The sequence below is a fragment of the Azospirillum sp. TSO5 genome (assembly GCF_003116065.1).
Taxonomy (GTDB): Bacteria; Pseudomonadota; Alphaproteobacteria; order Azospirillales; family Azospirillaceae; genus Azospirillum.
In genome coordinates this window covers 56,021-113,691 of the sequence record NZ_LGQY01000128.1, presented here as the reverse complement: position 1 = coordinate 113,691, position 57,671 = coordinate 56,021, and the positions used below count along the sequence as shown (strand labels likewise).

Annotated in this window: 45 protein-coding genes (1 of these 45 cut by a window edge); 22 read left to right on the top strand and 23 right to left on the bottom strand. The window is 67.7% G+C overall.

What is annotated here, in order from left to right:
* On the bottom strand, positions 1-1,057 hold the 5' portion of the coding sequence (locus tag TSO5_RS27640; RefSeq protein ID WP_109154618.1) for a Ppx/GppA family phosphatase. The gene continues 524 nt to the left of window position 1, outside the view; 1,057 of the gene's 1,581 nt are visible here — the first part of the coding sequence; its start codon is at positions 1,055-1,057; its stop codon lies beyond the left edge, outside the window.
* A 23-nt stretch (positions 1,058-1,080) separates the two neighbouring features.
* Entirely contained in the window at positions 1,081-3,228 is a 2,148-nt protein-coding gene (locus tag TSO5_RS27635) for an RNA degradosome polyphosphate kinase (RefSeq protein ID WP_109154617.1), read from the bottom strand.
* Between the two features lie 190 nt (positions 3,229-3,418).
* On the opposite strand from TSO5_RS27635, the gene TSO5_RS27630 reads away from it, so the two are divergent.
* The 5 genes from TSO5_RS27630 to trmFO all read left to right on the top strand — a co-directional run bounded on the left by TSO5_RS27630 (position 3,419) and on the right by trmFO (position 10,462).
* Complete coding sequence (locus TSO5_RS27630) at positions 3,419-3,937, top strand: histidine phosphatase family protein (protein ID WP_109154616.1); 519 nt, start codon at positions 3,419-3,421, stop codon at positions 3,935-3,937.
* An 84-nt stretch (positions 3,938-4,021) separates the two neighbouring features.
* Positions 4,022-5,629: a CYTH and CHAD domain-containing protein gene (locus TSO5_RS27625; RefSeq protein WP_109154615.1), complete on the top strand. Its 1,608-nt coding sequence runs from the start codon at positions 4,022-4,024 to the stop codon at positions 5,627-5,629.
* Positions 5,630-5,788: 159 nt separating this feature from the next.
* A complete protein-coding gene (uvrA, locus tag TSO5_RS27620; RefSeq protein WP_109154614.1) occupies positions 5,789-8,656 on the top strand; it encodes an excinuclease ABC subunit UvrA in 2,868 nt (955 codons plus the stop codon).
* Positions 8,657-8,718: 62 nt separating this feature from the next.
* Entirely contained in the window at positions 8,719-8,916 is a 198-nt protein-coding gene (locus TSO5_RS27615) for a hypothetical protein (protein ID WP_109154613.1), read from the top strand.
* A 202-nt stretch (positions 8,917-9,118) separates the two neighbouring features.
* Positions 9,119-10,462: a methylenetetrahydrofolate--tRNA-(uracil(54)-C(5))-methyltransferase (FADH(2)-oxidizing) TrmFO gene (gene trmFO, locus TSO5_RS27610; protein WP_109154612.1), complete on the top strand. Its 1,344-nt coding sequence runs from the start codon at positions 9,119-9,121 to the stop codon at positions 10,460-10,462.
* A 22-nt stretch (positions 10,463-10,484) separates the two neighbouring features.
* Here the strand turns inward: trmFO and TSO5_RS27605 are convergent, their stop codons facing one another.
* Positions 10,485-11,339 (bottom strand): phytoene/squalene synthase family protein, encoded by an 855-nt coding sequence (locus tag TSO5_RS27605; RefSeq protein WP_109154611.1) that lies wholly within the window; start codon positions 11,337-11,339, stop codon positions 10,485-10,487.
* Positions 11,340-11,462: 123 nt separating this feature from the next.
* Here TSO5_RS27605 and TSO5_RS27600 point away from each other — a divergent pair, with 123 nt between their 5' ends.
* The 4 genes from TSO5_RS27600 (at position 11,463) to TSO5_RS27585 (ending at position 15,310) form a co-directional block, all read left to right on the top strand.
* The gene (locus tag TSO5_RS27600; RefSeq protein WP_109154610.1) at positions 11,463-12,335 is read left to right on the top strand and encodes a squalene/phytoene synthase family protein; all 873 of its coding nucleotides are present in this window, start codon (positions 11,463-11,465) and stop codon (positions 12,333-12,335) included.
* A gap of 70 nt (positions 12,336-12,405) precedes the next feature.
* Positions 12,406-13,335: a presqualene diphosphate synthase HpnD gene (gene hpnD / locus TSO5_RS27595; RefSeq protein WP_109154609.1), complete on the top strand. Its 930-nt coding sequence runs from the start codon at positions 12,406-12,408 to the stop codon at positions 13,333-13,335.
* Positions 13,335-14,711, top strand: a complete 1,377-nt coding sequence (hpnE, locus tag TSO5_RS27590; protein WP_109154608.1) for a hydroxysqualene dehydroxylase HpnE — start codon at positions 13,335-13,337, stop codon at positions 14,709-14,711. The genes hpnD and hpnE overlap by 1 nt, the downstream gene beginning before the upstream one ends.
* 5 nt (positions 14,712-14,716) lie before the next feature.
* The gene (locus tag TSO5_RS27585) at positions 14,717-15,310 is read left to right on the top strand and encodes a superoxide dismutase (RefSeq protein WP_109075681.1); all 594 of its coding nucleotides are present in this window, start codon (positions 14,717-14,719) and stop codon (positions 15,308-15,310) included.
* A 62-nt stretch (positions 15,311-15,372) separates the two neighbouring features.
* On the opposite strand, the gene TSO5_RS27580 is transcribed toward TSO5_RS27585, so the two are convergent.
* The 6 genes from TSO5_RS27580 to yajC all read right to left on the bottom strand — a co-directional run bounded on the left by TSO5_RS27580 (position 15,373) and on the right by yajC (position 19,524).
* The gene (locus tag TSO5_RS27580) at positions 15,373-15,735 is read right to left on the bottom strand and encodes a type II toxin-antitoxin system PemK/MazF family toxin (protein WP_109154607.1); all 363 of its coding nucleotides are present in this window, start codon (positions 15,733-15,735) and stop codon (positions 15,373-15,375) included.
* Positions 15,722-15,937 (bottom strand): type II toxin-antitoxin system PrlF family antitoxin, encoded by a 216-nt coding sequence (locus TSO5_RS27575; protein WP_109154606.1) that lies wholly within the window; start codon positions 15,935-15,937, stop codon positions 15,722-15,724. Before TSO5_RS27575 ends, TSO5_RS27580 begins: the two co-directional genes overlap by 14 nt.
* A gap of 61 nt (positions 15,938-15,998) precedes the next feature.
* On the bottom strand, positions 15,999-16,376 hold the full coding sequence (locus TSO5_RS27570) for an Mth938-like domain-containing protein (RefSeq protein WP_109075682.1): 378 nt from the start codon (positions 16,374-16,376) through the stop codon (positions 15,999-16,001).
* 30 nt (positions 16,377-16,406) lie between these two features.
* Positions 16,407-17,363 (bottom strand): protein translocase subunit SecF, encoded by a 957-nt coding sequence (gene secF, locus TSO5_RS27565; RefSeq protein ID WP_109154605.1) that lies wholly within the window; start codon positions 17,361-17,363, stop codon positions 16,407-16,409.
* A gap of 11 nt (positions 17,364-17,374) precedes the next feature.
* Positions 17,375-18,973: a protein translocase subunit SecD gene (secD, locus tag TSO5_RS27560; protein ID WP_109154604.1), complete on the bottom strand. Its 1,599-nt coding sequence runs from the start codon at positions 18,971-18,973 to the stop codon at positions 17,375-17,377.
* A gap of 125 nt (positions 18,974-19,098) precedes the next feature.
* The gene (gene yajC, locus TSO5_RS27555; protein WP_109154603.1) at positions 19,099-19,524 is read right to left on the bottom strand and encodes a preprotein translocase subunit YajC; all 426 of its coding nucleotides are present in this window, start codon (positions 19,522-19,524) and stop codon (positions 19,099-19,101) included.
* A gap of 252 nt (positions 19,525-19,776) precedes the next feature.
* Here yajC and TSO5_RS27550 point away from each other — a divergent pair, with 252 nt between their 5' ends.
* Positions 19,777-20,643, top strand: a complete 867-nt coding sequence (locus tag TSO5_RS27550; protein ID WP_109154602.1) for an ATP-binding protein — start codon at positions 19,777-19,779, stop codon at positions 20,641-20,643.
* Here the strand turns inward: TSO5_RS27550 and TSO5_RS27545 are convergent.
* From TSO5_RS27545 to serS, 4 genes are read right to left on the bottom strand one after another with little or no spacing between them, the layout of a single operon-like run.
* Positions 20,600-21,898, bottom strand: coding sequence for a peptidoglycan DD-metalloendopeptidase family protein (locus TSO5_RS27545; RefSeq protein ID WP_247870994.1), 1,299 nt, complete (start codon positions 21,896-21,898; stop codon positions 20,600-20,602). The genes TSO5_RS27550 and TSO5_RS27545 overlap by 44 nt on opposite strands.
* 8 nt (positions 21,899-21,906) lie before the next feature.
* Positions 21,907-22,560, bottom strand: a complete 654-nt coding sequence (locus TSO5_RS27540; protein WP_109154600.1) for a protein-L-isoaspartate(D-aspartate) O-methyltransferase — start codon at positions 22,558-22,560, stop codon at positions 21,907-21,909.
* Complete coding sequence (gene surE / locus TSO5_RS27535) at positions 22,557-23,339, bottom strand: 5'/3'-nucleotidase SurE (RefSeq protein ID WP_109154599.1); 783 nt, start codon at positions 23,337-23,339, stop codon at positions 22,557-22,559. The genes TSO5_RS27540 and surE overlap by 4 nt, the downstream gene beginning before the upstream one ends.
* Complete coding sequence (gene serS / locus TSO5_RS27530; protein ID WP_109154598.1) at positions 23,339-24,610, bottom strand: serine--tRNA ligase; 1,272 nt, start codon at positions 24,608-24,610, stop codon at positions 23,339-23,341. The genes surE and serS overlap by 1 nt, the downstream gene beginning before the upstream one ends.
* A 218-nt stretch (positions 24,611-24,828) precedes the next feature.
* Here serS and TSO5_RS27525 point away from each other — a divergent pair, with 218 nt between their 5' ends.
* The 6 genes from TSO5_RS27525 (at position 24,829) to TSO5_RS27500 (ending at position 33,377) form a co-directional block, all read left to right on the top strand.
* On the top strand, positions 24,829-26,049 hold the full coding sequence (locus TSO5_RS27525; RefSeq protein WP_109154597.1) for an MFS transporter: 1,221 nt from the start codon (positions 24,829-24,831) through the stop codon (positions 26,047-26,049).
* 95 nt (positions 26,050-26,144) lie between these two features.
* Entirely contained in the window at positions 26,145-26,708 is a 564-nt protein-coding gene (locus TSO5_RS27520) for a cupin domain-containing protein (protein WP_109154596.1), read from the top strand.
* A 439-nt stretch (positions 26,709-27,147) separates the two neighbouring features.
* Positions 27,148-28,431, top strand: a complete 1,284-nt coding sequence (locus tag TSO5_RS27515) for a type III PLP-dependent enzyme (RefSeq protein ID WP_109154595.1) — start codon at positions 27,148-27,150, stop codon at positions 28,429-28,431.
* Between the two features lie 144 nt (positions 28,432-28,575).
* Entirely contained in the window at positions 28,576-29,997 is a 1,422-nt protein-coding gene (locus tag TSO5_RS27510; RefSeq protein WP_109154594.1) for a saccharopine dehydrogenase C-terminal domain-containing protein, read from the top strand.
* A 344-nt stretch (positions 29,998-30,341) separates the two neighbouring features.
* Entirely contained in the window at positions 30,342-32,540 is a 2,199-nt protein-coding gene (gene lptD, locus TSO5_RS27505) for an LPS assembly protein LptD (RefSeq protein ID WP_247870993.1), read from the top strand.
* Positions 32,541-32,651: 111 nt separating this feature from the next.
* Complete coding sequence (locus TSO5_RS27500; protein WP_109154592.1) at positions 32,652-33,377, top strand: hypothetical protein; 726 nt, start codon at positions 32,652-32,654, stop codon at positions 33,375-33,377.
* Here TSO5_RS27500 and TSO5_RS27495 read toward each other — a convergent pair.
* Genes TSO5_RS27495 through TSO5_RS27480 form a run of 4 tightly spaced genes read right to left on the bottom strand, consistent with a single transcriptional unit; the run spans position 33,368 to position 37,699 of the window.
* The gene (locus TSO5_RS27495) at positions 33,368-35,392 is read right to left on the bottom strand and encodes a glycosyltransferase family 41 protein (RefSeq protein ID WP_109154647.1); all 2,025 of its coding nucleotides are present in this window, start codon (positions 35,390-35,392) and stop codon (positions 33,368-33,370) included. The two genes, TSO5_RS27500 and TSO5_RS27495, sit on opposite strands and share 10 nt — an antisense overlap.
* A gap of 11 nt (positions 35,393-35,403) precedes the next feature.
* Positions 35,404-35,772, bottom strand: a complete 369-nt coding sequence (locus TSO5_RS27490) for a YdbL family protein (RefSeq protein WP_109154591.1) — start codon at positions 35,770-35,772, stop codon at positions 35,404-35,406.
* A complete protein-coding gene (locus TSO5_RS27485; RefSeq protein ID WP_109154590.1) occupies positions 35,772-36,020 on the bottom strand; it encodes a YnbE family lipoprotein in 249 nt (82 codons plus the stop codon). The genes TSO5_RS27490 and TSO5_RS27485 overlap by 1 nt, the downstream gene beginning before the upstream one ends.
* A gap of 8 nt (positions 36,021-36,028) precedes the next feature.
* Positions 36,029-37,699, bottom strand: coding sequence for a YdbH domain-containing protein (locus tag TSO5_RS27480; protein ID WP_109154589.1), 1,671 nt, complete (start codon positions 37,697-37,699; stop codon positions 36,029-36,031).
* A 186-nt stretch (positions 37,700-37,885) separates the two neighbouring features.
* Between TSO5_RS27480 and TSO5_RS27475 the strand changes: the two genes are divergently transcribed.
* Positions 37,886-38,455, top strand: a complete 570-nt coding sequence (locus TSO5_RS27475) for a peptidylprolyl isomerase (protein ID WP_085089375.1) — start codon at positions 37,886-37,888, stop codon at positions 38,453-38,455.
* Positions 38,456-38,532: 77 nt separating this feature from the next.
* Here the strand turns inward: TSO5_RS27475 and TSO5_RS27470 are convergent, their stop codons facing one another.
* On the bottom strand, positions 38,533-41,169 hold the full coding sequence (locus TSO5_RS27470; RefSeq protein WP_247870992.1) for a serine/threonine-protein kinase: 2,637 nt from the start codon (positions 41,167-41,169) through the stop codon (positions 38,533-38,535).
* A gap of 284 nt (positions 41,170-41,453) precedes the next feature.
* Here TSO5_RS27470 and TSO5_RS27465 point away from each other — a divergent pair, with 284 nt between their 5' ends.
* On the top strand, positions 41,454-42,350 hold the full coding sequence (locus TSO5_RS27465; RefSeq protein WP_109154588.1) for an aldose 1-epimerase: 897 nt from the start codon (positions 41,454-41,456) through the stop codon (positions 42,348-42,350).
* Here the strand turns inward: TSO5_RS27465 and TSO5_RS27460 are convergent.
* Together TSO5_RS27460 and TSO5_RS27455 are read right to left on the bottom strand one after the other, a co-directional pair.
* The gene (locus tag TSO5_RS27460) at positions 42,347-43,222 is read right to left on the bottom strand and encodes a lysozyme inhibitor LprI family protein (protein WP_109154587.1); all 876 of its coding nucleotides are present in this window, start codon (positions 43,220-43,222) and stop codon (positions 42,347-42,349) included. The genes TSO5_RS27465 and TSO5_RS27460 overlap by 4 nt on opposite strands.
* A gap of 31 nt (positions 43,223-43,253) precedes the next feature.
* Positions 43,254-44,195 carry a hypothetical protein gene (locus TSO5_RS27455; RefSeq protein ID WP_109154586.1) on the bottom strand — a complete coding sequence of 314 codons (942 nt, stop codon included), beginning with the start codon at positions 44,193-44,195 and terminating at the stop codon, positions 43,254-43,256.
* 237 nt (positions 44,196-44,432) lie between these two features.
* On the opposite strand from TSO5_RS27455, the gene TSO5_RS27450 reads away from it, so the two are divergent.
* From TSO5_RS27450 to TSO5_RS27435, 4 genes are all read left to right on the top strand, one after another.
* Positions 44,433-47,786, top strand: a complete 3,354-nt coding sequence (locus TSO5_RS27450) for a transglutaminase family protein (protein ID WP_109154585.1) — start codon at positions 44,433-44,435, stop codon at positions 47,784-47,786.
* Positions 47,787-47,967: 181 nt separating this feature from the next.
* Positions 47,968-50,004, top strand: a complete 2,037-nt coding sequence (locus TSO5_RS27445; protein ID WP_109154584.1) for a di-heme-cytochrome C peroxidase — start codon at positions 47,968-47,970, stop codon at positions 50,002-50,004.
* A 278-nt stretch (positions 50,005-50,282) separates the two neighbouring features.
* Complete coding sequence (locus TSO5_RS27440) at positions 50,283-52,844, top strand: circularly permuted type 2 ATP-grasp protein (protein WP_109154583.1); 2,562 nt, start codon at positions 50,283-50,285, stop codon at positions 52,842-52,844.
* 4 nt (positions 52,845-52,848) lie between these two features.
* Complete coding sequence (locus tag TSO5_RS27435; RefSeq protein WP_109154582.1) at positions 52,849-53,787, top strand: transglutaminase family protein; 939 nt, start codon at positions 52,849-52,851, stop codon at positions 53,785-53,787.
* A 10-nt stretch (positions 53,788-53,797) separates the two neighbouring features.
* On the opposite strand, the gene TSO5_RS27430 is transcribed toward TSO5_RS27435, so the two are convergent.
* The 3 genes from TSO5_RS27430 to TSO5_RS27420 form a co-directional block, all read right to left on the bottom strand.
* Positions 53,798-54,178: a response regulator gene (locus TSO5_RS27430; RefSeq protein WP_109154581.1), complete on the bottom strand. Its 381-nt coding sequence runs from the start codon at positions 54,176-54,178 to the stop codon at positions 53,798-53,800.
* A complete protein-coding gene (locus TSO5_RS27425; protein WP_109154580.1) occupies positions 54,171-55,742 on the bottom strand; it encodes an ATP-binding protein in 1,572 nt (523 codons plus the stop codon). The genes TSO5_RS27430 and TSO5_RS27425 overlap by 8 nt, the downstream gene beginning before the upstream one ends.
* Positions 55,743-55,935: 193 nt before the next feature.
* The gene (locus TSO5_RS27420; protein WP_085089362.1) at positions 55,936-57,543 is read right to left on the bottom strand and encodes a peptide chain release factor 3; all 1,608 of its coding nucleotides are present in this window, start codon (positions 57,541-57,543) and stop codon (positions 55,936-55,938) included.
* Positions 57,544-57,671: the final 128 nt, after the last annotated feature.

Below are 57,671 nucleotides of genomic sequence, written 5' to 3'. Positions count from 1 at the left end.
CGCCCATCCGCACGAAGCGCTGCGCCCAATCGGCTGCCGACGCCATCAGCGGATCCTCGCGCTGCCCCTCCGGCGAGAGCAGCGAATAGAGATGCCCCTCGCGCAGGCCATAGGCGGAGAAGACCAGCTTCGATGGCTGGGCGATGCGCAGCAGCCGTTCCAGCACCAGCCCGGCCAGGGGCAGCGTGTCGAGTCGCCGGCGCGACCCGGCCATCTTTTCCAGCGACGAGCGGCTCTGCCGGCCGATCAGCCCGGTGAACTCGCGCGCGTCGGCGGCGGGGATGGTGTAGTGGTGGATGATGTGCAGCGGATGACCGGACTGCTCCATATGCAGCTTGGCGATGGCTCGCCAGCTTCCACCGACCGGGTAGAAGGGCCGCCCCTTCATCGCCGACAGCCAGGGCAGCGATTCCAGATGCTGGTCGATCAGCTTGGCCGGACCACCCTTGGACGAGCCGACCTCCATCAGCCGCAGCGGGCCGAGCGGCAAAGTCACCTGCCTGCCGATCACGCCACGGTCGAGCGGGACAAGTTCCAGGCTGCCGCCGCCGAGGTCGCCGACGAGCCCGTCGGCGCCGGGGGTGCCGGACAGCACGCCCATGGCCGACAGCCGCGCCTCCTCCTCGCCGCTGATGACGCGGACGGTCAGGCCGGCGCGGCGGCGGATGGCATCGACGAAGGCGGCGCCGTCGCGGGCGTCGCGCACGGCGGCGGTGGCGATCACGTCCAGCCGGCCGACGCGCATGCCCTGGGCCAGCGTGGCGAAGCGTTCCAGCGCCACCAGCCCCTGGGCGACGCCATCGGGGTTCAGCACGCCGGACTTCTCGACACCACGGCCGAGGCCGCACAGGACCTTCTCGTTGAACAGGGCGAGCGGAGACCGGGTCAGCCCGTCATAGACGACCAGACGGATCGAGTTGGAGCCGATGTCGATCACGCCGACGCGCTCGCCGGCGTTGTCGGGGGCGTGATCGGGGGCGGCAGCCATGCCGAATCCGCCGACGCCCGCCTGCCCGACGTCGCCCGGGATGGCGGCCGCGCGTTTGTCCTTGCTCATGCTCTCGCTCCCGTCACCCGCCCTCAGGACACCGCATGCAGCATAAGCCGCGGCGGCGTGCGCTTGCTGCTGAGCGCGCTGCCCCGGCCGGACAGGCTGGGGTTGGTCATGAAGTAATTATGGGCGCTGAACGCGTCCGGGCCAGCTTTGATCCGATGGTACACGCCATCGGGCCCCAGCTTCCAGGTGCTTGCGTCGTCCTTCATGTTGGCGACCATGATCTGGTCGAGCACCTGTTCATGCACCGTCGGGTTTTCGATGGGAACCAGCGTTTCGATGCGGCGGTCCAGGTTGCGGGTCATCCAGTCAGCCGAGGAGATGAACACCTTGGCCTGATTGCTGGGCATCGGATGGCCGTTGCCGAAGCAGATGACGCGGCCATGTTCCAGGAAGCGGCCAACGATGCTGCGCACCCGGATATTCTCCGACAGTCCCTTCACCCCGGGCCGCAGGCAGCAGATGCCGCGGATGATCATGTCGATCTGCACCCCGGCCTGCGACGCCTTGTACAGCTTGTCGATGATGACCGGATCGACCAGCGAGTTCAGCTTCACCCAGATCGATGCCGGACGGCCGGCGGCGGCATGGGCGATCTCCGCCTCGATCAGGTCGAAGAGGCGCTGACGCAGAGTGATCGGCGCAATGGCGATCTTCTCCAGCACCTTCGGCGTCGCGTAGCCGGTCATGAAGTTGAACATGACGGCGGCGTCGTGGCACAGCGCCGGATCGCAGGTGAAGAAGGACAGGTCGGTGTAGACCTTCGCGGTGATCGGGTGATAGTTGCCGGTACCGAAATGGACGTAGCTGCGCAGCGCCTTCTTCTCGCGCCGCACCACCAGCGACACCTTGGCGTGGGTCTTCAGGTCGACGAAGCCGTAGACCACCTGGGCGCCGGCGCGTTCCAGGTCGCGCGCCCAGCGGATGTTCGCCTCCTCGTCGAATCGGGCCTTCAACTCGACCAGCGCGGTCACCGACTTGCCGGCCTCCGCCGCCTCGATCAGCGCGGCGACGATGGGGCTGTCCTTGCTGGTGCGGTAGAGGGTCTGCTTGATCGCAACCACCTGCGGGTCGCGCGCCGCCTGCCGGATGAACTGGACGACCACGTCGAAGGATTCGTAGGGGTGGTGGACGACGATGTCCTTGTGGCGGATCGCCGCGAAGCAATCGCCGCCGAAATCGCGGATTCGTTCCGGGAAGCGGGCGTTGAAGGGGCGGAAGACCAGATCCGGCCGTTCGTCGACGATCAGCTGCTTGGTGTCGCTCAGGCCGATCAGCCCATCCAGGATGAAGACGTCGTCCGAGGCGACGTTGAGCTCATGGCGCAGGAAATCGCGCAGGTCGGCCGCCATGCCGCTGTCGGTGGCGAGCCGGATGACGCTGCCGCGGCGGCGGCGCTTCAACGCGCTTTCGAAGGTGCGGACCAGATCCTCCGCCTCTTCCTCGATTTCGATCTCGCTGTCGCGCAGGACGCGGAAGACGCCGTGCGCCTTGACCTGGAACGGAGGGAACAGGCGGTCGATGAACTGCATCACCACCTTTTCCAGCTGGAGGAAGCGGATGTCCGAGCCGGGCAGGCGCAGGAACCGCTCCAACTGCGAGGGCAGCGGCACCAGGGCGTCGATATGACGGCCCTTGACCGGATCATGCAACTGCAGCGCCAGCGAGAATCCGAGATTGGGCAGGAACGGGAAGGGGTGGGCGGGATCGACGGCGATGGGGGTCAGAATCGGGAAGATGTCGTCCAGGAACTTGGCTTCCAGCCAGTCCAGCTCGCCCTCGCTGAGGTCCTTGGGATCGACCACGGAGATTCCAGCTTCCCGCAGCTCGCCCTTCAGCGTGCGCCACATCGTCTGCTGGCTGTCCATCAGCAGGGCGATGCGCTGCTTCACCGCGGCCAACTGCTGGGCGGGAGTCAGATTCTCCGGGCTCGGCGCCTTCACGCCGGCGGCCACCTGCCCTTTCAGGCCGGCGACGCGGACCATGTAGAATTCGTCGAGGTTGCTGGCGGAGATCGACAGGAAGCGCAACCGCTCCAGAAGCGGGTGATTCGGATTGGCGGCCTCGTCCAGGACGCGCTGGTTGAAGGCCAGCCACGACAGCTCCCGATTGATGAAGCGTTCCGGAGCGTTTGGCTCGATACCGACCGAATCGAGTTCCTGGAGTTGCGTCACGTCGACCTCTGAAATCTTGAAACCCTGAGCGCCGGCGCCTGCCTTCCAGCGGTGCCGACGACGGTTATATGGTGGGCAGACAGAGTATCCCATATGCGTTACGGTTTCAGGACTCCCATTTGGCTATAGGCTGCGACCCCGCCCAGTCCGCTCGTCCCCTCTCCCTCCCCTGCCGCGACCGATTTCCGCCATGAAGACGCTGTTCCTGCTGCGCCACGCCAAATCCTCCTGGGACGATCCGTCGCTGGGCGATCACGACCGGCCGCTGAACGCCCGTGGCGAGAAGGCGGCCACCTTGGTCGGCGGCTATCTGGCCAAGCATCACGCCCACGTCGACCTCGTCCTGTGTTCCACGGCGGTGCGGGCGGTGGAGACGCGCAAGCGCGTGATGGCGGCCATCGGCGCGCCATACCCACCGGTGGAGCATGAGCGGGGACTTTACCTGTGCGGCGCCCGCACGCTGCTGGAACGGCTGCGCGACGCGCCGGATTCGGCGACCGGCCTGATGCTGGTGGCGCACAATCCGGACCTGCACGAGCTGGCGAACGCCCTGACCGGCAGCGGCGATCACGGGCTGCGTCACGCGCTGGCCGACAAGTTCCCGACCGGCGCCTGTGCCGTCCTGGTCTTCGAAACGCTGCATTGGGCCGACCTGGAATTGGGGGCCGGGCGGCTGGCGGATTTTGTGCAGCCGCGTAAACTCTCTTAACCTGCGGCGGCGGTTGGGGTATCCACGGAGCCACTTGGTTCATTCGAGGCCGCGCTCCGGCCGGATTCGGGAGGATGCCAACCCTTGCCACCCGCCATTCCGCCCGTCAGCCCGCCCGCACTTCCCGATGCGCAGCCCTCAACCCCCGTCGCTTTCCGCGAGGTGGAACTGAAACTCCATGCCGCATCGCCGGATCTGGCTCGGGTTGCCTCCCTTCCGGGACTGCTGGCGCTGGCCGACGGGCCGGCGACGACGCAGCGGCTGCGCACCGCCTATTTCGACACGCCCGACCTGAAGCTGGCGGCGAACGGCGTGGCGTTGCGCGTGCGGCAGGAGGGCGACCGCTTCATCCAGACCCTGAAGACCGTCAACAGCGCCAGCCCCGGCGATTCCGCCGCCGTGGCGGTGCGGCGGGAATGGGAGTGGATCGTTGCGGGCGAGGCGGTGGATATCGGCGTGCTGAGCGATCCCGGCGTCGCCGGGTTGGTTCCGGCGGCGGCACTCGATGCGCTGGATTGCCTGTTCATCACCGATTTCCGCCGCACCACCCTGCTGCTGCGCCCCGATACGCTGACGGCGGTCGAACTGGCGGTGGATGACGGCGCCGTTTATGCCGGCGGCAACTCTCTGCCGGTCGGCGAGGTGGAACTGGAGCTGAAGGCCGGCAAGGTCGCCAGCCTGTTCGATCTGGCGCTGACCCTGCAAGCCGCCATCCCCATGCGCATCGGCACCGAAAGCAAGGCGGAAGCCGGGCTGCGGCTGGTCACCGGCAAGGCGCCGGGGCCGGTGGAGGCCGAACCGCTCGGCCTGTCGCCGCTGACCACGGTGGCGGAGGCCTACCGGCACATCCTGCGGCAGGCGTTGCGCCAGTTCCTCGCCAACGAATCCTGCGCGCTTGCGGGCGGCGATGTGGAGGGGCTGCACCGCATGCGCGTCGCGCTGCGGCGGCTGCGCATCGCCCACCGCTTCTTCGCGCCTCTGGTCGCCTCGCCCGAGGCCGACCGGCTGGTGGAGGAAAGCCGCGCGCTCGCCAAGCGGCTGGGGCCGGCGCGCGGGTGGGACGTGCTGATGTCCGGCGTCATCGATCCGCTTATCGCCAATCCGAAGACGGCGGCGGGCATCGACCCCACGGCTTTGGAGCGGTTGGCCTCGCTCGCCCGGACCGCCGGCGCCGGGCCGGCGCGGGAGGCGGTGGCGGCGATCCTGGCGCCGGGCTGCACGACCATGGTGCTGGCGCTCGCCGCGTGGCTGGAGCATGGCCGCTGGATGTCGGAGGCCGACGGCGACCGCCGGGCCGCACTGTCGGCTCCGGTCACGACGCTCGCCGGCAGCTGGCTGTCGGCGCGGATGGCAAAGCTCGGCAAGACGGCGAAGCCGCCGGAGGATGCCAAGGCGCGCGACAAGCTGCGCCGGCGGCTGCGCACACTGCGCTACACCGCCGACTTCTTTCGCGGGCTCTATCCGGAGGCCGCCACCCTGCCCTTCTTCGCGGCGCTGGAGCCGTTGCAGGCGGCGCTGGACGCCGACCAGGACGCCGTCACCGGCGCCCGCATGCTGGGCTCGTTGAAGGGGCCGGATCAGAAGACGATCGCCGCCGTCGCCGCCTGGATGGACCGCCAGTCCGACAAGCGGCGCAAGGCTCTGCCGGATCTGTGGAAGCGTTTCCGTGCGGTGCCGCCCTTCTGGTCATGACGGACCCGCGCCGGGCGCCGGTGGCAATGGCGCGGCCGGCGCATATATCGTCAGCCGGCCGGCCATAGGGGCTCTGCTTTTCGGCCGGCCGTTTTTCGTCATGCGTCGCGGCGCCTTGCCGCTTTCCATCCGGATGGGCTTCGGGTAAAAGAACACTCCATGAACAAGTACATCAGCGTCCGCGGCGCGCGGGAACACAACCTGAAGAACGTCGATGTGGATCTGCCGCGCGACGAGCTGATCGTCATCACCGGCCTGTCGGGATCGGGCAAGTCGTCGCTCGCCTTCGACACCATCTATGCCGAAGGGCAGCGGCGCTATGTGGAGAGCCTGTCGGCCTACGCGCGCCAGTTCCTGGAGCTGATGCAGAAGCCGGACGTCGATTCGATCGAGGGGCTGTCGCCGGCCATCTCCATCGAGCAGAAGACGACGTCGAAGAATCCGCGCTCCACCGTCGGCACGGTGACGGAGATCTATGACTATATGCGCCTCTTGTGGGCGCGCGTCGGCATCCCCTATTCGCCGGCCACCGGCCTGCCGATCGAAAGCCAGACGGTCAGCCAGATGGTCGACCGGATCATGGCGATGCCGGAGGGCACGCGCCTGCTGCTGCTGGCGCCCTTCGTCCGCGGCCGCAAGGGCGAGTACAAGAAGGAAATCCAGGACCTGCGCAAGCGCGGCTTCCAGCGCGTGCGGGTCGACGGCACCATGTACGAGATCGACGAGGTGCCGGCGCTCAACAAGAAGCTGAAGCACGACATCGAGGTGGTGGTCGACCGCATCGTGGTGCGCGAAGGGCTGGGCAACCGTCTGGCCGATTCGCTGGAGACCGCTCTGGGGCTGGCCGACGGCATCGTCTGGGTCGAGAATGCCGAGACCAACGAGCAGACCGTCTTCTCGCAGAAATTCGCCTGCCCGGTCAGCGGCTTCACCATTCCGGAGATCGAGCCGCGGCTGTTCTCCTTCAACAACCCGTTCGGCGCCTGCCCGGCCTGCGATGGCTTGGGCAGCAAGATCTATTTCGACCCGATGCTGGTGGTGCCGGACGAGCGGTTGACGCTCGCCAAGGGCGCCATCGCGCCGTGGGCCGGATCGACCTCCAAATATTACGACCAGACACTGGACAGCATCTGCGAGCATTTCGGCGCGTCGATGACCACGCCCTGGCAGGATTTGCCGGAAAAAGTCCGCCAGACCATCCTGTTCGGCTCCGGCGGGTCGGCCATCACCATGACCTATGACGACGGGCTGCGGCGCTACCAGACCAACAAGCCGTTCGAAGGCATCGTCAACAATCTGGAACGGCGCTACCGCGAGACCGACAGCGCCTGGACGCGCGACGAGCTGTCGAAATACCAGTCCTCCCAGCCCTGCGAGGTCTGCAAGGGCGCGCGGCTGAAGCCGGAGGCGCTGGCGGTCAAGATCCGTGGCCGCAACATCTCGGAGGCGGCGGAACTGTCCATCGCCGGTGCCGGAGCGTGGTTCAGCGAGTTGAACGAGCATCTGCGCCCGAAGGACCGCGAGATCGCCTACCGCATCCTCAAGGAGATCAACGAGCGGCTGGGATTCCTCAACGCCGTCGGGCTTGAGTATCTGACGCTCAGCCGCGGGTCGGGGACGCTTTCGGGCGGCGAGAGCCAGCGGATCCGGCTGGCGTCGCAGATCGGCTCCGGCCTGACCGGCGTGCTGTATGTGCTGGACGAGCCGTCCATCGGCCTGCACCAGCGCGACAACGACCGGCTGCTGGAGACGCTGAAGCGCCTGCGCGACATCGGCAACACCGTTATCGTCGTCGAGCATGACGAGGACGCGATCCGCAGCGCCGACTATCTGGTCGACATGGGTCCCGGCGCCGGCCAGCATGGCGGGACCGTCATCGCCCAGGGCCGGCCGGAGGAGGTTCAGAAGAACCCCGACAGCATCACCGCCCAATATCTGAACGGCACCCGCTTCGTGCCCGTGCCCGACACGCGGCGGCCCGGCCATCCCGGCCAGTTCCTCGAGGTGCAGGGTGCGCGCGCCAACAACCTGCAGAACGTCTCGACCAAGATTCCGCTCGGCACCTTCACCTGCGTGACCGGCGTGTCGGGCGGCGGCAAGTCGACGCTGATCATCGAGACGCTGTACAAGGCGGTGGCGCGCAAGCTGATGGGCGCCCGCGAGCATCCGGCGGACCATGACGCCGTGCTGGGCCTGGAGCATCTGGACAAGGTCATCGACATCGACCAGTCGCCGATCGGCCGCACCCCGCGTTCCAACCCCGCGACCTACACCGGCGCCTTCACGCCGATCCGCGACTGGTTCGCCGGCCTGCCGGAATCGAAGGCGCGCGGCTACGGCCCAGGCCGCTTCTCCTTCAACGTCAAGGGCGGGCGTTGCGAAGCCTGCCAGGGCGACGGCGTCATCAAGATCGAGATGCACTTCCTGCCCGACGTCTACGTCACCTGCGACGTCTGTCACGGCAAGCGCTACAACCGCGAGACGCTGGAAGTCACCTACCGCGACAAGACCATCGCCGACGTGCTGGACATGACGGTCGAGGAGGGCAAGGAGTTCTTCAAGGCCGTCCCCGGCATCCGCGACAAGATGGATACGCTTGAGCGGGTCGGCCTCGGCTACATCCACATCGGGCAGGCGGCGACGACGCTCTCGGGCGGCGAGGCACAGCGCGTCAAGCTGTCCAAGGAGCTGAGCCGCCGCGCCACCGGCCGCACGCTGTACATCCTCGACGAACCGACCACCGGCCTGCATTTCGCCGACGTCGAAAAGCTGATGGAGGTGCTGCACGCGCTGGTCGACCAGGGCAACACGGTGCTGGTGATCGAACACAATCTGGAGGTCATCAAGACCGCCGACTGGATCATCGATCTGGGGCCGGAGGGCGGCACCGGCGGCGGCGAGATTGTCGCCGAAGGCACGCCGGAGGATGTCGCGAAGGTGGAGCGCAGCTATACCGGACGCTACCTCGCCCCCTACCTGAAGGCGAAGCCGGTGGTGCGGAAATCGGCAACCCGAAAGAGAGCGTGAACAAACACAAGCTGCGCCACGTTCTCCCCTGCAGAGTTCGCACTGCATGGGAGACGAGAGGCATGAGCAAGACGCTTCTAACCGGTTTGGGGGCCGCCCTGGGTGCGGCCCTGCTGCTGGCGGCCTGCGGGTCCGACAAATCCACCACCAGCACGACGACCACGACGACCAGCACCCCCGGCTATGGTTCGACGGCCGTGCCGCCGCCGCCCACCGGCTCCACCACCGTCGAGCGCAGCACGACGACGAAGAGCGAGTGAGCCGTCGCTTCGGTTGACGACCCTGGCTCGAGGTAAGCAGTTCGATGTTCTGACTGACTCCTGATCGACTTGCAGCCGGCCTTCCCAGCGGAGGCCGGCTGACTTGTATTCGGACGCCGCCGTTTGGGGGCTGTCGTTTTGAAGGGGAACCGCCTAGATTGCGGACAAATCACCCACAGTCTTTGTTTGGAACATTGCTTCTATGACCGACACCCTTCGCCCCGTCCATGTCATCGGCGGCGGTCTCGCCGGCTCGGAAGCCGCGTGGCAGCTCGCCTCCCGCGGCGTGCCCGTCGTGCTGCACGAGATGCGGCCGGTCCGCAAGACCGAGGCCCACGACACCGACAAGTTGGCGGAGCTGGTCTGCTCCAACTCCTTCCGGTCGGACGATGCCGAATACAACGCGGTGGGGCTGCTGCATGAGGAGATGCGGCGCTGCGGCTCGCTGATCCTGCGCTGCGCCGATGCGCACAAGGTGCCGGCCGGCGGCGCGCTTGCCATGGACCGCGACGGTTTCGCCGACGCGGTGACGGAAGCCGTCTCGACCCATCCCCTCATCACCATCCAGCGCGAGGAGGTCGCCGGCCTGCCGCCGGAGGAGTGGGACAGCGTTATCGTCGCCACCGGCCCCCTCACCTCCCCGGCCCTGGCCGAGGCGGTGCGCGCCCAGACCGGCGAGGAATCGCTGGCCTTCTTCGACGCGATCGCCCCCATCGTCTATCTGGAGAGCATCGACCTGTCGAAGGCGTGGTTCCAGTCGCGCTACGATAAGCCCGGCCCCGGCGGCACCGGCAAGGACTACATCAACTGCGCCTTCGAGAAGGACGATTACCGCGCCTTCATCGCCGCCCTGATCGAGGGCGAGAAGCTGGACTTCAAGGAGTGGGAGAAGAACACCCCCTACTTCGAAGGCTGCCTGCCGATCGAGGTGATGGCGGAGCGCGGAGTCGACACCCTGCGCTACGGCCCGATGAAGCCGGTCGGGCTGACCAACCCGCACAAGCCGGAGCGCCGCCCCTACGCGGTGGTGCAGCTGCGCCAGGACAATGCGCTGGGCACGCTGTACAACCTCGTCGGCTTCCAGACCAAGCTGCGCCATGCCGAGCAGGCGCGCATCTTCCGCATGATCCCCGGCCTGGAGAATGCCGAGTTCGCGCGGCTAGGCGGCATGCACCGCAACACCTTCCTGAACAGCCCGCGCATCCTCGACGGCGCCCTGCGGCTGAAGTCGCTGCCCCGCCTGCGCTTCGCTGGGCAGGTCACCGGCTGCGAAGGCTATGTCGAGAGTGCGGCGGTCGGCCTGCTCGCCGGCCGCTTCGCTGCCGCGGAGCGTCTGGGCCAGGAGATCAGCACGCCGCCGGTGACCACGGCGCTCGGTGCCATCCTCGGCCACATCACCGGCGGGGCGGAGGCGGAGACCTACCAGCCGATGAACGTCAATTTCGGCCTGTTCCCGCCGGTGGACGACAAGATCCGGGGGCGCGACCGCAAGCTGGCCTACACCCGCCGGGCGCTGGCCGACCTTGACGGCTGGTTGAAGGACTGACCGGCAATCGCAAGCGCGGGCGTCAGTAGCGCCCGCGCATCGCCGCCCAGCCCAGCCGAAGCTGACGGAACGGGTTGGCCAGCATCACGCGCGGGGCGAACACGTCGTGGCCCTCCCGTGCGATCACGCCCAGATGCAGGTCGGCCAGCGTCGCCGGCAGCAGCGCCGGAACCGCGGCCTTGGGCACCTCGTGGCGCAGGGCGCGCGCCTCGGCCAGATGCTTGCGGGCGACCTCGGCGATCTCCTGCACCACCGGCCGCAACTGCGGCGTCGAGCGGATGGCGAACAGGTCTTCGCTGCTGGCGCCATGCCGCTGCATCAGGTCGTCCGGCAGACGCTGCCGGTGCTGGCGGGCGAGGAAGGGAACCGCGCGCAGAATGCCCGAGAGGGCATAGGCGATGCCGACATGGCGCCCGGCCGTCATCGCCGCCGCATCCCGTACGCCAAGAATCTCCAATGCCAGTTGGACCAGCGGCGCCCCGGTCACCTCGGCATAGTTGACGAGACAGGTCAGGTCGGCCGGTGGCGTGTCGTCCAGATCGGCTTCGCGCGCGTCGATCAGCCGGTCGAACTGGGCACGGCTCAGCCCCAGTCCGCGTGCGGCCTGGGCCAGCGGCTCCATCACCTCGTGGCGCGGTACGGGTCCATCCTCATAGACGGCTTCGATGCCGTCGCGCCAGAATTGCAGCCGCATCTGGCCCAGGATCGGTTCGCTGACCACCTCCCGCGTCTTCGCGATCTCCAGGTTGAAGGCGTAGAGCGCAAAAGTCGCCTCACGCCTGTCGGCGGGGGTAAACAGACCTGCCAGAAAGTGGTCGTTGTCATATTTCCGAACCTCCCGTCCGCAATAGGACAGGTCGGTCGCAGCCTTCACCATGTGATGCTCGATTGGAAAAAGAGGGGAGGAGCGATGGAAGGACGGGCCAAAGCCAGTTGCTACGCCTATATGAAGCACACACGGTCGCACCGCCAGCCCCGACGCGCAGCAGGCAGGGATCCCATGACGGATTTCAACATCGCCCCGACGAAGCCCCGCAAGACCGGCCCGGTCGCCCGCAAGGACGAGACGGGTGAGAATTTCCCGGTCGCCTCCCGCCTGATTCCGAAGCACCTGCGTCCCCATGTGATCGCCTTCTACCGCTTCGTGCGTCTGGCCGACGACATCGCCGACGATCCGGATCTCGAACCGGAGACCAAGCTGGCCTATCTGGAGGCGCTGGAACGGGCGCTGACCTCCGGCCAAGCCAAGCACGCTTATCTGAAGCCGGCGACTGAGCTGCGCGAGAGCCTGCAGAAGACCGGCGTCAGCGACCGCCATGCCCGCCAGATTCTGCGTGCCTTCCGCCGCGACTCCGTCGGTGCCCGCTGCCACAGCTGGAGCGACCTGCTTCTCTACTGCCGCTTTTCCGCCAACCCGGTCGGCCGCTACCTGTTGGACCTGCATGGCGAGGGCGTGGCAGCCGGGCCGGCATCGGACGCTCTGTGCTCCGCCCTGCAGGTGCTGAACCATCTGCAGGACGCGCGGGAGGACTGGACCCAGCTCGGCCGCTGCTACATCCCGCTCGGCTGGTTCGACGAGGCTGGGATCAGCGTCGAACGTCTGGTGGAAGTCGAGAGCGACGCCCGCCTGCGCGCCATCTTCGATCAGGCGCTGGAGCATACCGACCGGCTGCTGGAGCGTGCCGCCGCCCTGCCCGGCCTGATCCAGCACCGCGGCCTGCGGATGGAGGCGGCGGTGATCCTCAGCCTCGCCGAATCGCTGTCGCGGCGGCTGAAGGCGCGCGACCCGATGAAGGCGCGGGTGACGCTGGGCGCCCATCACAAGCTGGCCGCCGTGGCGCGGGGGCTGGCGCGTAGCTTCTCCGCCGCATAAACTCCGGGGCCACACGTCGCGACGTGCGCCAAAAGGCACGTCAGGACGGGCAATGCCCAGGATGCTACAGATGACCCCTCCGCCGCTGGAGACGGCCCCGCTGGAACCGGTATCCACGACGTTGCCGGACGACAAGTCACCCGATACGGCGACCAGCGTCACCGCGAAGTCGGGCAGCACCTTCTACTGGCCGATGCGTCTGCTGCCCGCTTCCAAGCGGGCGGCGATGTTCGCGATCTATGCCTTCTGCCGCCGCATCGACGACATCGCCGATGAACCGGGCGAGCCGGCCGCCAAGCGGGCGGCGTTGGACGTCTGGCGGTGCGACATCCGCGATCTCTATGTCGGCGGGGCTCCCGGCGGCCCGCTGACCGCGGCGCTGAAGGGCGCGATCGAGCGCTACGGCCTGCCACGGGCGGAGCTGGAGGCGCTGATCGACGGCATGGCGATGGATGTCGCTGGCGAGGTTCCCGGTTCCGGCGGCATGCGGGCGCCCGACCTCGATACGCTGCGGCTCTATTGCCGGAGGGTCGCCGGTGCCGTGGGTATGCTGGCCATCCGTGTGTTCGACCGCGCCGATCCGGCCACGGAGCGCTTCGCCCTGGCATTGGGCGAGGCCTTGCAACTGACCAACATCCTTCGTGATCTGGCCGAGGATGCCGAACTGGACCGGCTCTACCTGCCGCGGGAACTTCTGCTGGCCGCCGGCATCGACAGCGACCGCCCGGACGAGGTCCTGACCCATCCCGCCCTGCCCCGCGCCTGCGAGGCGCTGGCCGAACTGGCCGAGGCCCGCTTCGCCGAGGCGCGGTCCGCCATCGCCGGCCATGCGCGCGGATCGCTGTGGGCGGCCACCGCCATGATGGTGCTGTATCATCGGCTGCTGAGACGCCTGCGTGCCGCCGGCTGGCGCGACCTGAACGCGCGTGTCCGGGTCGGCCGGCGCGAAAGCGCCTGGGTGGCGGTGCGCTGCATGCTCGGCTTTCCCCCGGCGGCCTGATGAGCGAGGCTGGCATCGTCCATGTGATCGGAGCCGGGCTGGCCGGGCTGGCCGCCGCCGTCCGGCTGGTGGAAGCCGGTCGGCGTGTCGCGCTCTATGAGCAGGCTCCGCAGGCCGGCGGGCGTTGCCGCAGCTTCCATGACGCCACTCTCGGCCGGTCGATCGACAATGGCAGCCATATGGTGCTCAGCGGCAATCGGGAGCTTCTCAACTATGCGAAGCGGACCGGCGGTAGCGATGCACTGGAGGAGTTGCGGCCGGCAGCCTTTCCTTTTCTCGACCTGCGCGATGGCGCCAGTTGGACGCTTCGCCTCGGCGGACTGTGGCTATTCGACCCGGCCCGCCGGGTGCCGGGCAGCCGGCCGCGAGACTATCTGGCCGCGCTACGCTGCCTGACTGCCAGCCTGAATCATTCCGTCGCTGATCGCCTGTCGCCCGAGGGTGCGTTGTTCGAGCCGCTGTGGCGACCGCTGGCGGTCTCCGCGCTCAATGGGCCGGTGGAGCGTGTCTCCGCCCGTCTGTTCGGCGCCGTGCTGCGCGAGACGCTGCTGCGTGGCGAGGCGGCCTGCCGGCCCGTGTTGGCACTGCGGGGCCTGTCCGCCGCCTTCGTCGATCCGGCGCTGGCGCGGCTGCGGGCCGCCGGTGCGGCGCTGCATCTGGGCGCGCGGGTGGAGGGGCTGACTTTCGAGGAGGACCGTGTGACCGGCATTTCCGCCGGCGGCAGTGCCGTGACACTCGGTCCGCTCGACAGCGTGGTTCTCGCCGCGCCGGCCTGGGTGGCGGAGCGGCTGGTGCCGGGGCTGACCGTGCCGCCGCCGGGGCCGGCCATCGTCAACCTGCATGTCCGGCTGGACGGGCCGGTGCGGCTGCCGGGCGGCCTCCCCTTCGTCGGGCTGGTCGGCGGCACCGCGGAATGGCTGTTCGCGCGCGACGACCTGCTGTCGGTCACCGTCAGCGATGCCGACGCGCTGGCCGACCTGCCGGCCGAGGAGATCGCCGCCCGGCTTTGGGCGGAGATCGCCCCGCACCTGCGACTCGGTGACGCGATTCCGCCCTTCCGCGTGGTGAAAGAGCGGCGGGCGACGCCGGACCAGTCCCCCGAATCGGTCGCCCGCCGTCCGGGCGCCCGCACCCGCTGGAGCAACCTGACGCTGGCCGGCGACTGGACGGAAACGGGGCTTCCTGCCACGTTGGAGGCTGCCGTGCGCTCGGGAAACCGGGCTGCCGATGCCACTTTATCGAATGGAAATAACCCTATACGACGGTCGGGACCGTTTCCGGCCTTCACAAGCTTCCGTCATCGGCCTATTTGGACGGACGGAGGTGCCGTGCTCGCAAGGCCCGGCCCGGAAGGACAATCAAAGAAGAGAGGGTAAATCAAATGGCGTTCGAACTTCCGCCGCTTCCGTATGCGTACGACGCTCTGGCTCCGTACATCTCGTCGGAGACCCTGCACCTGCACCATGACAAGCACCACCAGACCTACGTCACCAACCTGAACAACCTGACCAAGGACACCCCGCTGGCCAACGCCAGCCTGGAGGAGGTCATCAAGGCTTCCGCCGGCGATGCGTCCAAGGTCGGCATCTTCAACAACGCCGCCCAGGTGTGGAACCACACCTTCTTCTGGCAGTGCCTGAAGAAGGACGGCGGCAAGATGCCGGCGGCCCTGGAGCAGCGCATCGTTGCCGACTTCGGCAGCGTCGAGAAGTTCAAGGAAGAGCTGACCCAGGCCGCCCTGACCCAGTTCGGCTCGGGCTGGGCCTGGCTGTACCTGGACGGCGGCAAGCTGAAGGTCGGCAAGACCGGCAACGCCGACACCCCGCTGGCGCACGGCCAGAAGCCGCTGTTCACCATCGACGTGTGGGAGCATGCCTATTACGTCGATTTCCAGAACCGCCGCGCCGATTTCGTGAAGGCGGTCATCGACAACCTCGCCAACTGGGACTTCGCCGCCGAGCAGCTGGCCGCGTAACTTTCCCGTCGAGAGTTGAAAACGCAAAGGCGCCCGAAAGGGCGCCTTTGTCGTTTCCAAGGTTAAGCGTCCCCGCCCGCTCTCAGCATCCCCGTAAGATGGTGGCCTACCTGCCGGCTGACGGCCCCGCGATCACCCGCCGCAAGCGAGCCGAGCAGTTCCGCATCGCGGGAGTCGATCACCGCGACCTTGGCGGTGCGCACGACCGAGGGGGCTGGAAGTCCTGCCGCTTCAAGGTCGCCGACAGGCACATCCGACGGCCAGCCCCGGTTTTCGGCACTGGTGATCATCAGAACCCATAGCAGGTTGTGATTTGTCTCCAGCTCACCGCAAGCCACGACCAACGCCGGTCGCCGCTGGCGAACCGGACGGTCGGCGTAAGGGAACGGGACCTTGACGACGTTCCAGGTTTCAAAGGTCGGCATAGGCCTGCCGATCTGCTTCGCTGTCCCATTCCGTGAAGCAGCGGAACGGGTCGTCGGCGGCCGCCGGAGCGGCTCGGGTCAGGATGACGCGGCCGTCTTCGATACGATAGGCGATCTCGTCGCCCTCGTGCAGACCCAACGCAGCCCGTACCGGCTGCGGAATCGTCGTCTGGGCCTTGCTGGTCAGCTTGCTGGTGATCATGAGGCACCGCGGTAAGGAACATCCTTACCTTAGTGCCCGATCGCCACAGCTTCAATGGCTGTTAAACCGGCAGCATCGCCGCCGCGACCCGCCGGCCTTCGGCCAGCAGGACGTTGTAGGTGCGGCAGACCGCCCGGCTGTCCATCAGCTCCACCACCACGCCCTGTTCGCGCAGACCGAGGCGCAGGTCCTTCGGGATCATCCGCATGGTGGGGCCGGTGCCGAGCAGAAGGATTTCCACCTTCGGCTCGGCCTCCAGCACCGGGGTGAAGTGGCCCACCGACAGGGAGGCGGCGTCGGATGCCTCCCATGCCAGGGTGCGGTCGGGCAGGACGATCACCGCGCCGACACGCCACTGGCCGGAAATGCAGAACTGCCCCGGACCATAGCCGTCGATGACCTGACGGTCAGACGGAATCATCGGCATGATGTCGGCCATGCTGCCCTCTCCTTCCCCAAACGTCCGGCGTTACGGCGTGGTTGCCGGGGTGTTGCCCGCCGAGGCGGCATCCGGAGCACCGCGCCGCAGGCGGTTCTCGCCAAGGAACAGCAAGATGGGGGCGGCGATGAACACCGACGAGCTGGTCGCAAGGATAACGCCGAAGATCAGCACGATGCCGAAGTCCTGCAGTGCCTCGCCGCCGAACAGCGCCAGCGGAATGATCGACAGCAGGGTGCAGACGGAGGTGCCGACGGTGCGGTTCAGCGTCTCGTTGATCGACATGTCGATCAGGTCGCGCAGCGGCATCTTCTTGTAGATGCGCAGGTTCTCGCGCATGCGGTCATAGACCACGACCTTGTCGTTCACCGAATAGCCCATGACGGTCAGGATCGCCGCCACGGCCGTCAGGTTGAACTGGATGTCGGTGATCGCATAGAAGCCGACGATCTTGGTGATGTCGAGAATCAGGGTCACCACCGCGCCGAAGCCGAACTGCCATTCGAAGCGGAACCAGATGTAGACCAGCATCGCCAACATGGCGAGGCCCAGCGCCAGCATGCCGTTGGCGAACAACTCGCCGCTGACCGAGGCGCCGACCGCTTCGACGCGGCGGACCTGGGTGCCGGGGATCGCCTGCGCCAGCGTGTTGCGCACCTTGTCGGCGGCCACCTGCTGGGCGGCATCGTCGCCGGGCTGGCGTTCCAGGCGGATCAGCACGTCCTGCGTCGATCCGAACTCCTGCAACGCCACCTGCCCCATGCCGAGGCCGGACAGGGTGTGGCGCAGCGAGGCGAAGTCGGCGGCCTGGGGCGTGCGGGCTTCGATGACGATGCCGCCACGGAAGTCGATGCCGTAATTCAGGCCGGGGTGGAAGAACAGGATGATGGACGCGATGGACAGGATCGCCGACACGACGAGGCCGGCGATGCGGCCGTTCATGAACGGGATCTTGGTGTTGTCGGGGACGAGGCGGAGATGGAACATCGTAAGACCTCTCAGACCGGCAACGCGGCCGGACGCGTCCGGCGCAGCCAGGTCACCATCATCAGGCGCACGAGCACCGTGGCGGTGAACATGGAGATGAGGATGCCGAAGGTGATGGTGACGGCGAAGCCCTTGATGGTGCCGGTGCCGAAGACGAACAGCAGCGCCATCTTGATGGCCGTCGTCAGGTTGGAGTCGACGATCGTGCTGTAGGCGCGGCTGAAGCCGGCCTCCATCGAGGCGAAGACCCCGCGGCCCTTCTTCGTCTCTTCGCGGATACGCTCGTTGATCAGGATGTTGGCGTCGACCGCCAGACCCAGCGTCAGCAGGATGCCGGCGATGCCCGGCAGCGTCAGCGTGGCGTGCAGCAGCGACAGCGCCGCGATGGTCAGCACGATGTTGACCAGCAGGGCGAAGCAGGCGAAGGCGCCGAACAGCCCGTAGCAGGCGATCATGTAGACGCAGACCATCAGGAAGCCGACGACGACGGCGGTCAGGCCGGCGCGGATCGAATCGGCGCCCAGGTCGGGACCGACGGTCCGCTCCTCGATCACCTTCAGCGGGGCCGGCAGGGCGCCGGCGCGCAGCAGGACGGCGAGGTCGTTGGCGTTGGCGGCGGTGAAGTTGCCGCTGATCTGGCCGCGGCCGCCGGTGATCGGCTCGCGGATGACGGGGGCGCTGATGACCTTGTTGTCGAGCACGATGGCGAAGGGCCGGCCGACATTCTGCTTGGTCACTTCGGCGAAGCGGTTGGCGCCCGCCGTGTTGAATTCGAAATTCACCACCCATTCGCCGGTCTGCGGGTTGGTGCCGGCCGACGCGTTCTGCAGCGTGGCGCCGTCGACCTCGACCTTCTTGCGGATGACGTATTTGGACTGGTAGCGGTCGCCTTCGGCCGACGGCAGGATCTCCGACCCCGGAGGGGCGCGGCCGGTGTTGGGATCGGCGTTCACGTCGACCAGCCGGAAGGTCATCTTGGCGGTGGTGCCGAGCAGCCGCTTGATGCGGTCGGGGTCTTCCACGCCGGGCAGCTGGACCAGGATGCGGTCGTTGCCCTGGCGGGCGATCGTCGGCTCGTTCACGCCGGTCTCGTCGATGCGGCGGCGGACGATCTCGATCGACTGTTCGATGGCCTGGGTGGCGCGGTCGCGCAGCGCGACCTCGCTCAGCGCCACGGTCACCGTGCTGCCGTTGACGGTCACGTCGAGGTCCGGCTGCCCACCGCCAAGCGCCGTGCGGCCCACCGGGCTGGAGAGCTGGCGCAGGGCCTTCACCGCCTCGTCGGCCTGGGCCGGGTCGCGCAGCTGGACGGTCACGGCGCGCTCGCCGGCGTTCAGCGCGGTGTAGCCGATATTGGCGGTGCGCAGCTGCTGCCGGGCGCCATCGACCAGACCTTCCACACGGTCGCGGATGACGGTGGCCATATCGACTTCAAGCAACAGATGCGATCCGCCGCGCAGGTCGAGACCCAACGACACCCGGGTGTTGGCATACCAGGACGGCAGCGCCGCCAGCGTGTCGCGGCCCAGGAAGTTGGGCAGCATCAGGATGAAGCCGGCGATGCAGGTCGCCAGGATCAGGTAAATCTTCCAGCGCGAAAAATAGAGCATGCGTCACTCGAATCCGATCAGACACCCGGTCCGGGCGACCGGTCCGCCGCTTGCGGGCGGACGACGGCCGGGCCGGACGGGAAGCGCCTTCGGGCCGACCCGCGGAAGAGGGGCCCGGCTGCGGCTTACTTGCGGCCGAACAGCTTGCCGATCCCGCCGGCGGCGGTGGTGTCGGCCGGCTTGGCCTCGCCCTCGGTGGCCGGGGTGGCGTCGCCGCCGGACTTGCCGGCCGGTTCGGTCTTGGCGAGCACGAGGTTCACGGTGGAGCGCAGGCAGCGCACGCGCACGTTCTCCGCGATCTCGACGGTGATCTCGTCGTCGGTGCCGACCTTGGTCACGATGCCGATGATGCCGCCGCCGGTCACGACGCGGTCGCCGCGGCGGATGGCCGACAGCATGGTCTTATGCTCCTTCATCTTCTTCTGCTGCGGACGGATCAGCAGGAAGTAGAAGACGACGAAGATCAGGATCAGCGGCAGAAACTGGACGAGCATGTCACCGCCGCCGCCAGCCGGGGCCGCCGTCTGTGCATAAGCCGTCGAAACGAACATCTGGAAGCTCCTTACAGGTTTGGTCTCGGCACCCAATCGGCGTTCCGCCGGGACGCCGCGACTATAGCCGCCCATGACTGGGATGCAATGGTGATGCGCCACAATCCGCGGGGCGGCCACAGCTTGTGTGCTTGCCCTGCTGTGTTACCGTGCGAAGGCGTCGGAAAGATGGCTGCGCGGGCGCCCACTTTCCATGGAACATCCTGAAAAAATATCCGGAAAATTATGTCGCAATCCGTCAATAGCTCAGGCATGGGCGCTGGTGCAGATCAGTCGCTTTTCCCCCTGCTGACCCGCATCGCCGAGGCGCTGGAGCGTCTGGCCCCGCCGCCCGACCGGCCGCTGGACTTCGGTGCAGCCGACGCCTTCGTCTGGCATCCCGATCCCGACCGGCTCGAGCCGGTGCCGGTGGTCAACCGCGTCGACATCATGCTTCTGCAGGGCATCGAGCGGCAGCGGGAGATCCTGCTGGACAACACCCGCCGCTTCGCCGCCGGGCTGCCGGCCAACAACGCCCTGCTGTGGGGCGCACGCGGCACCGGCAAAAGCTCGCTGGTCAAGGCGGCCCACGCCGCCATCTGCCTGGAACGGCCGGGCGAGCTGGCGCTGGTGGAGATCCACCGGGAGGACATCCCCACCCTGCCCCGCCTGCTGACCCGTCTTAAGGGCGAGGCGCGCCGGTTCATCCTGTTCTGCGACGACCTGTCCTTCGACCATGACGACGCCCATTACAAGTCGCTGAAGGCGGTGCTGGACGGCGGCATCGAGGGGCGGCCGGACAATGTGGTGTTCTACGCCACCTCGAACCGCCGCCACCTGATGCCGCGCGACATGATCGAGAACGAGCGGTCGACCGCCATCAATCCGGCCGAGGCGGTGGAGGAGAAGGTGTCGCTGTCCGACCGCTTCGGGCTGTGGCTGGGCTTCCACAACTGCGACCAGGATACCTACTTCGCGATGATCGAGGGCTATGTCCGCCATTTCGGACTGGACATCCCGGCGGACCGGCTGCGCGCGGAGGCCGTGGAATGGTCGGTCACGCGCGGAAGCCGGTCGGGCCGGGTGGCCTGGCAGTTCATCCAGGACCTGGCCGGTCGCCTCGGGCAGCCCCTTCGCTGACCTTGCGGTCCATCTGGTCGCTCGGGTCGACGGCCTGGCTGCCCTTGCGCAGTTCGAAATGCAGCTGGGGCGAAGACACGCCGCCGGTCTGGCCGACCCGGGCGATCACCTGCCCCCGCTTCACCGTCGCGCCGCGTTCCACCTCGATCTTGTCGAGATGGGCGTAGGCGGTGATCCAGCCGTCGGAATGCTTCAGCAGCAACAGGTTGCCGAAGCCGCGCAGCTCGTTGCCGGCGTAGGCGACCACGCCGTTGTCGGCGGCGACCACCGCGGTGCCCTTTGGCGCCGCGATGTTCAGGCCGTCATTGTGCAGCCCGTCGGGCTTCGGCCCGAAGCCGGAGATCAGCTTGCCCTTCACCGGCCACAGGAAGCGGGCGCTGCCGCGCGGTGGCGGAGCGCCGACTTCGGCCTTCGGCTCCGGCTTGGGCGGCGGCGCGGCAGTGGCCACCTCCTGCTGGGGAGCGGCAGCCGGTGGCGGCGTGGTTGCGGCCGGGGCCGGGATCGGCGTCGGAGCCGGCTTGCTGCCGGGCGGGCGCAGCATGGTCGGCGCCTGCCCCGGCTGATAGGTCGTGTCACCCTGGGCGGCCGGTGCGGCCGGCGTCTGCTGGGCGGACTGCTCCGGCACGGCACCCGGCTTCGACGGCGGCGACAGCGGCGTGGCCGAGATGCCGCCCGACGGGGAGGATGCACCCGGCGGCGGCAGTTCGGCCGACTGGATCGAGCCATGCCCGGCGGTAGAGCCACCCGGCGCGTTCCCCTGCGGCGTCAGGGAGATGGCACCGCCACTCGCCACGCCGCCGGATGCCACCCCACCGGATGCCACCATGGTGCCGCTGCCGTCGCTGGCGCCCGGCAGGCGCAGGGGCTGGCCGACCTTCACGCCATAGGGCGGCGTCAGGTTGTTCAGCCGCGTCAGCTCGCTGACGTCGACATTGTACATGCGGGAGATGCTGTAAAGGCTGTCGCCCTTCTGCACAATGTACTGGCGCGAGGTCGGCAGGACCAGCCGCTGGCCGACCTCCAGCCGGTAGGGCGCCGCCAGCTTGTTCGCCTCGATCAGGTCGCGCAGCGGCACGTTGTACCGGCGCGACAGGCTGTAGGCGCTGTCGCCCTTCTGCACCGTGATGGCGCCGCCGGCCGAATCCGGCACATCGGAGACGGTGGTGAAGGGGGCGAGCCCGCCCACCCGCTCGCAGGCGCCAAGCGCCAGGACGGCGGTGGACAGGACCATGGCGGACAGCAGGCGCTTGGGCATGGCGGATTTCATGCGGAACGGACCGGTTGCGGCGGGTCGGACAGCAGCGGAACGAAACGGACGGGCCACAGGTCCTCCCGGGTAAGGCCAGCTTCGGAGCGCCGGAAACGCACGACCCTCTGGTCGCGGTGATCGGCCCCCAACGGAATGAGCAAGACACCACCAACGGCGAGTTGATCCGTCAAGTCTTTTGGCGGCTCTGGCCCACCGGCGGCTGTGACCAGTATACGGGCGAAGGGCGCCTGCTCCGGCCAACCCCGCGTCCCGTCGCCGAGCCGCGTGGTGATGTTGCCGATGTCGAGCACCTTGAACCGCGCCTCCGCCTCGCACAGGAGCGGTTTTAGCCGCTCGATGGTGAAGACCCGGCGGCAGAGCCGCGACAGCACGGCCGCCTGATAGCCGGAGCCGGTGCCGACCTCCAGGACAAGATGCCGCGGCTGCAGCTCCAGCGCCTGGGTCATCAGACCGACCACCAGCGGCTGGCTGATGGTCTGGCCAAGATCGATCGGCAGCGCCGTGTCCTCCCACGCCCGGTCCTGGAAGGCTTCCGGAACGAACAGCTCGCGCGGGATCCGCTCGATGGCCGCCAACACCCTGGTGTCGGTGACGCCGGCCCCGCGAAGGGCCATCAGCAAGCGGATCTTGCGCGGGTTGTATGTCACACGAAGGCCTGCCTCAACGTCTGCAGCGTCGGCGTGTGGGTGAGGTCGAGATAGACCGGCGTCACCGAGATGCCGCCGTTGAACACGACATGGATGTCGGTGTCGTCCGCCACGTCGGCTTCGCCGCGCAGGGTGCCGATCCAGATATAGGGCTTGCCGCGCGGGTCCACACGCTCCAGCAGCTCGTCGCCGATCTTGCGCTTGCCGTGCCGCACCACCTGGATGCCCGTCACCTCCGCAGCCGGGCGGGCCGGGAAGTTGACGTTCAGCAGCACGTTCTTCGGCCAGGCCACCGTCACCGCCTTGCGCACCACGTCGGCGCCATGGGCGGCGGCGGCGGACCAGTCGATCGGCTGGCCCGGCTCGTAATGCTGGCTCATGGCGATGGCGGGGACGTTCAGCAGCGTCGCCTCCATCGCCGCGGCGATGGTGCCGGAGTAGGTTACGTCCTCGCCGATGTTGGAGCCCTGGTTGACGCCGGACAGCACCAGCGTCGGACGGGCGTCCTTCATCACATGGTTGACCGCCAGCAACACGCAATCGGTCGGCGTTCCGTCGACGGTGAAGCGGCGTTCGTCCAGCTTGCGCAGGCGCAGCGGCCGGTTGATGGTCAGCGAATGGCTGGCCGCCGACTGCTCCATCTCCGGCGCGACGACCCAGACGTCGTCGGACAGTTCGCGCGCGATGGCTTCCAGGACCTTCAATCCCTGCGCATGGATGCCGTCGTCGTTGGTGACGAGGATGCGTGTCCGGGACAGGTCGAGCGGCAGGTCGAACATCAGATGGAAATCCTCTCCACTCCGCGCATGTAGGGACGGAGCGCTTCGGGAACCAGGATCGAACCGTCGGGCTGCTGGTAGTTCTCCAGCACCGCGATCAGGCAGCGCCCGACCGCCACACCCGATCCATTGAGGGTGTGCACGAATTGAGTTTGCTTCTCGCCCTTCGGCCTGCAACGGGCTTTCATCCGCCGCGCCTGGAAATCTCCGCAATTGGAGATGCTGGAGATCTCGCGGTAGGCGTTCTGACCGGGCAGCCAGACCTCGACGTCATAGGTCTTGCGCGAGGAGAAGCCCATGTCGCCGGTGCACAGGACGATGGTGCGGTAGGGCAGACCCAGCCGTTCCAGGATCGTCTCGGCACAGCGGGTCATGCGCTGGTGCTCGTCCTCCGACTGTTCCGGCGTGGTGATGGCGACCATCTCCACCTTCCAAAACTGGTGCTGGCGGATCATGCCGCGGGTGTCACGCCCGGCCGAGCCGGCTTCGGCGCGGAAGCAGGGGGTCAGCGCGGTGTAGCGCAGCGGCAGCTCCTCAGACGCCACGATCTGGTCGTTGACCAGATTGGTCAGCGGAACCTCGCTGGTCGGGATCAGGTAATGGTCGGTCGAGGTGGTCTTGAACAGATCCTCCTCGAATTTCGGCAGCTGGCCGGTGCCGAACAGGGCGTTGTCGCGGACCATCAGCGGCGGCGCGATCTCGGTGAAGCCATGCTCGGACGTGTGGATGTCCAGCATGAAGTCGGCGAGCGCGCGTTCCAGCCGGGCCAGACCGCCCTTCAGCACGGTGAAGCGGGCGCCGGACATGCGGGCCGCCGCCTCGAAGTCCATCAGGCCCAGCGCTTCGCCCAGCTCGTAATGCTGCTTGGGGTTGGCGATGTCGGGCGGGGTGCCCCAGCGGCGGACCTCGACGTTGGCGGTTTCGTCCGGCCCGTCCGGCACGTCGTCGGCCGGGATGTTGGGCAGGCCGGCCAGGATCGCGTCGAGTTCGGCGCCGAGCGCGCGCTCCTCCTCCTCGACCTGGGGCAGGCGCTCCTTCAGGGTCGCCATCTCGTCCAGGATCGGCTGGGCATCGCGGCCTTCGCGCTTGGCGAGGCCGATTTCCTTCGCCGCCTCGTTCCGGCGGGCCTGCATCTCCTGCATCTGGGTCTGCGCGGCGCGACGGCGGCCGTCGAGGTCGAGCACGGAGGACGACATCGGCGCCAATCCCCGGCGGCCAAGGCCGCGGTCGAAGGCTTCGGGATTCTCACGGATGGCGCGAAGGTCGTGCATGGCTCGAACAATCAACGAATTGGGTGGGGGATTGGTTATACGGCGCGACCCCGCCAAGGTCCAGTGCAAGCCCGTCCATCCACACGGTCCATATGGATCTGCGCAAACGGCATGGCGGCTGCGCCCCGGCTGTTGTTGGAACCGACGGGCACGACAGGGCAATGTCTATTGTGCGCCGCAATGGACGGCGCCAATGCCAGAAAAACGGAGCCGAGCGCGTGCGCGACGAGATCGAGACCGGTGCCCAGGCCGATGCGGAAACCGCCTATCTGCAGGCCGGCACCCCCGCATATCGCCGTGCCAGCCGCATCCTGTTCGTCGCCGGCTTCTCCACCTTCGCCACGCTTTACTGCGTACAGCCGCTGCTGCCGGAGTTCGTGCAAGAGTTCGGGGTGACGCCGGCCGAATCCAGCCTGTCGCTGTCGCTGACCACCGGCGTGCTGGCTGTGGCGCTGCTGGTGGCGGGCGCCATCTCCGACGGGATCGGGCGCAAGCCGGTGATGGTGGCGGCATTGCTCGGCGCCGGCATCCTCGGAATCATCGGCGCGCTGATGCCGGGCTGGCACGGATTCCTCGCGGTGCGCGCACTGGAGGGGTTGGCCTTGAGCGGCCTGCCGGCGGTGGCGATGGCCTATGTCTCCGAAGAGGTCGATCCGAAATCGGCCGGCGTCGCCATGGGGCTCTATATCGGCGGAACCGCCATCGGCGGGATGTCCGGCCGGGTGCTGACCGCCGTCGTCACCGATCTCGGAACCTGGAGGCTGGCGGTGGGGGTGGTGGGGGCGCTGGCGGTGGCGGCCGCCGTCACCGTCTGGCTCGCCCTGCCGCCGTCGCGCCATTTCGTCCGCCGCGCCGCCGGGCTGCCGGCGCTGGTGCGGGCGTGGCGCGGGCTGCTGACCGACCCGGCGCTGCTCGGTCTGTTCTCGCTCGGCTTCCTGCTGATGGGCGGCTTCGTCACCGTCTTCAACTATATCGGCTTTCGCCTGAGTGAACCGCCGTTCGAGCTGCGGCCGGCCATCGTCGGTGCGGTCTTCCTGGTCTACAGCTTCGGCGTGGTCAGCTCGCCGCTGTTCGGCGGCTGGTCGGGGCGATTCGGATCGAACCGCACGCTGGCGGCGGCGGTGGCGCTGATGGTCGCCGGACTGGCAATGATGGAGATCGACAGCCTGTTCGCCATCGCCCCCGGCATCGCACTGTTCACCTTCGCCTTCTTCGGCGCCCATTCCATCGTGTCGGCCTGGATCGGCCGGCGGGCGGCGGTGGCGCGCGGGCAGGCCTCGTCGATCTATCTGTTCTGCTACTATTTGGGGTCCACGGTCGCCGGAACGCTGGGCGGGCTGTTCTGGCACGGCTTCGGCTGGACCGGGGTCGCCGCCTTCGTCGGGCTGTTGATCCTGATCGCGGTGGGTGTGACGGCCGGGCTGCAGCGCAGCCGCTGACGGCGCGGCGAACGGTCGCGCCAGCGATTCGCCTTATTGCGTTGCGCTTTCCCGCGCCTCAGGCTGTAGGGGTTCGATCGGCAGGAGGGCGCGCGTTGAGTAACCTGACCGTCTATCTGGAAAGCGATGCCCGCCGGCCGGAACTCCGCACCTCCGAACTGGCGCTGATGGCCGGCCATCTGGCCCATATCGGCATCCTGTACGAACGCTGGACCGCCGACGCGCCCCTGCCCGCCTCCGCCGATGGCGACGCCGTGCAGCGGGCCTATGCCGCGTCCATCGACCGGCTGAAGGTTGGCCGCCGCTTCTGCACCGTGGACGTGGTTCGCGTCACTCCCAAGACCGACGGTGTCGAGGCCCTGCGCGCAAAGTTCCTGTACGAACACACCCATGACGAGGACGAGGCGCGGTTCTTCGTGGAGGGCACGGGCGCCTTCTACATCCATCTTGACCGCCGCGTCTTCCGCGTGGTGTGCGAGGCGGGTGACCTGCTGAGCATTCCTGCCGGCACGCCGCACTGGTTCGACATGGGGCCGCGGCCGCGCTTTACCACCATCCGCTTCTTCAGCCGGCCCGACGGCTGGGTGGCAACGCCGACCGGCGACACCATCGCCGCGCGTTTCCCGCTTTTCGAACCGGAAGCTGTGGAGGCGGCCTGACTCCGCCCCATTTCCGTCCCAAAAAATTCACTTGAATCACGGGCGGAAAAGCGTAAATCAATCGACACGACGCACCCGCACGTGCCTATGGCCCTCTGTGGTTATGCTACGACGTACCGCGTCCTTTTTGGCAGAACCGGCCATTCCAGTGGGCCGGTCCCGAGAGGGAGGTCAGTATGTACGCTGCCCACGGCGGGGCTGTGAGACGGTAGCCCTTTAGCCGGTAAACGACGCGCTGTTGCCTGGAGCTTCACAGCCCGGGGCCGCTGCTCGCACCGGCTATTTCCGTCTCCCCCCTTTCCAAAAATCCGATCAATCGCCGATTCCACTGCGCCACCCGCGCCCGAGCCCTGTGCTGGCCGGTTCGTGACGTGGCCGGGAATCGCCGTCTGCTCACCGGGCCGGCCTGCACGCCGCCGTCCGGGGATAGGAGTGCGCCATGGGTTTCCTGCGTTCCCGTTCCGCCGTCACCCCGCTCCGCCGCGTCGGCCTGAACGACAGCAGCGCCGTTTCGCTGTCCACCGGCCGCCGCTCGACCGTGACCCAGGCCGTCGCCCTGCACCGCCCGGAAGAGCCGATGCACTGCATCCGCCCCGGCGTGCTGGCCGACACCGCCGGCAGCTTCCTGACGGCTTTCGCCGGTGCGACCGATGCGGTCAGCCGTGGCGGCGACGTTCTGTATGCCGTGAAGTGCAACCCGGAGCCGGCGGTTCTGCGCGCCCTGTGGGCCGGCGGCGTGCGCCATTTCGACGTCGCCTCCCCCGGTGAGATCCGCCTGATCCGCCAGATGTTCCCGGATGCCGTCCTGCATTACATGCACCCGGTCAAGGGCCGTCAGGCCATCCGCAATGCCTACCACCAGTATGGCGTCCGCGACTTCGTGCTCGACAGCCGGGAAGAGCTGGACAAGATCCTGGCGGAGACGGACGGTGCCGCCGACCTCGGCCTCGTCGTGCGGCTGGCGCTGCCGAAGGGCAACGCGGTCTACGACCTGTCGGGCAAGTTCGGCGCCGCCACGGCCGATGCGGTGGACCTGCTGCGCGCCGCGCGCGCCGTCGCGCCGAAGGTCGGGCTGTCCTTTCATGTCGGCTCGCAGATGCTCGATCCGTCGGCCTACGAGCGCGCCATTGCGCTGGCCGGCCGCGTCATCGCGGAGAGCGGCGTCGCCATCGACGTGCTGGACGTCGGCGGCGGCTTCCCGGTGTCCTATCCGGGCGTCACCCCGCCGCCGCTCGGCGATTTCATGGCCGCCATCGCCCGCGGGATCGCCGCCATCGACCTGCCGGCGCACTGCCGCCTGTGGTGCGAGCCCGGCCGCGCGCTAGTCGCCCCCGGCGTCTCGCTGGTGGTGCAGGTGGTCAAGCGGCGTGGAGCCCAGCTGTTCATCAACGACGGCGTCTATGGTGCCCTGTCGGATGCCGGCGTGCCCGGCTTCCGCTTCCCGGCACGGCTGATCCGCCCGTTCGAGGCGATGACCGACACCGAGAGCGAAGCCTTCAGCTTCTACGGCCCGACCTGCGACAGCGCCGACAAGATGGCCGGCCCCTTCCATCTGCCGGCCGACGTAAAGGCCGGCGACTGGATCGAGCTGGGGCAGCTCGGCGCCTATGGCTCCTGCCTGCGCACCGCCTTCAACGGTTTCGATCAGGCGCGGGTCGTCGAAGTGTCGGACGCGCCGCTGCTCGCCACCCCCGGCTACGAGCTGCGCTCCTGCGCGGCCTGAAAATGAAGCCGGTTTTCCGTGGATAAAGCGTAAAGACATCCGTAACATTCAGTGGCCCGGCGCATCCCGATTCCTCTTCTCCGAAGTGGGCGGGAGCGTCGGGCTATGTCGTTGGCCTAAACTACCTCGGGGAGACAAAAAATCATGGCCCTGGACACGAAGCTCTGCACGTTCACAGGCCGCATGGTCATCGTTGGATTCGGTTCGATCGGCCAGGGTGTCTTGCCGCTGCTTCTCCGTCACATCGACGGACTTACGGCCGACCGAATCACCATCGTCACCGCCGAGGAGCGCGGACGGGAGGAGGCGGAGCTTTACGGCGTCGCCTTCCACAACAACCCGCTGGACAACGACAATTTCTTCCAGGTTCTGAAGCCGCTGATCGACAAGGGCGATTTCCTGGTCAATCTGTCAGTCGACGTGTCGTCGATCGCGCTGATCGAATTCTGCCAGCGGGTCGGCGCCTTCTACACCGACACCTGCACCGAACCGTGGGCGGGCGGCTACACCGATTCCAACCTGTCGCCGTCGCTGCGCTCCAACTATGCGCTGCGCGAATCGGCGCTGGCGCTGCGCCGCCGTTTCGAAGGCGGCCCGACCGCGTTGATCACCCATGGGGCGAATCCGGGTCTGGTGTCGCATTTCGTCAAGCAGGCGCTGCTGAACATCGCCGCCGATACCGGCGTCGAGACCGATGTCCCCACCGACCGCGACGGCTGGGGACGGCTGGCGCAGAAGTTGGGGATCAAGACCATCCATGTGGCGGAGCGCGACACCCAGGTGTCGAACCAGCCCAAGCAGATCGGCGAGTTCGTCAACACCTGGTCGATCGACGGCTTCGTCGGCGAGGGCTGCCAGCCGGCCGAGCTCGGCTGGGGCACGCATGAGAAGGGCCTGCCGCCCGACGGCCGGCGCCACGAGTTCGGCTGCGACTCCGCCATCTATCTGATGCGGCCGGGCGCGGCCACCCGCGTGCGCACCTGGACCCCGCTGGAGGGGCCGTTCCACGGCTTCCTCATCACCCACAGCGAGTCGATCTCGATCTCCGACTATTTCACCGTGCGCGAGGGCGACACCGTCGTCTACCGCCCGACCTGCCACTATGCCTATCATCCCTGCGACGACGCGGTGATGTCGCTGCACGAACTGGTCGGCAAGAACTACAACATGCAGGCCGAACAGCGGCTGATGCTGCACGAGATCTCCGGCGGCATGGACGAGCTGGGCGTGCTGCTGATGGGCCATCCCAAGGGCGCCTACTGGTACGGCTCGCGGCTCGACATCGACACGGCGCGGTCGCTGGCGCCCTACAACAACGCGACCTCGATGCAGGTGACTTCCACCGTTCTGGGCGGCATCGTCTGGACGCTGGAGAACCCGAATCGGGGCCTCGTGGAACCGGACGAGGTGGACTTCCGCCGGGTGCTGGACATAGCCACCCCCTATCTCGGCGAGGTGGTCGGCGCCTATGGCGACTGGACGCCGCTGCAGGACCGCAATGTCCTGTTCCCTGAGGACATCGACGAGGATGACCCCTGGCAGTTCAAGAACTTCCGGGTCGTTTGAGAGATATCGGATGAAGTGCCGCAGCCGTCGCCGCCCATCGGGCCGCGGCGGCTGCGGCAGTGCTGCCACAGGGCGCATGGCGACACGGTGACATTGCCCGCCGAAGGGCTCTGAAACCGTTGACTTGGGCTTTCGCTTCCCCCAATCGTTCAGCCATGCCCAAGCACGTCTCCCGGCGCGCCCGCGCCAAAGCTCCGACCGCCGCCTCCCTCATCATGCGCTCCGGCATCGTCGGGCTTATGGTGACTTGCGGGATTGCCGTCGTGGATCTGGCCATTCCGGATTCGGCGAACGCCCAATCGCCCGCGACTCGGGCTCCGGGAACGAAGCCGGGTGCCGCGGCCGTGCAGGGAAGCGCAACCCAGGGGAACGCCGCTCAGGGAAACGCTACCGGTACCGCGTCCAAGCAGGAACCGGTCCTGCTGACCGCCGATCAGGTCACCTTCGACGAGGTGAACAGCGTCGTCACCGCCAGCGGCAATGTGGAGCTTGCGCAGGGCAAGCGCAGCGTCCGCGCCGACAAGATCACCTACAACCAGAAGACCAAGGTCGTCACCGCCACTGGCAAGATCCGGCTGGTGGAGCCGTCGGGCGACATCATCTTCGCCGATTATGCCGAACTGACCGACAATCTGAAGGACGTGTTCATCGAGAACATCCGCGTCCTGATGACCGACAACGGCCGCATGGCCGGCAATGAGGGCGAGCGGCGCGAGGGCCGCCTGACGCGCGTCAACCGCGGCGTCTACAGCCCTTGCGACCTGTGCAAGGAAGACCCGACCCGTCCGCCGCTGTGGCAGATCCGCGCCGTGCGCATCGTTCACGACAACGAGGAGCACGAGGTCCGCTACAAGGACGCCACGATGGAGATCTTCGGGATCCCCGTCGCCTACACGCCCTATCTGTCGCATCCCGATCCGTCGGTGGACCGCAAGAGCGGCTTCCTGACGCCATCCTTCGGCAACAACTCCAATCTCGGCGCGATCCTCAAGACCCATTACTACTGGGACATCGCGCCGGACCAGGACGCCACCTTCGACCTGCATTACTACTCGCAGCAGGGGCCGCTGCTCGGCGGCCAGTACCGCAAGCGGTTTGAGAGCGGGCGGCTGGAACTGGAAGGCGCGATCACCCGCGGCGACGTGGCCAACACCACCATCGTGCCGAAGGAAACGCGCACCCGCGGCTATGTCGCGGCGCGCGGCCTGTTCGACATCGACGAGACCTGGCGCGCCGGCTTCGATGTGAAGCGGGCCAGCGACCCGACCTTCCTGCGCCGCTATTACGATTTCCGCGAAGATTACCTGACCAGCAAGGCCTACGTGGAGGGCTTCCGCGGCCGGAACTATGCGGCGATCACCGGCTACAGCTTCCAGGACATGCGGTACGGGAACTCCGTTCCCGAGCCGGTCGCTCTGCCCTATGCACAGTACAACGCGCTGGGCGAGCCGGGCAGCCTGCTGGGCGGCCGCTGGTCGTTCGATACCAGCCTGCTGGCGGTGTCGCGCTTCAAGAATGCCGGCCCGGACACGCAGCGCTTCATGGCGCAGCCGGGGTGGGAGCGCAACATCGTCTCCAACGCCGGCTTCGTCACCACCCTGTCGGGCAGCGTGCTGGTCGCCGGCTATACCGCGCAGCAGTTCAACACTGCGGATCCGACGACTCGCGGTAACGACAACATCAGCCGCTTCCGCTTCTTCCCGCAGGGGCAGGCCACCGTCCGCTATCCGTTCGTCCGCTATGGCGAAAGCTCGTCCCAATTGGTCGAGCCGATCGGCCAGCTGACCTTCGCGCCGAAGCTGCCGAACGGCCGCGTCTTCCCGAATGAAGACAGCCTGGACGTCGAGTTCGACGACGTGAACCTGCTGCAGCCCAATCGCTTCACCGGCATCGACCGGCTGGACGACGGCATGCGCTTCACCTACGGCCTGCGCACGGCGATCTACGGCAATAGCCAGGGGTCGGCCAGCCTGTTCCTGGGCCAGAGCATCCGCCTGACCGACAGCAATGTCGGCTTCACCGGCGATTCCGGCCTGGAAGAGCGGGTTTCCGACTATGTCGGCCGCCTGGACCTGCAGCCCGCCGACTGGCTGGACGTCAATTACGGCTTCCGCGTCGACCACGAGACCTTCCGTCCGCGCCGCCACTCGCTGAACGCGACGGCCGGCGTGCCGCTTCTGCGGCTGTCGACCTCCTACACCTATGTCGACCAGACCACCGCGCGCAACGCGGTCACCCGCAACCGGGTGGAGCAGGCAAGCTTCGGGGCGTCGTCGCAGTTCACCGATTACTGGAGCCTGGGCGTCAGCCACACCCAGGCGATGGAACCGCAGCCGGGTCCGCGCTCCAGCCTTGCCGTGCTGTCCTATTCCGACGAATGCCTGGTCTTCCAGACCATCGCGCGCCGCGACTACACCGTCAGCACGACCGGCGAGAAGGACGGCAACACCATCTTCTTCCGTCTGGTCTTCAAGAATGTCGGCGAGTTCAAGAGCCCCGGCATCAACGCCAGCTTCCTGGGCGGCAGTTCGGCCAACCAGTAAGCGCGGATCGGTGGGAAAAGGCGGCGGTCACCGACGGCCAGGGGGTTGCATCCCTTGGCCGTTGCCGTTAGCCATTAACGCCCGACGAGACAGCCCGCCGCGACCGGAATCATGACCCTGGGACGTTACGACTACGAAAGACGCTACCGCAAACGCATGCGGGCCGGCGTGATCAAGTTCGTGCTGCTGGCGGCACTGGTGCTCGGTGTCGGGTTGTTTTCCTACCAGATGGGGATCGAGCAGCTGAAAGGCCGCGACGTCACCCTGCGGGAGGAGATCGCCACCCTGTCGCGCCAGAAGGCCGAGCTGGAACTGCTGGCCAGCCAGATGCAGCACGCCGCCCGCACCGCGGAGGCGCGCGTCGGCGAGCTGGAAGGCCGGCTGCAGCGCGAGGTGCCGACCGGCGACCTCGCCAAGCTGACGCAACTGGTGTCCGAACGCCTGAAAGGCGGCCTGGACGCCAACCGTCTCGCCTTCGTCATCTCGCAGGCTCAGATTCCACGCAACTGCCAGCCGACCGACACCAAGCGGTTCACGCTGACCACCCCGCTGATGAAGGGCGGCACGCGCGGCGTGACCTTCGGCAACGGCACCGTGACCGTCACCGGCGAAGGGCAGTCGGCCCACAATGCGCAGGGCAATGCCGAAAGCTGGTTCGATCCGGGCCAGCCGGTGACCATCCGCATCACCGGCATCGGCGGCAAGGGCACGACCGTCAGCGGCGTGCTGCCGCTGCACCAGTCGCTGGTGGTCGACAACAGCGAGTACCGCTTCACGATCGCCGCCTCCCAGCGCTCCTTCGTGGAGGTCACGGGCGACCGCTGCGCCTATCCCTGAGGCGGAACGGCGAACCCGCGCGGCGACTCTCCACCTGCGTGGATATCCCACATCGTGGCGTAGGCCGCTTCGATGGACCGGGCGAAGCGGCCGGTGTCGAACAGCGGCGCGGTGCCCCGCGCCTGCTCCAGCCGCAGCTTCAATGCCGCCAGTTCGGCGGGCTGCCCGGCCAGACGCCGCGCCGTCGCCTCGTACGCCTCCCGGTCCGACACCGCCAGTTCCGGCAATCCGACCGCGTGCAGCAGGCTGGCGGCCACCCGCCCGGCGAAGGAGCGGCCAAGGACCGTCAGCACCGGCAGGCCGGCCCACAGCGCGTCGCTCGCCGTGGTGTGGGCGCCGACAGGGCTCGAATCGAGAAACAGGTCGGCCAGCCGGTGGCGGGCCAGATGTGCTGGACCCGGCAGGCGCGGGGCGAAGACCAGCCGCTCCGGTGCCACCCCCCGCTCCGTTGCCGCACGCCGGAGGTTGACCGCGACCTCCGCCGGTCCTTCCAGCAGCCATAGCACCGAGCCTGGAACGCGATCCAGAATCCGGCACCAGCGGCCGAACAGCTCGGGGCCGATCTTGTAGGAGGCGTTGAAGGCACAGAAGACCACGCCGTCGTCGGGAAGCCCGCAGTCGGCGCGGGCCGGCACCGGGCCGATGGCGCGCTTGCGGTCGTTCGGCTGGTAGCTGCCGGGCAGATGGACGATGCGCTCGCTGTAGAAGCGCTGGTGATCGGCCGGAGCCACCACCGGATCGGCGATGACGTAGTCGATGGCGGGGCAGCCCAGCGTGCCCGGATAGCCCAGCCACTGCACCTGTATCGGCGCCGGCCGATGGGCGGCGATGCCGGGGCGGGCGTTCTGGGTGTGGCCCTTGAGGTCGATCAGGATGTCGATGCCGGCCTCGTGGATCAGGCCGGCCGCCTCCCCGTCCGTCATGGCGGACAGGTCGATGAAGCGGTCGAACCCGGCGACCAGCCGCCGACGCAACGGGCCGCCGTCATCGGGACCATAGGAGCAGCCGACGATCTCGAAACGCTCGCGGTCGTGCCGCTCGATCAGTTCGGCGATCAGAACCGCGGTCGCATGTTCATGGAAGTCGGCGGAGAGATAGCCGATGCGCAGCTTCGATCCGCGGTCGGTGTGGGTCGGAAAAGCGGTGCGGATGCCGCGCGTCTTCCAGGCGGCATAGCGTTCGGCGCAGGCGCGCTCCAGCGCCGGTCCCGCCCCTTCGCCGAGGAAGATCCAGGGATGGGCCTGCTGCGTCCGCCCCTCCCGCACCAGCTCAACCAGCCTGCCCGACAGAGCGGTCAACCCGTCCCAGCGACAGAGATGGCGACGCTGCTGAACCAGCTGGGCCAGCACCCCGCCGGCGTCGGGCAGGCCGATGCGGAGCGCGCGTTCGAAGCCGACGATGCTCGCCGCGCCGTCTTCCGCCGGGCCGCCGCGCTGCCCGCGTTCCTTCAGCGTCAGAGCAAGGTTCGCCTGCACCTCCGCCAGATCGGGCCGCAGGCTGAGGCAGGCACGAAAGCCGGCGGCGGCGCTGTCCAGGTCACCGCGGTCACGGTGGAGGGCGGCCAGGGCCAGCCGGGCGGGCACCAGGGTCGGATCAAGCTCCAGAGCCCGGCGCAGGGCAGGTTCCGCCTCGTCCAGCAGGCCAAGCTCGCGCAGCAGGACGCCCTGGTTGCAGGGGGCGGGGGCGAACTGCGGCATCAGCCGGGCAGCCTCGCCATAGGCCGCTGCGGCTTCCGCTGGTCGGCCGAGCGCCTGCAGGGTCACGCCCCAGTTGTAATGGTTGCCGCCGAAATCGGGCAGCCAAGCCAAGGCCTTGCGGTGATGCGATTCCGCTTCCGCAAGGCGGCCCTGGCGCCGCAACGCCTCGCCGAGGTTGGAGCGGGCGACCGCCTCCTCCGGCGTGCCGGCCTGACCCAGCGTGTCCAGGGCCGAGAACAGGGCCGACAGCAGCGCGCCGTCGCCGGGCTTGCCGGCCAGACGGCGGCGCAGGTCGGCGACGGCGCGTTGGCCGGACACGGATACGGAGGTCACTTGCGCTGCCACTGGCCCGCGGCGGTCATCACGAACTGGCCGGCCGGGGTGCGCTCGATCAACTGCTGGCCGGCCACCGCCTGGACCTTGTCCAGAGCCGTGCCGTTGCCCTTGGCGATCTCCTGATAGCGGGCGAGGCGCTGGGCGTTCACCTGCTGCGCCAGCGCCTGGGCCGAGGCCGGCGCACCGGGGACGACGCCGACCATGCCGTCGGGACGCTCGCCCAACTGGCCGGCGGCCTTGGCGGCGGCCAGCGCATCCTGCGCCAAGGCCAGCTGCGGCATGGCGGACACCAGCAGTCCGGCGGCCAGCGCGGACAGGGCGAGCCGGTTGAAACGGCGGCGGCTGATGGAATCGGTCTTCATCACTTCTTCCCCTTCGTGGAAGAGGTCGTGGAGTCGGCGGGCAGGCCGAACAGGGCGGGGTCGTTGCGGATGGCGTCGTCGACGTCGCGCTCCAGCTTGACCCGCACCTCCTGCTCGATCCGGACGTTCAGGTTGATCTCGATGGGCTTGTCGGGCGCTTCGATCTTCACCGTCGGGGCGCAGGCGGCAGCGGCGGCCGAAATCAGCAGAGCAGCCGCAAGGCCGGTGGATGGGAATCTGGTAAGCATAATGGCGGTCAAGGGTCCTTCTGGTCGAAGCCGGTCATCCGGTCCCGCAGCGTGTCGGGGATCCGGTAGACGTCGAGGTTCTGGCGCAGAATCCGGTCGAGCGCGCCGGACAGCTTAAGGTTAAGCGCGACCGGATAGCCATCGTAGAATGACGGGTTCGATCCGCGCAGCGAGAAGCCGGCGCTGAGTTCGCCGCCGGCCTGCCCGTCGATGGTGATCCGCAGCGTGTCGTAATGGAAATCGGTCAGCGCCCCCATCAGCATGGCGGTCGGGCTGCCCTCCTCCCCCTTCAGGGCGGGCGGCGGCTTGGCCGGGTCGTAGCGCAGGGTGCCGGGACCGGCCGATTCGAGAACGCCGCCGTCGATTGTCACCTTATCGCCGGCGAACACCACCGGCAGGGTGCCGGCAAGCGTGCCATTGGCCGCCAGTCCGTCGACGGCGATCAGGTTCAGCAGCTTGGCGGCGTCGATCCGGTCGGCATGCAGGGTGACCCGCCCTTTGGGCTTCTCGGGCGACAGCTCGAACGGGTCGGCGCGCAGAAGGCCGCCGGCCCAGTTCCATTCCGCCCGGTCCACATCCAGCCGCCCGTCACGACCATAGCCGAACAGCAGCGTGCCGTCGGTCAGCGGAATGCCGACGTCCAGCAGGCCGATGGACAGCTTCTGCCCGTCCGGGATCACCGGCGGCGACAGGCTGGACAAGGCAATGGTGCCGCTGACCCCGGCGACGGTCACCGGCCCGGCGGCACCGGCAAGCTCCTTCACCACCGCCTGTCCGGCCGTGGTCATGCCCTTCGCGGTCAAAGCGACCGTCGCCTTGCCCGACAGGGTGCCCGACGCCTTTTCCAGGAAGGTCGCAGCGAGCGGCGAAACGGCTGCGAGACCGGGGCCATCGGCAGCAAGGCGGAACGGCTTCGCCACCGCCTCCAGCTTTCCGGCGCCGGCGGTCTGGTCATAGGTGCCGTCGAGCGTGACGGTGAGGAGGCCGTTCGCGCCCTTGGCGGTGCCGGCGATCGCCCATGGCCCCTGCCCTGCCTGCACCGCCTGCATTGTGACGGCCAGCGGGACGACGGGCGCGGGCTTGGCGGTGTTGGTCAATTGCGCGACCACGGCGTCCGCCCGCCGACCGCCGCCGTCCTGGGCCAGCCGCAGCACGACCTTGTCGGCGCGCAGGTCACTGGCCGGGGCCTCCAGGCGCGGCGCCTGCAGCTCCGCCGTGATCGTCATCGCATCGGGCGACCGGCGCAGGAGCGGGGTTTCCCCCACCGGACACAGCGTCGCCCCCTGCGGCAGGCCAAGCGGCTGCCCGGCGACCGTGAGCCGTTCCGCCTTGGCGGGCAGGCAGCCGACGGGGGCGACGGTCACCGCGCCGCCGTCCATCCCAACCACCAGCGCGCCGGACAGCGTCACGCGTCCCGACATCGGCAGGTCGAGCGTCTTGGCCGCGGCCTCCAGCGGGCCACTGTCGGCGGCGAACTCCAGCCGCAGGCCGCGCCAACCATCGGCGATGCGCAGGCCGGTGACGGTCACCGCGGCTTCGGTGAAGCCGGCATCGCGCAAGGTCTGCGTCGCCGTCCCGCCGATCAGCGCCGGACCGGCCAGGATCGCACCGCCCAGCCCGACCACGGCCAGCGTGACCGTGACCGCCACCGTGCCGGCTATCGCCCGTCCCAGCTTCAAGCCCCTGTCCTTTCCCAACGTCCCGTCATGACCGGCATGCCACGTCCATGTCCGGATGAACACCCGGACGAGTGGCCGTCATCCGTGACTTTTGGCGGATCGCCATCCCCGCCAGCGCGGCTTTGCATTCCCGCGCTTTTCCCCTATGGTCCGGGGCGCGGATTTCGGCTCATCGGAGTGTTTCGCATGAAGCGGTGGACCCGCGCATTGCTGGCGGCGCTTTTCGCCACAATCTTCACTGTCTCGTTCTTTACAGTTTCTCAAGGGGAGGCGAAGGCCTTGGATCCGGAAAACACCATTTACCTCGACCTGAAGGACGGTCGCGTGGTGATCGAACTGCGGCCCGACCTGGCGCCGAACCACGTCGCCCGCATCAAGGAACTGACCCGCCAGGGCTTCTATGACGGCGTCGTTTTCCACCGCGTCATCGACGGCTTCATGGCCCAGACCGGCGACCCGACCGGCACCGGCATGGGCGGCTCCGGCAAGAAGCTGAAGGCCGAGTTCTCCAGCGCTCCGCACATCCGCGGCACCCTGTCGATGGCCCGCGCCCAGGATCCGGACAGCGCCGACAGCCAGTTCTTCATCTGCTTCGCTCCGTCCCAGTTCCTGGACCGCCAGTACACCGTCTGGGGCCGCGTGGTCGAGGGCATGGAGTTCGTCGACATGATCAAGAAGGGCAGCCAGTCCCGCAACGGACAGGTCACCGACCCGGACAAGATCATCAAGATGCAGGTCGCGGCCGACGTCAAGTAACGTCGCCTCCGCAGCCTTTCAGGGAAAGGGGGACCGGTGCGCCGGTCCCCTTTTTTCTTGGCGCCGATTTCAGTCCGTCAACCGCCGGCCAGCGAATTGGTCATGGCGCGCAGCAGATCCTTCATCGATTGCGGCCGGTCCTGCCAGCGCATGGCCAGCCCGGACAGCAGCACCTTCTCGAATCCGGGGGCCAGCGCCACGCCCAGTTCGGACGGTTTCGGCACCTTGTCGTTCATGAAGCGTGCGGTCGCATCGGGTGGGGTGCGGCCGGTCAGTGCCAGATAGATCGTGGCGCAGAGTGCATAGACGTCCGACCAGGGACCCTGCCGCCCATCGTTGGAATATTGCTCCGGCGGGGCGTAGCCCGGCTTGAGGATCACAGTCATGCCGGCCCCTGGGCGGGCGGTCTGCCTTGCGGCGCCGAAATCCAGCAATTTGCGGTCGCCGCCGTTGGTCAGGAAGATGTTGTCCGGACTGATGTCGCGGTGGATCAATCCCTGCTCGTGGATGGCCTGCAGCGCCTTGGCGATCGGCATCACCACTGACAGCGTCCGCTTCACATCGATCCGGCCGCCGCAGTCAGCGAGATATTTCTTCATGGTGCGGCCTTCCAGCAGCTCCATGACCAGATAGGCGGTGGCGTTCTCTTCGAAGAAATCCTGGATGCCGACGATCTCGCGCACGTCGCGCAGGCGGGCGAGCGTCCGCGCCTCCTCCAGGAACTTGGCGAGGCCGGCGGCGAAGGTCTCCGCATGCTCGTCGGAGAAGGGGGAGACGGCGGCGGCGTTGGGAACGCGGGAGATCAGGTTGGATGGATAGTATTCCTTGATGGCCACCTTCACCTGCAGCCGGTCGTCCCATCCCAGATAGGTGGCGCCGAACCCACCCTGCCCCAGCACGCGCCCGGCTCGGTAGCGGCCATGCAGCAGCGTCCCCGGCACCAGATGCACGCCCGGCCGGTTGTCCGATTGGGCCGGGAAGCCGCAGGCGCCGCAGGTCTCCGACCGTCCTTTCGCGGAATAGCAGCTTGGGCACAGCCCCGCCGTATCGTCGGTAACAACGGGGATGGGGCCGGCCGCACCCCGTGGCTGGCTGGCCGGATGAAGAATTGTGTCGGCGCTGCGAACCGCCCGGGACGGTGGAGGCGCCACTTCCACGGTGGCCGGCGGAGCGGGCGGCAAAACAGGTGGGGGTGCGGGCGCGGTCGCCATCTGGCGCAGCCGATCCAGCAGTTCCAGCAGCCTTCTCACCTCCGCCTGGGCGACTTCGCTTTCGGGCTGGGCGAGTTCGGCCTGGAATTGCGGCTGGCGGACGATTTCCAGGATGTGCTGGCGCATCAGCGGCAGGGCACCATCCTCACGGATCAGGCCGGAACAGGCGACCTCCGCCAGCCGGACGGTGCGGCGGCGCAGGACCGGTTCCACCTGCTTCAGACGAACCGCGAGCTGCCCGGTCTTCACGAAACCGTCGACTGCGCGCTCGGCCCGTTCAGCGATCCGCTCACAGGCGTCCGCCGGCAGCGGCGCGGCGCGGATGGCCGCCAGTGCGCGGGCGAAATCGCGCTCCAGCAAGGCGGTGTCCGGCGTCTGCACCAGCATGTTCTCGATCAGCAACTCGTTGCAGACCGCCGCGTCGAGCGACGCGAGGATCTCGTCGGCATGCCGTTCGGCGGCCGGGACAGCCGCGACACGGGTCAAGTAATGGATACGGCAGATCAGGTCCGATTGCCCTTCGCCCATTCCGATGATGGAGCGGCGATAGGCACTGGCCCCGCCCTGCTCCAGCCGGCGCGAGTAGCGGACGGTCAGCGCGTCGGCCATGGCCGCACCGCCGACCAGCCCGTCGCGGGTCAGCAGATGCCCGACCAGCGTCTTCAGCATCTCCGCCTCCTGGTCGAAGGCGCCGCGGCCCATTGGCTGGGGTGCCTTCAACTGGCGGCGGATGCGGTCGAGGACGGCGGCCTTCGCATGGGGCAGCTTGCCCTGGCGGAACAGGGCGTTCAGCACGCCGACGCGGTTCGGCCCGATGGCCTCCATGCCGATGCGGCCGAACAGCATGTCGCAGAGGGTGGACAGCAGCGTTCCCGGCAGCAGATTGATTCCGAACAGCTCCGCCCCGGCGGCGGCGGAGGCCAGGACGTCGCCGATCACCCCATCGACCGCAGCGGCCAGCCGCTCGTCCCTATCCCACTGGTGCAGTTCGAGCAGGCGGTCCAGCTTGCCGTTCCAGCTCTTTATCTCCACCAATTCAAGGGCAATGGCCACACGCAGGTCGTACTCCGCATCGCCGGTGGGGGTCTTGGCCCCCTGGGAGAGCAGCCAGTCCACCGGCTTGCGGCCGCGCGGCATGGCGGCGAAGGCGGTCTGGGCGGCGCGCGCCTTGGTCCAGCTTTCGTCCACCGCGGCGCGGATGGCGCGCTTGCGCGTCTGCTGCTCCTGTCCCGGCGCACGCGCCTGGGCTGCCGCGACCTTGCTCAGGGCCGCCTCGATCAGCGTCCCCTGTTCCAGACAGGCTTTCAGCGGCTTCGCGAGGTGGATCAGTTCCGTCGGGATCAGGAACAACGGGTCCAGGTACGACCGCAGCACCGTGCCGATCACCAGCCGTGCCGGAAGCGCGTGGTAGTCCGGCAGCGAGTCGCACGGCTCCATCTCGTCGAGCGTGGCCATGGCCGACGACGGAGTCGGCATCGCGCGGCTGAGTTGGGGAGTGGACACTCCGGGCCTTTCCTGGACGGGACGGATTGCGCGGCCGGGCTGCAACACCGGCGGCCCTTCCGCGTTGTCGATACAACCGGCATTCCGCACCCGCCGGGGAGCGGTGCCGGACGGGCATCGTCGCGCAAGGAGGGTAAATGACGAGTGTACGATACCCACATTTTTCGACAAAAACAGGTGAACTGTGTCAGCGTCGAGGCAGCCGGCGCCTTGCCGGCGGCGACCGTTTTCTTCGGCTTTCGCATGTGCGATAAGAATCGGGACGCCGACGATGGGAGAAACGCATGATCCGGACGGGCACCATCATTGCGTTGCGGCACGGACCGATGACGCTCACCGCGGCCCCCCAATGCGGCGGTTCGCTGGCGAGTTGGAGCCTGTCCACCGCCGATGGCCCGGTCGAGCTGTTCCGGCGGGCCTCCGACGGCGCGCTGGCCGGAAATTTCGCCCCGGACATGGCCTGTTTCCCGCTGGTTCCCTTTTCCAACCGCATCGGCGGTGGCCGGTTCATTTTCCAGGGCCGGGAGGTCGTGCTCGCCACCGATCCCGGATCACCCCACCGCATCCACGGCCATGGCTGGTCATCCCCCTGGAGCGTGGAGGCCGTCGCCGACGATGCCCTGCGCATGGGCTTCGCCCACCGGGCCGACGACTGGCCCTGGAGCTATCGCGCGGCGCAGACGGTGGCGCTGGACGGCGAAGGGCTGAGCATCACGCTCGACCTCATCAACGACTCGGACAGCGACATGCCGGCCGGGCTGGGGCTGCACCCCTATCTGGTCAGGTCGCCGGACAGCAGCGTGACCGCCGACGTCCAAACCGTCTGGGAGAATGACGACACCATCCTGCCCTGCCGGAATCGCCCGGTGCCTGCCGCCTGGGACTTCCGCCATGGCGTGACCATGGACCATGTGGCGCTGGACAACGGCTTCACCGGCTGGAATGGCTCCGCGACGCTCGACCGCCCGCGCGAGCGGCTGCGCCTGACCATGCTGGCCGACGGGCCGGTCGGGCACCTGATCGTCTACGCCCCGCCCGGCGAACCCTATCTGTGCCTGGAGCCGGTCACCCACATGACCGACGCGCTGAACCGTCCGCAGGAACCCGGCGCCGGCGTCATCGCCCTGCCACCGGGGGAGCGGTTGTCGATAACCGTGCGTTTTCTCGTGTCACGGCTTTAACGGCAGCGGACGAATTCCGCCGCAAAGCTGGCAGGCGGCTCCATACGCAGGATCAGCCGGTCGAACCGTGGCGAATCAGCCGGCAGAAGCCGCAGGGTCGCCAGCGGTGCCGCCGCCTGGGCTTGAGCCCCTTCCGACGGAGCCGCCGGCAGAAGCGCCACCCCCTGCACGGGGTCGCCGTCGGCCGCCAGGGTGCCATCCAGCGGGAAGAGCTGCAGCCGCGGCTCCACGGCATGGAGGCTGCGGTCGGTGCCGATGTCCAGATAGGAGCTTCGGCAATCGTCGATGGCGGTGCGGTCGGCCGGATCGGTCTTTGCCCAGCGGCCGGCCAGAGTCTCCAGCGAGACCTTGCGGCTGATCGGCGGCACCGGCGGCTGGGGCGCGGCGAACCGGCGGGCCGCGGCGCCGGTGACGGACAGCGGCAGATCGCCGACCGGCCGGGACCGGGACTGCCGCTCCGCCTCCAGCGCCACCGTGCGCTTGCGGATGACACGCGCCAGACAATCCGCGCGCGTCTTTGCCAATTTTGCGTCGGCCAGATCGGCCGCGGTCACCGGGCAGGTCTCGTCCCGCTTTGCCCGCCAGACGGTCTGGCTGTCCTCGATCGCCGCACGGCCGCTGTCGTCGGTGGTGGCGCCAAGGGCCGCCAGCGCCGCATCCATCGCCGCACCGGCCGCCGCCAGCTTCGCATCGCCGCACATCAGCTGCGCAGTGGGCGTCGCCGCCGCCTCGCAGCCGGGCGCTGCCGCCTCGGGAGCGGCGGCCTCCGGCGGGGGAGTGTCCGCCGGAGCCGAAAGAGCCGGGACTGCAGTCACGACGGCGAGCAGGGAGCCGGCAGCCAGGAAACCGCCAACCAGGGACAGGGCGCGCATCGCAGGAAACCTTGGATAAGGAAGCGGAACGTCACGAAGCGGGGAAGGCCTCCAGCACGGCCTTGACCTGACGCTGGAAATCCTGGTCGCTGCGATAGCGCGTCACGACCGACTTGTCACGCTCCACGAAAAACAGCATGTCGTCGCGGCTGGGCAACATGCGCGGATTCGGCTTTTCCAGCAGTTCGCCATTCCAGTCGATCCGCGCCATGAAATAGACCGCGCGGGCGAACAGCATGAACAGCTTGTTGTCCGGTGCCAGCTTCTCCCGCCGCAGCAGCGCATAGTAATAATAGTTGCGGCCATGGAAATAGTTGGTGTGGATTGCCTGCAGCGCCGCGAACCGCTCGTCCGGATTGTTGACCTTCTTGATCTGCTTTTCCAGGCGGAATCCGGCGAAGAAATATTCCCGTGCCTCATGCTCGAAGGAAAAGGCACTGCCCTTGATCAGGGCCATCTGCTCGCCGTACCGCTTCAGCGCACGGGTCATCAGCAGTTCGAGAAAGCGCCGCTCCACCGCGAACCTGTCGGGGATGGTCGGCAGCATCTCGAACACATGGCGCAGGTGATAGGGATGACGCACGACGACGACCGGAACAGACAGCTTCCTGTTCTTCGCCGGCGCCCGTTTTTCGGCCACCAGCGTGACGGCGGGCGACAGCGAGGCCATGGTCGCCTGGATCGTGTCGTGCAGCTTCCAACGCAGCTTAGTGTCGGCCGATTGGCTGCCGAGGTTCATGCGGGCGAAAAACCGCTTCACACGGCTGCCGAAGGTTTCCTTCGGCAGTTTGTGCGTCGGCAGGTTGGGGACGATCAGCGGATTGCCGAGAATGTCGGCCGACGGAGGCAGTGGCTTGAAATTGAAGTATTTTCCGGTGACGACGCCCCGTCCGGCGCCGCCGGGGCCGGTATCGCCCGAACCGCCCGCACCGCGGTTGCCGCCCATGAGTGAAGAAGCCGCCACCGACACCATCCAGACGCGAGTTCCCGCCGCCGCGATACTCCGATCGCTTAGGATATAAAGGGTAACGCGAACGGAAGAAAGCCGCAGCGCGCGTCATCCGCAACTTCGTGACTTTTTCGCAACTGCGGTAGGATCGGTGCCGGGGCGCTCTGTCGGGTCCGATTCAACGGTGTTACCGTTGCATCGGCGACCCTGGACCAAACCGGGGCGCGAACATCATCGAACAGGCATGAGGCGGGGTTTTCCATGGCGATCCACGTCGCGCTGAACCATAAGACGATCTATCGTTACGACCGGCCGGTGTCGCTCGGCCCACAGATCATCCGGTTGCGGCCGGCGCCCCATTGCCGGACACCGATCCTCAGCTATTCCCTGAAGGTCACGCCCAAACAGCACTTCCTGAACTGGCAGCAGGATCCGCAATCGAACTTCCAGGCCCGCTTCGTCTTCCCGGAAAAGACGCGCGAGTTCATCGTCGAGGTCGATCTGGTCGCCGAGATCGCCGCGATCAACCCCTTCGACTTCTTCCTGGAGGAGAAGGCGAGCCACATCCCCTTCGTCTACGAAGACTGGCTGCTGCGCGAGCTGCGCCCGTACCTGGAGACGGAGGAGCCCGGGCCGGAACTGACCGCCTATCTGAAGGACATTCCGCGGGACAAGACGCCGACCATCGATTTCCTGGTCGCGGTGAACCAGCGGCTGCAGCAGGACATCGGTTATGTCATCCGGATGGAGCCCGGCATTCAGAGCTGTGCGGAGACGCTGACCAGGCGCACCGGCTCCTGCCGCGATTCGGCGTGGCTGCTGGTGCAGATCCTGCGTCATCTGGGTCTGGCCACCCGCTTCGTCTCCGGCTACCTGATCCAGTTGACCGCTGACCAGAAGGCGCTGGACGGTCCGTCGGGTCCGGAGAGCGACTTCACCGACCTGCATGCCTGGGTGGAGGTGTTCCTGCCCGGGGCCGGCTGGGTCGGGCTGGACCCCACCTCCGGCCTGCTGGCCGGCGAGGGGCACATTCCGCTGGCCTGCACGCCGGACGCCTCCTCAGCCGCCCCCATCTCCGGCCTCGTCGACGAGGCGGAGGTCGAATTCGGTCATGAGATGTCGGTCACCCGCATCTACGAGGCGCCGCGCGTCACCAAGCCCTACACCCCGCAGCAATGGGCGGCGATCGAAGCGCTGGGCCACCGGGTCGACGAGGATCTGAAGGCCGAGGACGTCCGCCTGACCATGGGCGGGGAGCCGACCTTCGTCTCCATCGACGACATGGACGGCGCCGAGTGGAACACCACCGCGCTGGGTCCGCAGAAGCGCAAGATGGCTGCCGACCTGATCCACCGGCTGATGGCCCGCTTCGCTCCCGGCGGCCTGCTGCATTTCGGCCAGGGCAAATGGTATCCCGGCGAATCGCTGCCGCGCTGGGCGATGACGCTCTACTGGCGCCGCGACGGCGAGGCGCTGTGGGCCAACCGCGACCTGCTGGCGCGCGAGGTCACCGACTACGGCCACACCGCCCAGGATGCCGGCGTGTTCCTGATGGCGCTGGCAAAAAGGCTGGGCCTCGACCCGAACCTCGTGCTCGGCGCCTATGAGGACCCCTGGCACTATCTGCGCAAGGAATCGCAGCTTCCGGTCAATGTCGATCCGCTGAACAGCAAGCTCGACGACAAGGAGGAACGGGAGCGGCTGACCCGCGTCTTCACCCGTGGCTTGAACGAGCCGGTGGGCTTCGTCATGCCGATCAACCGGCGCATGACCCAGCAAGGGCCGGTCTGGCTGTCCAGCACATGGCCGCTGCGCCAGGAGAAGCTGCTGCTGATCCCCGGCGACAGTCCGGTCGGCTATCGCCTGCCGCTGGGCTCGCTGCCCTGGGTGTCGAAGTCCGACTATCCCTATGCCTGGGAGACCGACCCGTTCGAGGATCGCGGCCCGCTTCCTCCTCATCCGGTGCAGCGCCGGCAGGAGATCCGCGGTGCAGTCCAGGAATCCGACCGTGGCGTCCACACCGACAAGCGGATCGCCCAGCGCCAGCGCATCATGGCGGAGATCCGCGACGAACTGCCGGAGGAAGGCAAGTCGGCCTGGTGGGTGGTGCGCACCGCCCTGAGCTGCGAGGCGCGCAACGGCCGCCTGCACCTGTTCATGCCGCCGATGAGCACGCTGGAAGACTATCTGGCGATGCTGGCGGAGATCGAGGCGACGGCGGTCGAGCTGGAGATGCCGGTGGTCATCGAAGGCTATCAGCCGCCGAAGGATCCGCGCCTGAACTCCATGGCCGTCACCCCCGACCCCGGCGTGATCGAGGTGAACATCCACCCCGCCCACAGCTGGGACGATCTGGTGCGCAACACCATCGCCCTGTACGAGGATGCGCGCCAGTCCCGCCTGGGGGCGGAAAAGTTCATGATCGACGGGCGCCATTGCGGCACCGGCGGCGGCAACCATGTGGTGATGGGCGGCGCCACCGCAACCGACAGTCCCTTCCTGCGCCGGCCCGACCTGCTGCGCAGCCTGATCACCTACTGGCAGAATCACCCTGCCCTGTCCTACGTCTTCTCCGGCCTGTTCATCGGCCCGACCAGTCAGGCCCCGCGCGTGGACGAGGCACGCGACGACCAGCTCTATGAGCTGGAGATCGCCTTCAACCAGATCGATCAGGCGGCGGCGAGCGGCAATTGCCCTCCCTGGCTGGTCGACCGGGTGCTGCGTAACCTGCTGGTCGATGTGCAGGGCAACACCCACCGGGCGGAGTTCTGCATCGACAAGCTCTATTCGCCGGACAGCTCCACCGGCCGCCTCGGCCTTGTCGAGTTCCGCGCCTTCGAGATGCCGCCGCACGCGGAGATGAGCCTGACCCAGCAGCTTCTGATGCGGGCGCTGGTCGCGCGCTTCTGGAAGCACCCCTACAAGGGCAAGCTGGTGCGCTGGGGCACCGAGCTGCACGACCGCTTCATGCTGCCGCACTTCGTTCAGCAGGACATGGCCGACGTGCTGCAGGACCTGCGCGACCACGGCTATCCGCTGGAGGACAACTGGTTCGCGCCGCACTTCAACTTCCGCTTCCCGGTTTATGGCCATGTCAGCCAGCGCGGCATCACCATGGAACTGCGCATGGCCCTGGAGCCCTGGCACGTCCTGGGCGAGGAGCCGGGCGGCGGCGGCACGGTGCGCTATGTCGACAGCTCGGTGGAGCGGGTGCAGGTCCGTGTCACCGGCCTGATCGACGCCCGCCACGTCATCACCTGCAACGGCCGGCGCGTGCCGCTGATCCCGACCGGGGTGGAGGGCGAGTTCGTCGGCGGTGTGCGCTATCGCGCGTGGCAGCCGCCCTCCTGCCTGCATCCGACGATTCCCGTCCACACCCCGCTGATCTTCGACATCCTCGACAGCTGGGCCGGCCGGTCCATCGGCGGCTGCACCTATCACGTCATGCATCCGGGCGGCCGCAACTACGAGACCTTCCCGGTCAACGCCAACGAGGCGGAGGGCCGCCGTCTGGCCCGCTTCTTCCCCTTCGGCCACACCCCCGGCCCGATGGACGCCCCGGCGGAGGAACGCAACCCGCAATTCCCGATGACCCTGGATCTGCGGCGGGGATAACGCCGGCTGGTCCACTGGTGACGTCCTCCTCTCTCGCCAGAGAGGAGGACAGGTCCATGACCGGTCCGTCATCCATTTTTCAGCGTCATAACGCGATAGCACTACCCGTATAACGGTTATCGAATTTACCCTCATCGGTCGAAGGCCAAAGCGCCACACACCAGATGAGGGAATAAAAGGGATGAAGCTGCCCTTCTACGCGACGCTGGCGGCCACTGCGCTGCTGCTCAGCTCCTGCGCCGAGCCGCCGCAGCCGCCGCGTCCGGTGCCGGTGAAGCCGCCGGTGCAGGTCAACGGCCTGTGGTACCTGGACCAGGGTTGGTCCGACGAAGCCCGCCAGTGGTACTACACCACCACCCAGGGCTCGCAGATCATGCGCTATGACTGGTTCATGGCGCTGGAGGATCCGCAGACCAAGCAGCCCTTCGTCAAGAGCATCACCCGCTACGGCTATGCCGCCAACACGTCCGCCAGTTGGAATCCCGATCTGCTGCCGGTCGGCTTCGTCAAGGACACCGATCCCGACAAGACCGCCTGGTTCGGCATGACCTGCGCCGCCTGCCACACCGGCGACGTGACGGTGAACGGCAAGACCATGCGCATCGACGGCGCGGTCACCACCGGCGACCTCTATGGCTTCATCAGCGGGCTGAGCGGCGCGGTCCACACCACAGTGACCAGCGACGCGGCCTTCCAGCCCTTCGCCGCCCGCGTGCTGGGCGCCGGCGCCACCGATCAGCAGAAGCTGGCGCTGTACAACGACCTGAAGGCCTTCGACCAGTCCTTCGCCGCCTTCGTCGCGGCCAGCACCCCGGACACGCCCTGGGGGTCGATGCGCACCGATGCCTTCGGCATGATCTTCAACCGGGTTTCGGCGATCGACCTGAACCTGCCCAAGAACAACCGCGCGCCGAATGCCCCGGTCAGCTATCCTTACCTGTGGGATGCGCCGCACCAGCCGCGGGTGCAGTGGAACGGCCTGCTGCCGAACGCCACCGCCTTCGACGCGCTGGGCCGCAACGCCGGCGAGGTGCTGGGCGTGTTCGGCAAGGTGGCGCTGAAGCCGCCGGCCGACGCCGCGCACTACTATTACAAGTCGACGGTGCGGGGCCGGAATCTGGTCGACATGGAAAACCAGCTGCGCAAGCTGCGCTCGCCCGTGTGGCCGGACAGCCTTGCCGGCGATGTCGACATCGTCAAGGCGGCGGCCGGCGAGACGATCTACAAGGAAAGCTGCCAGAGCTGCCACGCCGTCCTGCCGCGCGGCGAGACTTACACCACCGCGCCGATCGAGATGGTGCCGCTGTTCAACTGGGCGAAGCCTGACGATGCCAAGGCGGTGATCGCGGCCTTCGGCACGATCTGCACCAAGGGCGTCGATGCCGCCGTCTCCGCCGGAATGGTGACGGTCAACTATGCCGCCGACCCGAAGATGGCGGTCGATGCGCTGTGCCGTCAGGTCGATACCGGCGTCCTCGCCAACGTCGCCATGCCGCCGCAGCTGCTGGGCGGCAAGCCGCTGAAGAACCCGGATCTGGCGGCCAATCTGCTGTCCAACGCGGTGATCGGCGCGATCTTCGGCGATCTGGTGCGTGAACAGGGCCTGCTGGCCGACCTGCTGAAGGGCGACAATGCCCCGGCGCCGTGGCTGACCGCCAGCGCGCCGGCTGGCTGGTCGCCCGAATCGCAGACGAAGGGCGGCACGCTCGACACCACGCCCTTCGTGAAGCCGGGCGCCAAGATGACCGCCGACCACCAGAAGGTGATCGCCGCCCTGACCGGCCGCGGCGAGAGCAAGCCGACCGTCGGCGCGGTTCCCGCCGGTGGCCGTGCGGCGAAGGCGGCTGCCGCTCCGGCGAAGTCTACCTCCGGCGGGGCGACCGCCGACGAGGAGGCGCTGGCCGGCACCATCAAGCAGCTGCTGGCCTACAAGGCGCGTCCACTGGACGGCGTGTGGGCTACGGCGCCCTTCATGCACAACGGGTCGGTGCCAAACCTGTATGAGATGCTGCTGCCGGCGTCCCAGCGGTCGGTGACCTTCCGCATGGGCAGCACCTCCATCGATCCGGTCAAGGTCGGCGTGGATTCCTCCGCCAAGGATGCCACCTTCGTCTATGACACGACCAAGCCCGGCAACCACAACAGCGGCCACGAATTCGGCGCCGGCCTGACCAACGACCAGCGTTGGCAGCTGGTGGAATACCTGAAGACGCTCTGACCGTTTCCGGGATCTCCGCTGCATCCGGCAAGCCGGAGCGTCGCCATCCGCGGCGCTCCGGCTTTTTTCATTCATAAGGGTCGCCCATGGCCCAGGCGGCTGCGAACGGATATGGGCGGAATCTTTCCTCTTTCGGATGGATCGGCCGGCAGCCAGCCTTGCATCACCGGGCGGGGACGTTCAGACTGTTGCTTCCTTCATAGGCAATACGCACCAGTCCGACCTTGTCCCAATCCGACCAGCCATTCCGCGCGCCGGCATCCGTGATCCCGTCCGGGATGCCGCCGGTTCCCTTCACCCAGGGATCGCTGTTCGGCGAGGCCGACGCCATCGGCTATGGCTCGGGCCAGGTCTATGACGAGATGGTGAACGGCCAGGGCCGGCTTCGGCCGCACTGGCAGACCTTCATGAGCACGCTTGGCCCCCTCGACGCCGAACAGATGGCGCAGCGCTGGGAGGAGGCGCGGCGGCTGCTGCACCAGAACGGCGTCACCTACAACATCTACGGCGATCCCAATGGGATGGAGCGGCCCTGGCCGCTCGACATGATGCCGCTTCTGCTGCCGGCCCATGAATGGAAGGCCATCGAATCGGGGCTGATCCAGCGGGCGTCGCTGCTGAACGCCATCCTGACCGACCTGTACGGGCCGCAGACGCTGACCCGTTACGGCCGGCTGCCGCCGTCGGTGATCCATGCCGACCCCGGCTTCCGCCGCGCGGTCCACGGCATCCGGGTTCCGAACGACGTGCATCTGCACTTCTACGCCGTCGACCTTGCCCGCGCGCCGGACGGGCGCTGGTGGGTGCTGTCCGACCGCACCCAGGCGCCGAGCGGCAGCGGCTATGCGCTGGAAAACCGCGCGGTGATCGCCAAGGTGCTGCCCGACAGCTTCCGCCATTGCCAGGTGGAGCGGCTGACCGGCTTCTTCGACACCTTCAAGGAGACGTTGCTCTCGATCGCGCCCCGTAACGGCGGCGCCGGCAGCGGACGGGCTCCGCGCGTGGTCCTGCTGACCCCGGGTCCCTACAACGAAACCTATTTCGAGCATGTCTATCTCGCCCGCTACCTCGGCCTGACGCTAGTGGAGGGGGCGGACCTGACGGTGCGCGACCGGACGGTCTATCTGAAGACCCTGTCGGGGCTGGAGCAGGTGGACGTGATCCTGCGCCGGCTCGACGCCGATTTCGCCGATCCGCTGGAGATGCGGGCCGACAGCTCGCTCGGCGTCGCCGGGCTGATCGAGGCGGTGCGGGCCGGCAATGTGGTGATGGCCAACGCGCTGGGTTCCGGCCTGATGGAATCGATGGCGATGAAGTCGTCGCTGCCGACGCTCTGCCGCCATCTGCTGGGGGAGGAGCTGCGGTTGCCCGGCGTCGCCAGTTGGTGGTGCGGCAACGACGCGGAACGCGCCTACGTCATCGACCATCTCGACGGGCTGGTGGTCAAGCCGGCCTTCCCGTCGCTGTCCTTCGAGCCGATCTTCGGCGCCCAGCTGTCGGCTGCCGAGCGCTCCGTCCTTGTCGAGCGGATCAAGCGCCGACCCTGGTATTTCGTGGCGCAGGAGCAGATGGCGCTCTCCACCGCGCCGGTCTGGCAGGATGGCCGGCTGCAACCGCGCCCGCTGGTGCTGCGCGTCTTCCTCTGCGCCACCCCCAGCGGCGGCTATGCGGTGATGCCCGGCGGCCTGACCCGCGTGTCGAGCGAATCCGGCCGGCTGGTGGTGTCGATGCAGAGCGGCGGCGGCAGCAAGGACACCTGGATCCTGGCGCCGCGCCGGGCCGACGTCTCCTCCACCCAGCCGCGCCCGGCCCTGGCGACGGAGCCGACGGCGAGCGGTGCCCGCCCGTCCGCCAACGACCTGCCCAGCCGCGTCGCCGACGGCCTCTATTGGCTCGGCCGCTATGCCGAGCGGGCGGAGGGCGCTTTGCGCCTGCTGCGCGCCACCCAGAGCCGGCTGATCGACAGCAACATGCCGGGCGCCACCCTGCAGCTTCGCCCGTTGCTCGACCTGCTCAGTTCGCAGAGCATGATTCCGGCGGAGATGGCGCGGGTGACGGAGAGCGGCGCCAACCGCGGCCTGCGCGAGGCGCTGCACGCGGCGGTGACCGACCCCGACCATCCCAACAGCCTGCGCTCCCAGGTGCTGCGCCTGCACCGCACCGCCTATTCGGTGCGCGACCGCCTGTCGATGGACATGTGGCGGGTGGTGTCGGCGATCGACCGCCAGACCCAGCCGCCGAAGGGTCGGATGGACGCGGCCTCGCTGCTGCTGCGGCTGGACGACGTGATGATCACGCTGGCCGCCTTTTCCGGCCTCGAGCAGGAAAGCATGACGCGGGGCGCCGGCTGGCGCTTCCTCGACATCGGACGGCGGATCGAACGCTCGCTGCACATGATCGCGCTGATGCGCGGGGTCCATGTCGCCGACCTGGACCGAGAGGACGAGCCGGTGCAGGCCGCCACCCTGTCGGTGCTGCTGGAACTGGGCGAGAGCGTGATGACCTACCGCGCGCGCCACCTGACCAGCGTGCTGCGCACACCCGTGCTCGACCTGCTGCTGGGGGAGGAGGCCAATCCGCGCGCACTGGCTTTCCAGCTTGCGGCGCTGGACCGCCACATGCGGGCGCTGCCCAGCCAGGGCGTCGGCACCGGGACGGACCCGACCGGCGGCGCGCTGGCCATCGTCGCCGCCGCGCGCAACAGCCTGGAACGGACCGACGCGATGGCGTCCGGCGAGGCGTTGCGCACGCTGCTCGACACGCTGGCGATGTCGTTGCCGGACGTCTCCAACTTCCTGGCGCACGCCTATTTCAGCCATGCCTTCGCACGATCGGCCTGACGCGATGACGCCCCCTTCCCCCGCTCCCGGCCCCTCCGCCAGCAGTGGCGGCCTTTCCACGCGCTATCGCGTGCGCCACGCCACCGCCTACGATTATGGCGAGGATGTGCCGATTTCCCACCATCTGCTGCATCTCAGCGCCCGGCCGCACCCGCGCCAGCGCATCCGGCGCAGCCTGCTGACCATCGATCCGGTCCCGGCGGTGCGGGCGGAGCGGGTGGATTATTTCGGCAACACCGTCACCTATGTCGCGGTTCAGGAACCGCACCGGACCTTCTCCGTGATCGCCGAAAGCGAAGTGGAGGTGTTCGAGCCACCGGCGCTGGCTCCGAACGAATCGCAGCCGTGGGAACAGGTGCGCGACAGCCTGCGCGGTCTGACCGGGCCGGACGACGGGGCGGAGATCACGCAATACTGCTTCGACAGCGCACTCGTCGCTTCCAGCCCGGAGTTGCTGGAGTATGCCCGGGGAAGCTTCACCCCCGGCCGCCCGGCGGTCGCGGCGGCCATCGACCTGATGAACCGCATCAACCGCGAATTCGCCTTCGACCCCACCGCGACAACGGTGGCGACGCCGCTGGCGGCGGTGATGCGCAACCGTCGCGGCGTCTGCCAGGACTTCGCCCATATCGCCGTCGGCTGCGCACGCGCCGTCGGCTTGCCGGCACGCTATGTCTCCGGCTATCTGCGCACCCTGCCCCCGCCGGGACAGCCGCGGCTGGTCGGCGCCGACGTCAGCCATGCCTGGGCATCGGTCTGGTGCGGGATCGCCGCCGGCTGGCTCGACATCTGCCCGACAAACGCCTGCGTCGCCAATCGGGATTTCATCACCGTGGCCTGGGGGCGCGATTACGACGATGTCAGCCCGGCCCGCGGCGTCCTGGTCGGCGGGGCCGGCCATGGCCTGACCGTCAGTGTGGACGTCGAACCGCTGGAGGACTGAGCGAACCCGCTCACGCCTCCTGCGGCAGACCCAGCATGCGATGCAGCGTGTTGCAGATGGTGCGCGGATTCACGGGCTTGCTGAAGATCTCCAGCGGCTTCCAGCGCTCGTGTTTCAGGTCGCTGTCCTGGGTCAGGTAACCGGTCATCACCACCACCGGCAGGGTGGCATCCCGTTCGCGGATTTCCCGGATCAGCGTCTGGCCGTCCATGCGCGGCATACGAAGGTCGGTGACCAAAGCGTGCACCCGCTCATTGGCGTAGCGCTCCAGCGCCTCCACGCCATTGGCGGCGACAGTCACGCGGAAGCCCTTGAAGGTCAGGAAATCCTCCAGCGCCATCGCCGCCAGCACCTCGTCCTCCGCGATCAGGATGTGCAACGGATCAGGCATGCGAGAACTCCCTGTCGGATGAGGAGACCGGCTGGCTCGGCAGGGTGATGCTGAAGCGGACGCCGCGGCTTCCGTCCTCCATCTCAACGTTGCGGGCTTCGATCCGTCCGCCCATGCCGTCGATGATGCCGTAGCCGATCGACAGGCCAAGGCCGGATCCCTTCCCGACTTCCTTGGTGGTGAAGAAGGGATCGAAGATCTGCGGCAACACCGTGGGGTCGATGCCGCCGCCGTCGTCGGTCACCTGGATGACCACGCTCTGACTGTCCGGGTCGTCGCCGACTGCCACCATGATGCGTCCCGCCTTCCCACCATTTGCACGAAGCGCGACGATAGCATCGCGCGCGTTCGAAAAAAGGTTGAGTATCACCTGCTCCAATTCAAGGGGGCGTCCGGTTACCGGCAGTTGCGCCGAGCCTGCGCTTTCGACGATCTCGATGTCTTCCAGCGCATATTGATGGCGCACAAGCTCGACAGCACTCTGCACGCAATTGGCGGGTTGGAAGGCCCGCATGCCGCCGCCATCCCGCCGGCCGAAGGTGCGGACATGATCGATCAGCTTGCCCATGCGTTCGGTCTGCTCGATCACCAGTTTCAAGGCCTTTTCGGCACGGGCCGGTTCGAGCAGATTTTCCTGCAGGCGGTTCAGGGTGTTTTCGGTCCAAAGCCGGATGACGTTCAGCGGCTGGCTCATCTCGTGCGCCATACCGGCGGCCAGCGTGCCCAGCGTCGCCAGCTTGGAGGTCTGGACCACCTCCTCCTGCAGGCGTTTGCGCTCGGTCACGTCACGGCCGCTGCCCAGGATCTGGATCACCCGTCCGGCGGCGTCCTTCACCGGCACCAGTATGGTGTGGAAGACGCGCTGACCGGCCGGCATGTCCAGCGTTTCTTCGTAATCAATGGTCTTACCGCTATCGCGGCAGGCGGTGTACCGGGGAATTACCAGATTGGCCAACTCCGGCGCCACAGCATCCCGGACACGGCGGTCACGCAATTGCTCAGGGTCCAGGCCGCCGATCCGCGCCAGCGCCGGGTTGATCGCCTCGTAGGCGAAATCACCGTCCGGAAGGACCTGGACGATGAACAGCGCCTCGGCCAGATTGTTGAAGAAGCCGGAATAGCGGGTTTCCATCTCCCGCCGTGTCGCCACCTCCAGCGCCAACGCCCGGTTGCTGGCCTCCAGTTCACGTGGGCTGGGCAGGGCCAGCAGGCGCGGCATCAGCCACCAGAGTGCCCCCGCCGTCGCCAGCGAGGCCAAGGCGGTGATGAACTTCACCAGCCCTTCCAGCACATAGTCGGGAGTCCATAGCGTCCAGACCGACAGGAAATGGGTGGTGCCGCAGGCGATGATGAACAGCGCGAACAGCAGCGCCACCCAACCGAAGGCCACGTCGCGGCGCCGCATGACGAAATAGGTCAGCGCCACCGGGATGGAGAAATAGGACAGGCCGATCAGAATGTCGGACCCGACATGCAGCATCAGGATATCGGGGCGCCAGAGCAGGCAGACCCCATGGGGTATGAACCCGCCGCTATCCAGAAGCTCGTCCAATCCCGTTGCCATGTCCGCCTCTTTTCCGACCATACCCGTCCGACGGAGGCCATCACTTAAGTGTCGAAACCATCACACGCACCCGCACAAGGTCCGCCACCGGACCGACGCCGTCAAGCCGTCAGTCCGGTTGGAAAGCCCTTGCAGGTTTTTCTCTTGAAAGGACGCCCGCCCGCGCCAACGGGTGTATGGGCGGGCGTCGATATCATGCGGCCGTGTGGACCTTGCGGTTCTGCTCACGGGTCTTCAGGAAGCGCAGCGCCGGGAAATCCTCCTGCGCGCGGTTCAGGTGCCAGGCATTGCGGGCCAGGAACACCAGGGCGCCGTCATGGTCCTCCGCCAGCGCCGAGCGGTTCAGCTCGATGAACTTCTCCAACTGGACCTTGTCGTCGGTCTCGACCCAGCGGGCAGCGTCCAGCCCGGCACCCTCGAATCGGGCGGCGATGCCGTATTCCGCCTCGATGCGCGAAGCCAAAACCTCGAACTGCAGCTGGCCGACGACACCGACGACCCAGTCGGCACCGGTCAGCGGCTTGAACACCTGGGAGGCGCCCTCTTCGGCGAAATGCTCCAGTGCCTTGCGCAGGTGCTTCACCCGCATCGGATCGTCCGGGCGGACGCGCTGCAGCAGTTCCGGCGCGAAGCTGGGCACGCCGGTGAAGCGCAGATCCTCGCCCTCCGTCAGCGTGTCGCCGATGCGCAAGGATCCGTGGTTGGGGATGCCCATGATGTCGCCGGGCCACGCCTCTTCCGCCACCTCGCGGTCGCGGGCCAGGAACAGCACGGCGTTGTTCACCGCCATCAGCTTGCCCGAGCGGATGTGCTTCAGCTTGGCGCCCCGCTTGTAGCGGCCGGAGCAGAGGCGGACGAAGGCGATGCGGTCGCGGTGGTTCGGGTCCATGTTGGCCTGGACCTTGAACACGAAGCCGGTGACCTTCTCCTCGTCCGGCTGGACGGTGCGCGGATCGGCGGGCTGCGGACGCGGCGGCGGGGCGTTCTCCGCCAGACCGGACAGCAGCTCGCGCACGCCGAAATTGTTGATGGCGGAGCCGAAATAGATCGGCGTCAGATGGCCGGCGCGATAGGCCTCCAGATCGAAGGCCGGCATCAGGCCGCGCGCCATCTCGACCTCTTCGCGCAGCTTGGCGACGGCGTGGGCGGGCAGCAACTCGTCCAGACGGGGATCGTCCAGCCCATTGCACTCGATGCCCTCGTCGATCTCGTCGCCCTTGCTGCGGTCCATCAGGATCAGCCGGTCGCGGATCAGGTCGTAGCAGCCGAGGAAGTCGCGGCCCATGCCGATCGGCCAGCTGGCCGGCGTGACCTCCAGCGCCAGGGCGCTCTCGATCTCCGAGATCAGGTCGAAGGGATCGCGCGCCTCGCGGTCCATCTTGTTGCAGAAGGTCATGATCGGCACGTCGCGCAGACGGCAGACCTCGAACAGCTTCAGCGTCTGCGCCTCGATGCCCTTCGCGCCGTCGATCACCATCACCGCACTGTCGACCGCGGTCAGCGTGCGATAGGTGTCCTCCGAGAAGTCCTCGTGGCCCGGCGTGTCGAGCAGGTTGAAGGTACGCCCGTCGAAATCGAAGGTCATGACGGAGGCGGTCACCGAGATGCCGCGCTCGCGCTCCACCTTCATCCAGTCCGACTTGGCGCGCCGCTGCTCGCCGCGCGCCTTGACGGCACCGGCCATCTGGATGGCGCCGCCGAACAGCAGCAGCTTTTCCGTGAGCGTGGTCTTACCGGCGTCGGGGTGCGCGATGATGGCGAAGGTCCGACGGCGGGAGACGGCGTCCTGAAGTTCGGACATGCGCGAAGTCCCGTGACAAGAGAAGGTGATCGTGAGAACGGCGAAAGGGCCGACAGGCGAAATACGCCCATCGGCCCCCGTCGCATTACATAGCAGTGCCGGCCCCTGGATTCCAGATCCTTGGGTCC

Excerpts from the sequence above, each read along its gene's own strand:
- TSO5_RS27630 (WP_109154616.1), top strand. The coding sequence starts at position 3,419 with ATGAAGACGCTGTTCCTGCTGCGCCACGCCAAATCCTCCTGGGACGAT.
- uvrA (WP_109154614.1), top strand. The coding sequence starts at position 5,789 with ATGAACAAGTACATCAGCGTCCGCGGCGCGCGGGAACACAACCTGAAG.
- TSO5_RS27615 (WP_109154613.1), top strand. The coding sequence starts at position 8,719 with ATGAGCAAGACGCTTCTAACCGGTTTGGGGGCCGCCCTGGGTGCGGCC.
- trmFO (WP_109154612.1), top strand. The coding sequence starts at position 9,119 with ATGACCGACACCCTTCGCCCCGTCCATGTCATCGGCGGCGGTCTCGCC.
- TSO5_RS27605 (WP_109154611.1), bottom strand. The coding sequence starts at position 11,339 with ATGGTGAAGGCTGCGACCGACCTGTCCTATTGCGGACGGGAGGTTCGG.
- TSO5_RS27600 (WP_109154610.1), top strand. The coding sequence starts at position 11,463 with ATGACGGATTTCAACATCGCCCCGACGAAGCCCCGCAAGACCGGCCCG.
- hpnD (WP_109154609.1), top strand. The coding sequence starts at position 12,406 with ATGACCCCTCCGCCGCTGGAGACGGCCCCGCTGGAACCGGTATCCACG.
- hpnE (WP_109154608.1), top strand. The coding sequence starts at position 13,335 with ATGAGCGAGGCTGGCATCGTCCATGTGATCGGAGCCGGGCTGGCCGGG.
- TSO5_RS27585 (WP_109075681.1), top strand. The coding sequence starts at position 14,717 with ATGGCGTTCGAACTTCCGCCGCTTCCGTATGCGTACGACGCTCTGGCT.
- TSO5_RS27580 (WP_109154607.1), bottom strand. The coding sequence starts at position 15,735 with ATGCCGACCTTTGAAACCTGGAACGTCGTCAAGGTCCCGTTCCCTTAC.
- TSO5_RS27575 (WP_109154606.1), bottom strand. The coding sequence starts at position 15,937 with ATGATCACCAGCAAGCTGACCAGCAAGGCCCAGACGACGATTCCGCAG.
- TSO5_RS27570 (WP_109075682.1), bottom strand. The coding sequence starts at position 16,376 with ATGGCCGACATCATGCCGATGATTCCGTCTGACCGTCAGGTCATCGAC.
- secF (WP_109154605.1), bottom strand. The coding sequence starts at position 17,363 with ATGTTCCATCTCCGCCTCGTCCCCGACAACACCAAGATCCCGTTCATG.
- secD (WP_109154604.1), bottom strand. The coding sequence starts at position 18,973 with ATGCTCTATTTTTCGCGCTGGAAGATTTACCTGATCCTGGCGACCTGC.
- yajC (WP_109154603.1), bottom strand. The coding sequence starts at position 19,524 with ATGTTCGTTTCGACGGCTTATGCACAGACGGCGGCCCCGGCTGGCGGC.
- TSO5_RS27550 (WP_109154602.1), top strand. The coding sequence starts at position 19,777 with ATGGGCGCTGGTGCAGATCAGTCGCTTTTCCCCCTGCTGACCCGCATC.
- TSO5_RS27545 (WP_247870994.1), bottom strand. The coding sequence starts at position 21,898 with ATGCCCAAGCGCCTGCTGTCCGCCATGGTCCTGTCCACCGCCGTCCTG.
- surE (WP_109154599.1), bottom strand. The coding sequence starts at position 23,339 with ATGTTCGACCTGCCGCTCGACCTGTCCCGGACACGCATCCTCGTCACC.
- serS (WP_109154598.1), bottom strand. The coding sequence starts at position 24,610 with ATGCACGACCTTCGCGCCATCCGTGAGAATCCCGAAGCCTTCGACCGC.
- TSO5_RS27515 (WP_109154595.1), top strand. The coding sequence starts at position 27,148 with ATGGGTTTCCTGCGTTCCCGTTCCGCCGTCACCCCGCTCCGCCGCGTC.
- TSO5_RS27510 (WP_109154594.1), top strand. The coding sequence starts at position 28,576 with ATGGCCCTGGACACGAAGCTCTGCACGTTCACAGGCCGCATGGTCATC.
- TSO5_RS27500 (WP_109154592.1), top strand. The coding sequence starts at position 32,652 with ATGACCCTGGGACGTTACGACTACGAAAGACGCTACCGCAAACGCATG.
- TSO5_RS27490 (WP_109154591.1), bottom strand. The coding sequence starts at position 35,772 with ATGAAGACCGATTCCATCAGCCGCCGCCGTTTCAACCGGCTCGCCCTG.
- TSO5_RS27485 (WP_109154590.1), bottom strand. The coding sequence starts at position 36,020 with ATGCTTACCAGATTCCCATCCACCGGCCTTGCGGCTGCTCTGCTGATT.
- TSO5_RS27475 (WP_085089375.1), top strand. The coding sequence starts at position 37,886 with ATGAAGCGGTGGACCCGCGCATTGCTGGCGGCGCTTTTCGCCACAATC.
- TSO5_RS27465 (WP_109154588.1), top strand. The coding sequence starts at position 41,454 with ATGATCCGGACGGGCACCATCATTGCGTTGCGGCACGGACCGATGACG.
- TSO5_RS27460 (WP_109154587.1), bottom strand. The coding sequence starts at position 43,222 with ATGCGCGCCCTGTCCCTGGTTGGCGGTTTCCTGGCTGCCGGCTCCCTG.
- TSO5_RS27455 (WP_109154586.1), bottom strand. The coding sequence starts at position 44,195 with ATGGTGTCGGTGGCGGCTTCTTCACTCATGGGCGGCAACCGCGGTGCG.
- TSO5_RS27450 (WP_109154585.1), top strand. The coding sequence starts at position 44,433 with ATGGCGATCCACGTCGCGCTGAACCATAAGACGATCTATCGTTACGAC.
- TSO5_RS27445 (WP_109154584.1), top strand. The coding sequence starts at position 47,968 with ATGAAGCTGCCCTTCTACGCGACGCTGGCGGCCACTGCGCTGCTGCTC.
- TSO5_RS27440 (WP_109154583.1), top strand. The coding sequence starts at position 50,283 with ATGCCGCCGGTTCCCTTCACCCAGGGATCGCTGTTCGGCGAGGCCGAC.
- TSO5_RS27435 (WP_109154582.1), top strand. The coding sequence starts at position 52,849 with ATGACGCCCCCTTCCCCCGCTCCCGGCCCCTCCGCCAGCAGTGGCGGC.
- TSO5_RS27430 (WP_109154581.1), bottom strand. The coding sequence starts at position 54,178 with ATGCCTGATCCGTTGCACATCCTGATCGCGGAGGACGAGGTGCTGGCG.
- TSO5_RS27425 (WP_109154580.1), bottom strand. The coding sequence starts at position 55,742 with ATGGCAACGGGATTGGACGAGCTTCTGGATAGCGGCGGGTTCATACCC.
- TSO5_RS27420 (WP_085089362.1), bottom strand. The coding sequence starts at position 57,543 with ATGTCCGAACTTCAGGACGCCGTCTCCCGCCGTCGGACCTTCGCCATC.